This is a genomic window from Gordonia asplenii (genome assembly GCF_012933505.1).
Lineage (GTDB): Bacteria > Actinomycetota > Actinomycetes > Mycobacteriales > Mycobacteriaceae > Gordonia > Gordonia asplenii.
The window spans coordinates 110,833-167,014 of the sequence record NZ_JABBNB010000005.1 but is presented as its reverse complement, the minus strand read 5'-3'; the positions used below and the strand labels follow the sequence as shown (position 1 = coordinate 167,014).

Below are 56,182 nucleotides of genomic sequence, written 5' to 3'. Positions count from 1 at the left end.
CGATGAAGAAGTGAATCTTCTTCTGCGCCACCAATTCTTTGAACGCCGCCAACGTGGGAGACGGGTCGGTGCCGTTGAATCCGCCGATCGGCATCACCGAGTGGTTGGTCGCGAGTTGGTACCCCGACGCCGTCATCGAGCCGACCGCGGCGGCGACCCACGTGTAATGGTCGGCGTTCTGGTTGAGGGTCGCGATCATCGTGGCAGTCGGCGTCGACCCCCACAGGAGTCCACCCGCTCCGCCCGGTGTCGACGACATGTTGGTGCCGGGTCCGCCGTTGCCGTTGCCGTTGCCGCCGGGCGTCGACGGCATCGTTGACCCGTTCATACCGGGCACGCTCCGATGCGATCCGTTCATGCCGTTCATGCCGCCTGGGCCGTTCATACCGTTCATGCCACCCGTGCCGTTCATGCCACCGAAGCCGTGCATGCCGCCCGGGCCGCCCCGCCCGTGCCGTCCCATGCCGCCGAACGGCCCGCCCATGGCGCCCTGCACATTCGGGCCGGCACCGATGATCGCGCCCGACTTGGCGGTGCCGAGAGTATCGAGCGTGTAGGCGAGCGGTCCGGCCAGCCCGGCGATGATCGCGGCGGTGGCCGCGACGAGCGCGACGACTCGCTTGTTCGGCAGGAAGGCCAGGCCCGCGACGATGCCGACGACGAGCACGGCCCAGCGCAGCCACGGCACGAAGTCGGGCGAGCGGTCGAGCAATGCGAAAGCCCAACCGGCCGTTGCCCATACGGTGCCCGCGGCGACGATGCGGACCCACAGCTCGGCGCGGTTGCGCCAGATGAGCGCCGCTCCACCGCCGACCAGCGCCGCGACCGCGGGAGCGAGCGCCGCGGTGTAGTAGCTGTGGAAGATGCCCTGCATGAAGCTGAACACGCCCGCGGTCACGAGCAACCACAGCGCCCAGACGACCAGGAACGCGCGTTGACCGTCGCGGCGAGAAGCCTTGCGCAACAGAATGATTCCGGCGACCGTCAAGACGAGTGCGGCCGGGATCAGCCAGGCGATCTGACCGCCCTGACCCGCCTCGAACATCCGCCACGGACTCGGCTCGCCGAACGGGTTGAAGTGTCCGCCGCCGAATCCGCCCGGGCCGCCGTAACCGCCGAATCCACCCGAATGTGCACCCGGTCCCACCGAGCCGTGCTCGTCACCGTTGATACGCCCCAACCCGTTGTAGCCGAAGGTCAACTCGAGGATCGAGTTGGTCGGCGAGCCGCCGATATAGGGCCGCGACGACGCCGGCCACAGTTCGACGGCGAGAATCCACCACCCGGCGCTGACGATCAAACCGCCGAGCGCGGCGAACAGCTGCACGAGCCGTCTGCCCCAGCCGTGCGGACCGAATGCGAGGTAGGTGACGGCGAGCCCCGGAACGATCAGCAACACGGCCATTTGCTTTGTCAAGAAGCCGAATCCGACGAAGACGCCGCACAGGACCAGCCAGCGGGTGCGCCCGTCGTCGACCGCGCGCAGCAAGGCCCACACGGCACCGATCATCAGCAGGATCAGCAGCGCTTCGGGGTTGTTGAAGCGGAACATCAGTGCGGCGACCGGCGTCATCGCCAGGACGCCGCCGGCGAGGATGGCCGGCCAGTGCCCGAAATAGCGTCGGGTCAGGAAATAAAGCAGCGCAACCGATCCCACGCCCATCAGCGCTTCGGGCACCAGCATCGCCCAACTGTTCAGACCGAAGATCCGCACCGACAACGCCGGAATCCACAACGACGCGGGCGGTTTGTCGACGGTGATCGAGTTGGCCATGTCCGACGACCCGAAGAACCACGCCTTGGCCGACTGCGATCCGGCCTGGATCGCGGCGGCATAGAACGAGTTGCCCCAACCGTTGGCCGAGAGGTTCCACAGGTAGGCGATCGTGGTGGCCACCAGCAGCGCGGCCAGCGAACCGCGGTGTGCGAGTTGGGTTGTCCACCAACCGGTTCGGGTATTCGACGCCGATTCCCCGGCGGCCGCGGGAGCCGTCGGGGAATCGGGATGGTCGTCGGCGTCGAGAGCAGAGGTCGAGGCGACGGTCGTCATATCAGGCACTCGCAATCGCGGCGTCGGAGCCGGTCTTGCGCCGGAAGACCCAGCGCAGGCCGACGAATCGGGTGATGGTGGCCACCAGGTTAGCCACGACGAGCACGATCAGTTCGACATGCTTGGTGGCGTCGGGCGCCCAACTGTGGAGTGCGACGAGGGACAGGGCGGTGATGGCCCACCCGAACAGGAAGACGCCGAGGCCGAGCAGCTGATGCTGTACGGCGTTCTCGCGGCCGCGGACACCGAAGCTGAACCTGCGGTTGGCCGCGGTGTTGGCGACCGCGGTGATGCCCAGGGCCAGGAAGTTGGCGACCTGGGCGCCGCAGATGCTGTGCAGCATCAAGTACAGGATCGCGTACGCCACCGTCGAGGCCACACCGACGACGCAGAACCGGATGAGCTGGCCCATCAGTCCGTACGGGACACCGTCGAGGTCGGGGCCGGGCGCACGGTCGCGGCCGATCGCGTTGCGCAGTTCGACGACGGGGATCTGGCCGCGGGCGAATGCGGTGCCGACCCGAGCGCACCCCTTGAGGTCGGCGACGGCGGTGGCGACGATGTCGACGCTGCTGTTGACGTCGTCGACCCAGTCCACCGGCACCTCGGCGATGCGCAGGCCGAGGCGTTCGGACATGACCAGCAATTCGGTGTCGAAGAACCAGCCGGTGTCGACGATGTAGGGCAGCACGATGTGCGCGACGTCGGCGCGCATCGCCTTGAAACCGCACTGGGCGTCGGAGAACTTGGCGCCCATCGTCGTACGCAGGATGAGGTTGTAGCTGCGAGAGATGAATTCCCGCTTCGGGCCGCGGACGACGCGCGAGGCGCGGGCCAGGCGGGTGCCGATCGCAACGTCGGAGTGTCGGGAGATCAGCGGCGCGATGAGCGGCATCAGCGCGTTGAGGTCGGTGGACAGGTCGACGTCGCAGTAGGCGACGATCTCGGCGTCGCTGGCCTGCCACACCGCGTTGAGCGCCCGACCGCGGCCTTTCTGGTCGAGGTGGGCCACCCGCAGCCCTCGCAGTTCGCCGACCATGCTCGCCGCGATGGCCAGGGTGTCGTCGGTGCTGGCGTTGTCGGCGACGGTGATCCGCGACGCGTACGGCACGTGCTGGTCGAGGTGAGCGCGAAGTCGGCGCAGGGTCGAGGCGATGTCGTCGCGTTCGTTGTAGACGGGTACGACGATGTCGAGGACGGGGGCGGTCACCGAGTTGTCGGCGACGATGGTGATCGGTTCGGTCACAATCGGCATCCCGGTCGGTGAGCCCGCGGCGGCGGGGCGGTGCTCCTGTGTGCTGGTCATGGCTACCACAGTCGCTGGCGTGACTGCTGTGCAACTGCCCCGATGCTGTGAGGTTTCTGTGTTTGATTCTGCTCGCTTCACTCGCGTGGCCACGCGGCGCGGAAGTCTTGTTCTTCGCTTCGTCGTCACGGCGCCGCGATGCCTGCGGGGGGGGGTGATTCGGTAGGGGTTGATTCGGTGGGGGTTGCCGAGGCATCGCGACGCGGCTCCTCCTTTTTCCAGCACAAGACACCGGGGAAGAGAACGATTCGGCGACCTCAGCAAACGATTCGTTGTAACCAGTGGGATTCGTGGGGCGACGTGGTCCGATCCCTTCGATACCACTGGTGCGCAAGAGACGCGAGTCAACCGCAACCATGCCCTGGCAAGGTTGGCAACGGTTGCGTCCGAGAAGGCAACACGGCTCCGGTCGCACACCCGCCGGGGCATTTCCGACCGTTCAGCCGCGACAATCCACGAGAGCTGTCAGGGGCGGACGATACGGTGGCCCCATGACTACCGATGCTGCCCCGGCAACACTGTCCCCCGCCCAGCAGCAGGTCGCCGATCGGGTGATCGGCGCCCTCGCCGGCCCGGGCGCGGCCTTCCGCCCCGACCAGCTCCGCGCGGTGTCCGCGTTGATGGAGCCGGCGGCGCGTGTGTTGGTGGTGCAGGCGACCGGATGGGGAAAGTCGGCGGTGTACTGGGCGGCGACCGCGATTCGTCGCAGCGAAGGCGCGGGCCCGACGCTGATCGTCTCGCCGCTGTTGTCGTTGATGCGCGATCAGGTGGCGGCCGCCGAGCGGGCCGGACTGTATGCGGCGACGTTGAACTCGTCCAACGTCGACGACTGGTCGGCGATCGAGGAGCGGTTGCGCGGCGGGGATCTCGACGTCCTGCTGGTGTCGCCGGAGCGGCTGGCCAACCCCGGCTTCGGGCGGCGGGTACTGGATGCGCTGGCGGGCAACCTCGGTCTGCTGGTCATCGACGAGGCCCACGCCATCTCCGACTGGGGCCACGACTTCCGGCCCGACTATCGACGGGTGTCCGACGTGCTGACCACACTCAACCCGGACACGCCGGTACTCGCGACCACGGCGACCGCCAATGCCCGTGTCACCGACGACGTCGCCGATCAACTGGGCTCCAATACTCTCGTGTTACGTGGACCCCTGGCCCGAAAGTCGTTGCACCTCAATGTGATCAATGGTCTGTCGCCGATTGAGCGATACGGCTGGATCGCGCAGTCGCTGCCGGGGCTGCCGGGGTCGGGGATCGTGTACGCGCTGACCGTCGCCGACACCGATCGCCTGGTGGCGGCGATCAAATCGGTGCATGGTCCCGACTATCCGGTCGCCGCCTACTCCGGCCAGCTCGACCCGTCGACCCGGCACCGACTCGAAGACGCGTTACTGCGCAACGAGATCAAAGCACTCGTGGCGACGTCGGCGCTGGGCATGGGCTACGACAAACCCGACCTCGGTTTCGTGGTGCACGTCGGGTCGCCGCCGTCGCCGGTCTCGTACTACCAGCAGGTGGGCCGCGCCGGTCGCGCGATCGACGAGTCGGTGGTGGCCCTGTTGGCGTCGCCGATGGACGACGCGATCTGGGAATACTTCGCGACGTCGACGATCCCCAACCCGAACCACATCGAAACCTTGCTGAATGCGCTTGGGGAACAAGAGGATCCGATGTCCGTGCCGCAGCTGGAATCGGTGACCGGACTGCGGCGCACGCGTATCGAGCTGATGCTCAAACAGCTCGCCGTCGACGACGTAGTGGAACGCCGCACCGACGGCTGGCGTGCCACCGGGAAGGAGTGGGTCTACGACCAGGCCCACTACGACGGCGTGGTGGCCGCGCGACGCCGCGAAGCCGACATCATGCGCGACTACGTGCAGGGCCGAGCCTGCCTGATGCGGTTGCTCGTGCAATCGCTCGACGACCCCGAACCCGCCGATTGCGGGCAGTGCTCGGTGTGCCGTGGGCAGCTGACCGACGGATTGGTGGCGTCGACCGACGCCGGGCAACTGCGCACCATCACCACGGCCTTGCGGCGCGACGCGATGCTCCTCGAGCCCCGCAAGATGTGGCCGGGCGGATCGTTCGGGCGACGAGGGCGCATCGGCCCCGACGTCAAGGCCGAGGTGGGGCGGGTGCTCATTCACGCTGACGCACCGGAATGGCAGGAGGTGCTGCGCGCCGCGCAGGGCGGCGACGCGGCTGCGGTCGGCGAGATCGGCGACGCCGCGGTGGCGACGCTGTCCGGGTGGGTGCGTGCCGCCGAGATTCGGCCGGATTCGATTGTGTCCCTTCGCCTTACCGGTAGTGAGCTCGCCGAGGCGGTCGCCGCACACCTGCGCGCGGTGGGACGTCGACCGGGCTGGGTGCTACCGGTATCGACGGGTCGGACACCCGATTCGGACGCACCCGGCGTCGTCGAAGCGTCGTACTGGCGCGATCATCTGGGTGACCCGGCCGAGCCCGTCGTCGGGCAGGTGGTGCTGCTGGTCGCGGATGCGTCGTCGTCGGGATGGCCGCTGACGATCGCCGCGGCGAAACTGCGCGAGGCGGGTGCGGCCGCGGTGATGCCGCTGCTGATTCACCGGACGGTGTGAGCGCGGGGCGCTCACTGAGCGAACGGTGTCGGGTCGGCTACTCCGCCACGAACTCCGCGCTGCCCTGTGCGATGAGCGCGGCCCGGATCTTGGCTGCGGCGTCGTCGAGCGCGGCCGGGTCGGGGTCCTTGTCGGCCAGGGAGAGGTCGAAGGTTTCCAGCGTCCACGCCGGGAACACGTGGATGTGCAGGTGCGGCACTTCGAGTCCGGCGATGAGCAGCCCGACCCGCGGTGCGTCGAACGCGTCTTTGACGGCCCGTCCGACGGTGCGTGCCACGGTGCTCAAGTGTGCGTAGAGCGCGTCGTCGATCTGCTCCCAGTGATCGACTTCCTCGCGCGGAACCACCAGAACATGGCCTGGCGCAACAGGATTGATGGTCAGGAAGACGACGGCGGTGTCGTCGCGCCACACGAAGCGGCCGGGAAGGTCACCGTTGATGATCATGCTGAAAACTGAAGCCATGCCCGCAAGCCTAATCGTCCGTGTGCGGCGTCACTCGTCGAACTCGTCGTCGAGGTCGATGCCCGCCTGATCCAGCGGCAGCCGCACCCAGAACGTGGCGCCGTGTCCCGGCGTCGAACGCACTCCGACGGTCCCGCCGTGTGCGGCGATGAGCGCCGCGACGATGGACAGGCCCAGGCCGCTGCCGCCGCTGGCCTCGGTGCGGTGCCGGGAGGCGTCGCCGCGGTAGAACCGGTCGAAGACGTGCGCCTGCTCGTCTTCGCTGAGTCCGTCGCCGGTGTCGACGACCTCCACCAGCGCCGAGGTCGAATCGGTCGACACGACCAGTCGGATGGTGGCTTCGGCGGGCGTATGCACGATCGCGTTGCGGACCAGGTTGCTGAGTACCTGCGTGAGCCGCGGCGAATCGCCGACGACGATGGGCGCCGTGGTGACACCTTTCGCGTCGAAGGTGATGTCGCGCTGCGGCGCCGCCGCGCGGGCACTGTGCACGACGTCGGAGCCGAGCATCAACAAGTCGACGGGCTTCTTCTCGATGGGACGTTCCTGATCGAGCCGGGCGAGCATCAGCAGGTCGGAGACCAGCAGGTTCATCCGGCTGGCCTCGGCGTCGATGCGGCGCATGGCGTCACCGGTGTCGGGTGCGAGTCCTTTCGAATGCAGTTCGGCGAAGCCCTTGATCGAGGTCAACGGCGTGCGCAGTTCGTGGCTGGCGTCGGCGATGAACTGTCGCATCTTCTCTTCGGAACGTCGCGCCGCCTGCTCCGACGCCGCGGTCGCCGCGAAGGCGCGCTGGATCTGGCCGAGCATCGTGTTGAGTGAGGCCGCGAGGCTGCCGACTTCGGTGTTCGGCGACGCCGTCGGGACACGCATGTTGAGGTTGCCGCCGGCGATCGCGTGGGCGGTCTCTTCGACCCGCCGCAGTGGAGCGAGGCTGCCGCGCACCAGCAGATAACTGAGGAATCCGATGATCACCACGACCACCGCGCCGCCGCCGAGCTGCAGCAGCATCAGCCGGGACAGGGTCGCCTGGACGTCGGTCAGCGGCATCGCGACGATGGAGCTGCCGTTCTCGTTGGTCACCTTGATGACCCGCCACTGCGGTCCGTTGCCGTCGGCGGAGTCGACGGTGACCGGTGCGACGGTGGGGGCGGTGAGCGAGCTCAGATCCGGCGAGTCGGAGATGTCGTTGGTGCTGGTGCGCGTCCCGTCCGAGTCAGTGGTCTGCACGTAGTACTGCGACGGGGGACGTCGCGGCCCCAGCGGGATCACCATGTGAACCGGCGGCGGCCCCTTGGGGCGTGCCCAGGTCATCACCGCACCGTTCAACCCGTCGTCGGTGCGCCGCATCAAGTCGTCGTGCATCGACTTGGTCACCGCGAGCCCCGATACCGCGAGGCCGAGGACCAGCATGAACATCGTCAGGACGACGATCGACACCCGCAGCGGCACACGGCTGTTCCATGAGGTCACGAGGTTGGTCACCCGCGGGGTTCACGCATGACGTATCCGACGCCGCGAAGCGTGTGAATGAGTCGCTTGTCGCCGGTGTCGATCTTGCGGCGCAGGTAGGAGACATATGACTCGACGACGTTCACTTCGCCGCCGAAGTCGTAGTTCCAGACGTGATCGAGGATGCGGGGCTTGGACAGCACGGTGCCCGCGTTGACCATGAAGTAGCGCAGCAAGGTGAATTCGGTCGGCGACAGCGCGACCAGCTGGCCCGCCTTCCACACCTCGTGGGTCTCGTCGTCGAGCTCGAGATCGGCGAAGGTGATGCGCGCCGACTTCTCCGCCTGTGCTTCGAAACCGCTGCGGCGCAACAGAACCTGCAATCGGGTGACGACTTCTTCCAGACTGAACGGCTTGGTGACGTAGTCGTCGCCCCCGATGGTGAGCCCGTTGACCTTGTCTTCGACGCTGTCTTTGGCCGACAGGAACAGGGCGGGCGCGTCGATGCCGTCGGCGCGCAGGCGGCGCAGCAATCCGAAGCCGTCCATGCCGGGCATCATCACGTCGAGGACGAGCAGATCGGGCCGGTAGGTGCGGCAGATGTCGATCGCGCCGGGACCGTTGTCGGCCACGCGGACTTCGTAGCCCTGAAACTTCAAGGACACGGTGAGCAGCTCACGGATGTTGTCTTCGTCGTCGACGACAAGCACCTTGGGATTGGGGAGCGTCATGTTGTTTCCGGTCGTCACGGGCAAACCTTCAGTCATGTGACCCATGGTGTGGTGTCAGCTTCCTCTCAGCCTGCCAGCAAACTGCGAGATTCCTGTGAACGACGACGTTACCGCGCGCCCGTGGTGACCTGCCGGAAATACGGCGGTGGATATCCGGGCCGCAGCTGGGTCCCCGCGAGCCACTCGGTCAGCGCGTCGGCACGTTCGGTCAACGCCCGACGACCGGCGGCGGGAACGTCGTCGACGAAATGCAGCCGCACGTTCGCGGCGTCGTCCTGGTACCAGCCGCCGACGATCCTACCGCCCCACCACGCGGTGGCGCCGCCGTTGCCGGTGTTGTCGAAGATCTGCCCGGCATGCGGCCCGAGGTAGAAGTCGCGCTGCTTATAGCCCATCGTCGTGGGATCGAGTTCGGGAAGCAGCGCGGCCTGCGGTCGGGGCTGTTCGACGTCGTCGGCGTCGTCGGCCAGGACGTACCCGACGGTCCCGTCGTCGAGGTCGACTTCGACGATGTCGATGTCCGCCAACGCTTTTCGGACCGCGGTCTTGGTGGAGCCGAGCCACCACACGAGGTCGGTCTCGGTGCCCGGGCCGAAGGTCGCCAGCCAGCGTCGAATCATCGCGACGTGCCCGGTGTGCGCGTCTGCGACGGGCAGCGGCTCGCCGAGCCATCGGCTCATCGCAGCCCACCGAGGCCGCGACTGATACCACTGGCCCTCGTTGGGTCCGCGCACGATCTCCCCGGCCGCGCCCATCATGGACAGCACCCGCGGGGCCACCGCCATCCGGCCTCCGTACGACTTCTCCGGTTTGTAGTGGATGTAGCCGTCGAGGGCCGGGAGCCGCTGGCGCAGTTGCGCCGCCGTGTAGTCGGCGCCGGCCGCCAAGTCGTCGAGGACGGCTGCCCGCGCGGCGTCGATCCAACCGTCGGGATCGTCGAAGTCGGGGCTGCGACGCAGGTCACGCAACATATTGGTGCGCTCCGACGCCGAGACGCGCGCCGCGGTGGCCGACACGGCGTCGGCGAGGATCTCCCGCGACATGACGAACAGGGTGCGCCTCATGCACAGCTGTTTGACCAGTGACCGCGAGTCGTAGAGGGCGTGCGACATCTCGTCGCGCTGCAAATTGTGCATACGCGCCCACGCCGACAGATACACCGTCCACGGCGTGGTGGCATGCAGCACGACCATCGCGTCGGCTGCGTCGACGACAGTGTCGGCGCGATGCTCGGCGTCGAGCAGTTGCCGCGTGACGAGCCGAGCGCGGCGCTGATCGTCGGTGATCCGGGGGCGGGTCATGCACGCGATCTTGCCAGAACGGTCTGACAAGTCGGCGAGACTCGACGCCGTCTCGCGCGAGCTACAACCCCAGCTCCTTGGCGATGATCGACGACTGTGCATCCGCCGGCAGGTGCGGGCCGAGTTTCCAGGCCATCAAGAGGCAAGAATAGGAACCAGTAGCCGAGCCTAAATATCAGCGCCGAGCGGGCGAATCCACTCAATTGGCTCCACTCGCCATCGGCTGCCGCGCGCCGCGGTTACCGCCGCGTCGACATCGTCGATGCTCGCGTCAGGGTATGGACGTCCACGGGTGCCCGGTATAGGGGTTTTGCGATTCGAAAGTCCGCCCCACGGCGGGCGTCGGCTTCTTGGCCCCGATAAGCATACGGAACCGCTCCAGCTCAGACATTGTGACTACCGTGGGAGAATGCGGTCTGGACGTGATCCAGGCCGGCGCATACGGCATCGGTGAGTTGGTCGAGTTGGTCGTCGGTCGCAGTAAGAGGGGGTGAGAAACCGATCCCTTCTCCCATCAGGCGCGCCAAGACGCCTTCTTCACGGATCGCATCAACTACCAAACGAACCAGTTCTGGCTGGCCGGCGAGTCGTTCCGGGGCTAGTTGTAGGGCGCCGAGAAATCCGACGCCGGCGCGCACCTCGGCCAACAACGGATGATCGGCCAGCGAGCGCAATCGCTCAGCCAATTGGATCTCCAGTCTCAATGACTGCGCTAGTAGCTCCCGACTTTCGAGGACCTCAATGTTCGCCAATCCCGCCGCGCAGGCGACGGGATGTCCGGCGTATGTTTGTCCATGCCGAAAAATATGATTAGGTTCCTCCCAGAACGGGGCCGCGACGTCGTCGCCGACCACGACCCCGCCCAGAGGTTGATAACCGCTGGTAACGCCTTTTGCAAAGGTGATCATGTCTGGCCGGACACCGAATCTTTCAATTCCGAACCAGTTGCCGAGTCGCCCGAAACCACAGATTACTGAGTCTGCGACAAACAGAATGCCATGCCGATGGCAGACTTCAGCGGCAGCCCGAAGAAAGCCGTCTGGAGGGGCGACAACCCCACCAGCACCGAGGACGGGCTCAGCAAAGAACGCGGCTACGCGGTCGGGTCCGGCGGCGAGAATGGCTTCCTCGAGCGCGCCGACGTCGTCGTTGGGGACTTGTTCGACGTCGCCTACGAAGGGCGCACCGACTCGGTTTGCCGGTATTCCCGCCAGTGCGGTGCCGTGCCCGTGTGTTCCGTGGTAGCTGTGGGTGCGGTGAAGCAGTACGGTGCGTTCCGGTCGGCCCCGTGCGGTGAAGTACGCGCGGGCGAGCTTGGCTGCCGTGTCGATGGCGTCACTGCCACCACTGGTGAAGAATACTTTTGCGTTGTCCACCGGGGCGCGGGAACTGATTGCATGGGCCAATTCGAGTGCAGGTTCGTTAGCGATGTCATTGAAGATTTGATAGCAGTCGAGTTTGCGGAGTTGATTTGTCACCGCGTCGATGATTTCGTGGCGGCCGTGGCCGACGTTGCAATACCAGAGGCCAGCGGTGGCGTCGAGGTATTTACGTCCGGTCGAATCCCACACCCACACATCATCTGCACGGCTTATCGTGAGTTTACGGTGGCGCACTCTTTGCATCGGCGCAAATGGGTGCCACAGTGCGTCGGCGCCGACGGCGCGTGGTTGTCCGGTCATAGCTTGATCCAGCTGGTCTCGGTCTCGGTGCATTCGTCGGGCTCATAACGCGGTGAGGTTCGGTCGAATGTGACGCCCGAGGCGCGCAGATACCTCCCGTTGATGAAGTCATCGGACTGTTGAATGAGTGATCGGGCGCGTGCGACGTCGCGTTCGAGAGCGGTCGTCAAATCGGTGTCGGTCATGCCATCACCTCCGATCGGGAAGTTGGAGTCGGTAGGCAGAGAAGAGCGTCGAACAGCGCTTGCTGTTCGGGGTGCGTCTCGGCGTCGTCCTCGGGGTGCCATTGCACGGCGTGAATCGGAGCACCGTCGTGGGCAATCGCCTCGATTACCCCGTCGGGGGCGCGGCCTGTCACCGTCAATCCAGGCGCGAGTCGGTCGATGCTCTGGTGGTGAAAGCTTGACACAGTGAGATGGTCGGTGCCCATCACCTGCGCCACCCGGCTGGTCGGCGTGAGGAGCACGTCGTGGCGGCCGTTGCGGTGGTGCACGGATGAGTGGTCAAGGTCTTGCGCCAAGGTTCCGCCCAGCGCAACATTCAGTATCTGCAGGCCCCGGCAGATCGCGAGACATGGAATGCCTGCCGCGACAACAGATCTGGCTAGCGAGAGGTCGGCGTGATCGTGGTGCCGGTTGTATTGTGCCGTCGCATCCTCGGGCTCGGCCCCGTAACGATTCGGGTCGATATCGTCACCGCCGGGGAGGATCACCGCGGCGAAAGCAGCCCGCAGTCGATCGTGTGACCACGCTTTGCCACTGGGCGGCAATATCACGGGTTCACCCCCAGCGCGACGCACTGCTGCAAGTACTGCTTCGGCGGCGGCCACTCCTGAAAAACGCAAGCCTGGAATGGTGGTTTTGGGCATCCCGGCAACAGCCACCAGAGACCGCGTCACGCTAGCCCCGGAAATTCGAGGAAGGCGATTGACTCGTTCCAGACCTTTTCGAGTCGACCGTCGGCGATGACCCGCCCCAGCGCGTCGTCGATCCGCGTGAGGAGTTCAGGTCGGTCCTTCGAGACCGCTGCAGCCCATCGGTTTCGTGTGCGCACGGTGAAACCGATCTCGAGATGGGGATCGTCGGCAAAAGACGCGAATGCGACGTCGTCGTCGACAACTGCATCGACTTCATGGCGACGCAACGCATCGATCATGTCGCCGAACACGTCGGCGGCGCCCGCATCGAATGGAATCGGGTTAGCGTCGGCGAAGGTGCGAACCAGTGCGAGATTCGCACTGCCAGCGATGGCCGCCACGCGTCGGCCACGCAAGTCATCGATGCTGGTGATTCCACTGCCGCGCGCGACCAGCGCGGATTCGTCGAAGACGGCATACGGCCGGGTAAAGGCGATCAGTCGTGCACGTTCGGGCGTAATCGCCTGGCCGCACCACACGGCGTCTGCTCGGCCTGCACGCACCGCGGGAATCATCTCTCCAAAGGGCATGACCACCCATTCGACTGTGGCGCCTATTTCTGTTGCGACCAGTTCCGCGGCTGCTGGTTCGTAGCCCTGCCGTTTACCGTGGGAATCGGCGAGGCTGAAAAGAGGTGGCGCATACGCGTCGACGCACGCCAATCGGATAGTTTCCGACATCAGCTGAGCACCTCCGAGTAGAGGTCGCGCTCCCAATCGGTAACTGCACCGCAATACCGGGCCCATTCATCGCGCTTCAGCGCGATGTAGGTGGTGACCAGTTCGGACGGCAGTGCGTTACGCAGTACCTTGTTGTCGCAGAAGGCGGTGATGGACTCACCTAGAGTGAGTGGCAATGACGCGAAGTTCTCGGTTTCCTCCTCGTAACTGCTGCCGATCTGAGGCTCGCCGGGGTCCACTTCATTCGCCAACCCGTCTGCGACGCTTGCAAGAAGCAAGGTGTGCGAGAGATACGGGTTGACCGCTGCGTCGGGCAATTTGAATTCGAGACGGCCGATCGCCGACAGCCGGACCGTGCAGGTCTTGTTATCCATGCCCCAATTGATGATGGATGGCGCGAATTGTCCGCTGTCCCAGAATCGCTTGTAACTGTTTACGGTCGGTCCCATAACAGCCATTGCCGCCGACGCATGAGTGAGTAGACCGCCGAGTGCGTGACGGCCGATGTCTGTGAGATGCAAGTCACGACGGCCTGGTTCAGCAAGCATGTTGACGTTGCCCCGCCATAGGCTGAGATTGTGGTGGCAGCCATTGCCCATCGCCCCGGTCGTTGGCTTCGGCATGAAACTGGCGGTGACACCGAACTCACGCGCGACTTGCCGACAGATCATTCGATAGGTGGTCAACCGATCGGCGGTCCGCTCAGCCCGATCGAACATCCAGTTCAGTTCCAGCTGTCCGGGGTCTTCGTAGTCTCCTTCGATCATGTCGAAGTTGAGCTCGGTGGCGTATCGGATGAGCCTCTGGTAAATGGGCCGCATCCGTTCAAGGTTTTCCTGTGCGTACGCTGGACTTGCGTCTGGTCGATGGGAGACCTCGAGGCCAGGCCCTGACCACGACATCTCGGGCTCGCATCCGGTGCGCAACTCAAGCCCGGTGCTGGCTTGGAACGCTTCGTGTGCCCGGTGAAGGAGCCCGCGGCAATCCGAGGCCAGTGGTTGTCCACCGACTACCGGCATGTGTGCGGGCTCGTACAAAGTACACAGCATGCGAGCGACGCTCGGGTCCCACGGCAGAACGTCGAACGTATCCAGGTCGGGCATGGCAGTGAACTCTGGGGCACTGACACCGCCGCCGATGAGTGTTCCGTGGCGGTCGGTTTGAAGATCGGCGATCGCCCCTCGGTGAAGGTTGATTCCTTGTTCGATGTTGCGCGAGAGTTGTTTTGCCGGAACCACTTTCGCGACAATTCGTCCGGTCAGGGTCACGGCTTGGTAGTAGATGAACTCGACGCCCGACTGGCTGATGCGGTCCCTGATCGCGTTTTGCCACGTGCCGTCGGCATTGCGGTCTCGATGTTGATCAAGGCTGGTCAATTGGTGCTCCTGAGTGTTGGGAAGTTGCGAGGTCGGGTTCTGGGGCGGGGCACGCGCTGTCGACCAGCCCACGATGAACTCTTTGCTGGTTTGCCGGGATGTTGGTCATCACTACTCCAACGAGTCTTTCCGCGCGGGTGTAGTGCACGATTGCGCCGTCTTGCAGCCGGTCGAGAGTGCCGTCGACCAGATGCGCCGCGTCGCCGAGAAACGGTTGTCCGAAACTCTGTAATCGCAGCTCGAATTGATCACTCCAGAACGTCGGCAGTGGCGCGAACGATGCGGGAGCAAGGCTATTGCGCGTCAAGTGGCTCGCTAGAGACGCAGCGGCTTGTCGGGCGGTGGCAGCGGGCATACACCAGTGTTCAATGCGCCGGGGAATGTCATCAAAGCGCGGATTGGCTACTCGCGCGATATCGCCGGCGGCCACGATGTTCGGTCGCCCGCCAGCGCGAAGATTGCGATCACATAGGATACCGTCGGTGATGTCAATGCCTATGTTGTCCAACCACTCAACGTTGGGAACCGAACCTACTGCCTCGATAACGACATCAGCCGGAACCTCTGTGCCATCGTCTAGCGCGACTGCGGCAACCCGGCCTCCAGAACGGGCCGGCACCATCGCGACTGCTGTACGCCCGCAGCGTATCCGAACTCCTTTAGACTGCTGATAATTGCCCACCGCCGCTCCTATTTCACAACCAAGCACGCGCGCCAGAGGCGCGGGCCCCGGTTCGACGAGCGTGACCCGACAACCTATGGCGGCCGCGGTTGCGGCGACTTCACAACCTACGAATCCCGCCCCGAGTACCACCACTCGCTGACCGTCGAATAGTCGTGGCGCCAAGGCTCGTGCATCGTCGAGAGTGCGTAGCACGTGACGGCCTGTTGTCGGCCCAGGCAAAGAAATTCGCCTCGGACGAACCCCCGTCGCGACGACCAGCCCACAGAACTTGATCGGGTCACCATCGTCGAGGTGCACCAGTTGATGCTCGACGTCTACGCGAGTCGCGCTGACTCCCAGACGCCAACTCACGTCCGTGACGCCAGCGCGTGTTCGCAGGGCCACGATTTCCGCCCATCGCCCGGGGCTGTTACTGCTCCATCGAGTTAGGGCATCTTTGGATAGCGGAGGGCGGTTGTAAGGCGCGTACGGTTCCTCGCCGATTACTGTGATCGAGCCTGTCCAGCCGTGTAGACGTAGTTGTTCGACGCAGCGCAGACCGGCCAATGACCCGCCGACGACCACGACTGGGTCACGCACTGCGGGCGCCGATCACGATGGCCTGAACTGGGCAGACATCGGCAGCGTCGTCAGCGTCAGCGCGACGAATCTCGTCTGCGTGGGCCTCATATTCGAGTCCGTACTCCGTCATCCGAAACAGGTCAGGAGCTGCGATTGCGCACTGCCCATGATTGTCACAAAGATCACGATCAACTGAAATGTCCATGTATTCTTCCTTCGCGGACGTCCATAGAATGAGCGGAAGAGCGACTAGAGTGTCTCCCAATTCTTCGGCCAAGCATCGCCGGTCTAGCGCGGCCAGGCGGTCATCGGCCCGCCGGGGACCGCAAACGGAATTGGGAGACACGCCCTAGTTGTGGTCGAAGGCCACCGGGAGGGTTTCGAATCCGGTGTTTCCGGACTCCGGTAGCGCATCAACGGATCCTGCGATGCGTATCTCGGGCATACGACGGGCGAGGATCGGCAGAGCGATGCTCATGTCGTTTCGTGCGACGAAATGTCCCAGGCAGTGATGCATCCCACCGCCGAATGCAAAGTGGCTCGGCTTCTTGGTTGTGATGTCGAAGTCTGGTTCGGCCATCACACGCGGGTCGGTGCCGGCCGACTCGCAGAACATGTGAACGGTTGTCCCACTGCGGATAGTCAATCCCTGGAATTCGAAATCCGCTGCGGCCTCACGGGTGACCCAGGTAGTGACTGGGTTGACTCGCATCACTTCTTCGACTGCATTTGCCCCGAGTTCCGGCTGCATAGCGAGCGCCCGCCACTGGTCGAGGTGCTGAGCGAATGTGTAAAGGGCAAGTCCCAGCTGGTTGCGAGTTGTTTCCATTCCTCCGAAAATCAGCAGTACGACGAGGTTGCGAAGCTCATCTGTGCTGAGTCGGTCTTCGTCGAGCTGCGCTAGCACGAGACGCGTGACAAGATCATCTCGGGGATGCGCAGATCGATTGGTGATGAGGTCGTCGGCGAAGCCATACAGGGCATCGACCGCGGAGTCCACTCTCTCGATATGTTCCCCTATCCGAACACCCAACGCCAGACCGATGTCTCCCGACCAGTTGGCCATCTTCTTCCACTCACTCTGGGAAACGCCAAGAATTACGGCGAGTACTCGCGCGGCGTAGGGCATCGCGAATTCCGCCATGAACTCACATTCCCCCCTGCCGATGAAGCCATCGGCGAGTTCGTTCGTGAGCGATTCGAACTGCGGCTTCAATCCGGCAAGCAGGCGCGGCGCGAACGCCGGGTTGAGCAGGCGCCGGATTCGATGGTGATCTTCGCCTTCGAGGTTCAGAACGGTCTTCGCCCACCAATGGGCGAATGATCCGCCCTCGATTCCGTTTCGCACAGGCCACTGAGCGCTGCCCTGAACGAGCCGACGGTCCTTGAGTAGTCGATTGACTTCGTCATAACGCAGAATCGCCAAGCCGTAGTTCGTGTAGGCAAACCAACTTCGCTCGCGAGCCGCTCGAACCTCCTCGGAAGACAGTGAGAAGGTCGGGTCGGCGACGTTCAGATACGACGCTTTGAGAGTGCTGTTGCTCATTGATTCTCCCTTCTGTTTAAACTCTAGTTTTGAGTTTTAAAACTGTCAAGGCTTCGTCTGGGCCAATCGCACGCAGAGCACACCCCTCCGGGCCTGTCCTCCCGGCATCCACACAGTTCATACCACCTGCAGCCAATGACCCCCGAGACCCAGAATCACCGTCAGATGAAGCTGTCAACACGGTGACCGGCACCACTTAAACCATCTATTATTGTGGTTTTAATAGCACCACACACCTTGGAACCGCCGGACTTGATGCCCAACTGGGCGAGCTAACATGTAGAGTTGATGTTCATCATGTGACGCCCCATGCCAGAGAGGTAGAGTCGCTGTCCATCGACGCTTCTGACGCACTCATTGCGGCGTTCCCTCCGCTCGGCGGTGGGCGTGCCGAGGCCATCGTGCGCAGAATCGATGAGGCCGTCATGCTCGGACTGCTCCACGACGGAGATCAACTTCCAAGCGAGCTCGACCTGGCCGACCAGTTCGGAGTCGCCAACGGAACCATCCGCGAAGCCTTGCGGCTACTTCGCGAACAAGGCGTCGTGGACACCAGGCGGGGCCGCGGGGGCGGCAGTTTCGTGCGCACCAACGACGCCGCGATGCACTCGCTTCATTTCGATCGCCTGAGTGGGATGAACGCGACCGAACTGCGAGATCTCGGTGATGAGCAGACGGCGATCTTTGCCGCCGTGGCTCGGTTGGCCGCGGAGCGCGCAGCGCCTACCGCGACCGACCGACTCCGGCGGCTTGTCGCGGCGCTGCGAGTGGCTGCGACACCTGCGCAACGCCGCCGCGCAGAAGCACGATTTCACATAGAGCTCGCTGTCGAGTCTCAGTCAGTCCGGCTCACGCACAGCGAAGTCAGGCTGCAGGCCGAGCTCGGTCCCATGATCTGGCTACCTGGCCACTCGCCCGATCACAAGGAGGTAGCCGATCGACTGGAAGCGATCACAGTGTCCGTTGGAGCGGGCGACTCCACCCATGCCCGGGTGGAGGCCGAGAATCATGCTCTTTCGTGTATCCGAACTGTTCTGACCACCCACATGGCCATCGCCGACACCTGAACCTCCGATGGCCGCACCTCCGGGAGTACCGATAATGTGCCGGACCCTACGTTCGCTCGACCAATGCGCCACCGAAGTGGCCGGCATCGTCGATCACTTGTTCTGTCAACTCGACGCCGTCGATGTAGCTGCCCACGCCGCGTGGCGCAATGCGTCATGGTCGGGGGCTCGACCGCGGACCACTGACCTCGGGGACTTCGTCCAGGCACTTCATAGGCACCTTCGCGCCGACTCCAGCGACCTCGTCGGCGCGGGCGTTGTATTTGCCCCGCACGCCCTCGCCGACGCTGACCTGGCTATCGAATGGTGGCATCGGCCGACGCAGGATTCGCGTGAGTTGGTGAGGATGACCGTCGTACTCGATCCCGCCAGCGAGCAGTTCTACGATTACCCCGCATTGCCCTGGTTCACAGACACGCGGGACAGTCTCCGGCCCACCGTCGTCGGGCCGTTCGTCGACCTGCACGGTACCGGGGTGACGAGTCTGACTTTTAGTCGCCCGTTCATGATCGACGGTGAGTTCCGGGGTGTAACCACAGCCGATGTTGCCTTGACGAACTTCGAACGAAAAATGCGAAAACACCTCCGGCCGCTAGGCGAGGCGGCAGTAGTCAATGACGAGAAGCGCGTTATAGTCTCGACTGCGCCGACGTGGACGCCCGGTACTCTCATTAGGGGTATTCCCGATGTCGAAGGTCGGTACTTTGCCGCGCCGGTTCCCTCCTCCGCGGTGAGCTGGATTATTCTCGGCACAAACGCGCAAGTGCTGACATCCGAAGTGCCTCCCCCAGGCGCGAATAGTTCAGATGTTTCGTAGGGCATACAGGCCTCGACCGCCGAGGAATGTCCGCATCCCCCAGCTCGATGACGCTTGATCGCCAGGATGACGATCAGTGCTTAGAATTCCTCATCAGCTGACAGTCGTCCGCGCTTGCGGAAACGTGGTATCGAGGAGTTCTACTGCGCTGGCCCACGTCAAAGGCGGTAACTCAGCTATGCCGCATGCGCCTGCTTTCTCCAGCAACTCAGTCGCCGTCGGAGGCCGCGTTGGCGCCCCCGGTGGTACGGCGAGCTCAGTCTGAATAGTTACGCCCCGGTTTGTAACAATCGTGATCGACGTGCATCCATCGAGTAGTCCAGTTCCCCCTGGTATGACCTCGATGTCGATCTTGTCCATGAGCACTCGCGCACTTTCCCGGGAAACAGCTTCGTCGCCAAACGAGTCAAAGCCTGGATATGAATCGAGAATAGCGGTCGCAACAGCATACTGAAGACTGAACTTGCCTTCCAAACCCGTATCTGGCGCGTCATGTATCAGCGGTTTGATTCCTGATTGCGGTGTCGTGACAACAATGTGTCCGATCTCTGAGAGGTCATTCGGCAATCGGCCGGCGATCATGCGAACAGCCGCGATCGGTCGCTGCATGGCATAGCAGCAAGGGAAGAGTTTGATTGCAAGGCCTCCAGGAACGGCCGACGCTTCCCAACCGATCGTCGGCTTACGCCCGCCGACCAGTTCAATCCACGAGTCGAGAGCAGCGTCGTTCGCGGTTGCTCCCGCTCGGGCGAGTTGTGCCGCCTGGATTCCCGCCTGCGTCGCAAGTCCGACCTGGAGCGGTTTGGCGTAGGTTCCGAACGCCGTTTGCACGCCACCTGCGCACGGAATCGCCAAGGCGATAGCGGTGGCGAGTTGATCGACGTCCAGACCTAGCGAGAGACCGGCCGCGACGGCGGCGGCGGGCGCTCCCGCGGTGCAGGTGGCATGCCATCCGAGCGAATAGTGGCCCCAGCCCAAGGCAGTTCCCAGGCGCGCCATGACTCCGGCACCACCGAGATAGGCGGAAGCATCTCCTCCAGTCGCCAGAACGGCCGGCACAATCACGACGCTGATGTGCGTAGTCGATTCCAGGTGCACGTCGTCGAAGTCGAGAACGTGACCCAACGTCGACCAGCGTGCTCCCGCCGGCAGTGGCGAGGCAATCCTCGCTATCGGGTGGGTTTTCGCAGCCAGCGTGACCGCGATCGTGTCCGTGAGCGCATTCTGCGCAAGTCTCAGGTCGTCCTCCGTCGGGACGAGGCGCGAAGCCCATTGGGCCAGTTGACGTGCCGTTGTGGCTAGTGAAGTCGTCATAGGTGTTAGTCCTTCGGCGCTGGTCCGCATCGTCGCGTCCGGTTGTGGTCGACTCTTCATCCATGTCAAGACGGCATTGGTGTATTCGCCCAGTTCGGACACAAAGAGAGTGGATGAGAATGCAGCCTGCTCGCATATCAACTCGTCTACTTCGGCACTCAGCTCGCACCACCCGGCTCGTGCTCTTCACTTCGGGGCACCGATCCCATGACCGGTTTCCCGGCTGCCAGTTACCGGCGGCAGCAGCGTTCTGACGACGCCGGCAACCGTATGCACGGCGCACCAGCGGTGTCGAACGGCACGCTGGGTCGGGCACCAAGGGCACAACAACCTTTGAAATCAGCGGCGTCTAGAGCCGTTAAGCGATTGTGGGCCAGAGAGTGTCTCCCTAGGCGAGGCGAGTGCTCGAGAGGTCCGAGATTCCGACTCGGAAGCGCTCGAGTCCACGCTGCCAGTGATCGAGAGTGGCTCCGACCGCACGGTCGACGTCTCCTGCGTCCAGCGCAGCCTGGATACTGGCATGCTCATCAACGGATGACTGCCCGAATCCGGTATGGAAGTACGCGAGTTCCAATCGTCGGAGTTGGGTCCTCAACCCGCCGAGAATCTTCACCAGCTCGGGATTTCCTGAAGCGATGGCTAGCGTGTTGTGGAAGTCCGCGTCGGCCGTCAGTGCAGACTTCGCGTCGCCTTTACTCAGCGCCCGCGACAACTTGGCGTTGGCAATGGCCATCTGGTCTCGCTCAGTCCGTCCGTAGTGCGCGGCCGCGAGTCTCACTGCGAATGCATCAAGCGTCCAGACAATGGGATAAAGGTGGTCGGCGCCCGCGATATCGAGTGGCGCTACACATGTCGATCGACTGGCCATCGTCTCGATTAGCCCTTCGTGACCGAGTTGCTGTAGCGCCTCTCGCACTGGCGTCCGACTCACACCAAGATGTTCTGCAAGCTCCGCATCACGGATCCGTTCGCCTGGCTCCAACGTCCCGTCCACTATCCACTCCAGCAGAGTGTCGTAGATCGTGTCGCGGAGTTTGGCCTTCTCGATCGGGCGGGACGTGTTTGGAAGCGGCATGGTCATCAATATATCGCATACTGCGCACCACGTGCGAACTACGCGTAGTAGTCGGGGGCCTTTCGGACGGTCTTCCAGAACTCTCGATCATGTCCGGGAATCACCAGCGCATTCTCACGACGTCGGTAGTCGCGCAAGACCTTGAATGAACGGACCTGCAGGCGTGGATCCCAGACCCAGGTAGACACGAGCAATTCGTCTAACGACGCCGTCAGATATGCCGAGTCCGCTGCCAGGACGACCGTCCCGGTTTCGGGCAATTTCACGACCAACGACTGACTGCCCGCGGAATGACCGGGCGTTTGAATCAATGTGACAGTGCCGTCACCGAAAACGTCGTAGTCGCCGTCGAGCTCCTCGAAGTGTACGGGGAGGTCAAATGCTTCCCGGACGTAGTTTTCCCGCTCATAGACCTGCGGCCAGTAGGCTGCCTGCAGCTCGGCGAACTGTACGAGGAACGTAGCATGCGAAAAGCAGATGTTCCCGCCCGCATGATCATCGTGGAGGTGTGAGTTGGCAACGAGGTCGACGTCTTCCGGTCGTAGTCCGATCTCGGCCAACCTGTTGGGTGCCAGGTCTTCTTCCCGGACGCGATACGTCGCACCGGCCGCGGTCGAAGGATAGTTCTCCGGGTCGCGGACTACCTTCGGATTCGCGCCTGTGTCAAACATGAGGCGGCCTTGCGGATGTTCGATGAGGAAGTAACCGAGGGGGATCTCGACCTCCGTACCGATGTTTCGGCCCGCAGTCAAGAAACTCATGTCACAGAGATACCCCCCGCCATGCATGGCGTACAGCTTGATAGCCGGTGAAGACGACATTCTAGACTCCTTTACTTTTGTTTTTATATGCCCAATATATTACGGGCGACACTCTCGTAATGGCGTTCCGGGCCGCGCGGCGAATATTTAGGTCGCGTTTCAGGTCACTGGTCACCGGATCGACGCTGTCCGAATGTGACGTCAGCTCACGCCAGACAGCATTCCTATTAGCTTCTTGACGTACTCATGCGGATAGTTTCGAAGAGTGCAGCGAACTCCAACTGGCCTGCGCCCTCGCTTTGCGCCGCTTTCAGGTAGTCGACGAGGCCAGTCATGAGAACATTGCGGCAGCCCGCGGCGCTCAGCGCGCCACGGAGTTGCGTCATCGCTTCTGAGTGCACATCGACTGATGCCTCGCTGCCGGTGTAGTCATGCGATTTCATCTGCGGGATCGAGTACTCGACCGACTCAACCAGCACGGAGACCACATGCGGGAAGACCGACATGAACTCGTCGATGGTCGCGCCGTGTGCGTCGGCGAACGCCGCACCCTCCAAGAAGGCCGCGAAGGCGACCTCGTAGAAGACTCCGACCACACTGAGGTTCAAGACGTTCGCCGTGGATACCTTCGCTCCTACGTGTCGCACAGTTCCAACGCTATTCAGCATCGGTCGGATCCGATCGAATGTTGATCGGTCGCCCGAGCAAATAATCTTGCAGTCAACCGTGCCGACCGATCGCGGATAGGCGAGAATCGCACCGTCGATATAATAAGCACGCCGTTCAGCTAACCACTTGAATTCAGATTCGGCTTTGTGAGGAGTACCGGTGGCAAACTGCACTATGGTCTTTCCCGCCAACGCATTGATCACTTCGTCGGTTGCCAGAACTCGCGCCGTAATAGAGTAATCAAGTAGGCAGAGTAGGATTACCTCCGATCGTTGCACCGCGTCACGAAGTGAATTCGCCAAGCGGGCGCCTTCATCAACAAGTGGCGCGCAGCGCTCTTCACTTCGATTCCAAACTGTCACCGAGTGACCTGCCGCAAGTAGTGACCTCACCACCGCGGCGCCGATGTTGCCCACACCGATGACAGATATATCAGTGACATTACCCGAAGTGTCGCCATTCATTTCGCGAGCCCTCGTCACAGTTCGACTGTTGGAACAACGGCTGTCGCACCATTATTCGATGATCGCGTGTAGCGTTCGTAGCTTCCTTTTCTCAGCGGGATAGCAATGATTCGCATGGCTGTGTAGTAGACGAGAGCCGATAAGACCACCGTTGGAATTGAGACACCGACGTACCGAAACTGAGCTCTTGCATCAAGAGTGATTGGATCGAATAGCCACAAATACAGACCGACGCTAAGCGCTGTGACCGCGACGGCAACGAGGTTGAAGCCACCCCAGAACCAGTACTTTCCCCCTGGACCACGTACGAATAGACTTCGTGCGTCGACCTGCTGGCGACGCAAGACAAAGTAGTCAACGAGAGTAATTCCGGTGATACCTGCGAACATGAGACCGTTGTATGTCAGCCACTTGACAACGTTGGCCATGACCCAGTCGGAATAGAACGATGAGATCATCGGAGGCACCAACAGAATTGCTACAACAACGGCCCACGGCAACCGAGTGAACACTCGTATCTGCTGTATCGCGATACCTGCGAGATAGATCATGATCACCATAGTGGGGATATTGGCGGCGATCAGAAAGGCGACCATCAGGGTGCCGAAGACGTTGCCACCGAGGGTTACCATCCAAACCGTCGGGTCGTAGGTACCTGCCTTAACGGCGGCTACCGCCGCAATCGCGGACAGGAACGCCGCCCCGAAGATGCCGCAGCCGACGACCGACGGGCCGACCACATGGTTCTGTCGCTGTACCAATCGTGTAAGGCCTCCCATCGCCGGCCACCACGTGAACGCGCCGGAAAGTCCGAACTCGAACGCAAGCATCACCGCTTTCAACCGATCGCTCGTATACGCGTCAGCAGCAGGAATATTCGCATTGAATAGATCGCTGAACGGAAACTTGAGCAATAGGATGACGATCATCACGCCGGCGAGCACGAGATGTCCAGGTGCGATGTAGTTGGAGATTCGCTCGAACAACCAAGGACCACGTACGACGATGACCCAGGTAGCTAGAACTGCGGCGACGCCTACGATAATGAGCAGGAGCTTTGATGCAGACTCAGTGTGTTGAATGTTTGTCGCGACATTACCTACGCCTTGTGCGGTTAGCGCAACCAACACACAGGTCCAGCCGACGAGAGTCAGGATCAGTCCGACAAGTGGAATAACCATCCCCCGCGAACCGAACGATGTCTTCACAGCGTCGATGGTATCGACGCCGTACCGTACTGAGGGCATGCCAGACGACAGTGCGACGGCGACCATTCCTACTACTTGCCCGGCGAAGAATGCGAGCACACCGACTTTGGTGTTACCCACGTACGGCAATGCGCTGCCGATGATGTATGCCCAGGTCGCGGCGCCAAAGGCGGTGCAGGTCCACATGAATGTGGAGTAGCTGGTGTATATTCGCTCGTTGTGCAACACCGGCAGCCGTGCGGTAAGTGCGCGTTCCGTTACGATTTGCTGTGTTGCTGATTGCCTTGCCATTCTGGTTCTGCTTCCGTTGAAGTGATATGAATTCTAGTGCCAAGCGATAATGGTGATGACCCACGTGAGAATGCCGACGCCCAGCCAGAACGCCGAACTGTAAACGACCCGATCGCCGAGTTGATATGATTCGGACTCACGGTACTCTGGAGACTCCAATGCTGCGAGTCGCGCGTCGAGCTCACTGTTGATTGTGTCAGTTTCGGCGCCGTTGTCGAAGTCTTCTATTGCGGACATGATCTGATCCTCCATTGTGCAAGTCTGTGCGTTTGGTTTCAGTTATGGCGGCCAGGCCAGAATGACGGTCAGTCCAGGTTGATCCAGACGCACTTCGTTTCGGTGTAGTCATCGAGGGCATTGCTGCCGAGTTCTCTCCCGTAGCCGCTCATCTTGTATCCGCCGAAGGGTGCCGCAGGGTCGGCGGCCGCATAGCAATTGACCCATACGGTTCCCGCCTTCACTGCTGCAGCGATCCGGTGAGCTCGCGTGACATCGGAAGTCCATATCCCAGCACCGAGGCCAAACAGAGTATCGTTGGCTTTGCCGACGAGCTCCTCCTCCGATTTGAACGGCATGACGGCGACCACAGGTCCGAAGATTTCTTCCTGTACAACCTTCATGTCGTTCGTGGTGTCGGTCAGAATTGCCGGCGCGATAAAGTTGCCGTTGGCTCGTGCCTCGTCAACCAGGCGGTGCCCGCCTGTCTCCAGGGTGGCACCTTCCCGCTGGGCGAGCTCGACATACCCGAGTACGCGCTGAAGCTGGTCGGGCGAGACGAGGGGCCCAAGGTCTGTGCCGGGATCAAGGCCCGGCCCGACTTTCAGCTTCTCGGTCTCGCTGACAAGGCTTGCAACGAAGTCGTCATACTTGCTTGCTTCTACAAAGATTCTCGAGCCAGCGGTACACTCTTGTCCGGAGTTGTAGTTGATCGCCCAGCTCGCCCCTTCCACTGCTCCCTCAGGCGCGTCGCCAAACACAATGTTTGGCGATTTACCACCGAGTTCGAGCGAAACGCGCTTGAGATTCCCCGCTGAGGCTTCAACTATCTTCTGGCCAACCGCTGTCGAACCGGTGAACGACACCTTGTCCACGCCGGAATGTCTGGCGAGCACTGCCCCACAGGTTTCGCCGTGACCGTTGAGGACATTGACGACGCCAGGGGGGAAGCCAGTATCCCGAATCAGTTCGGCCAGTCGAAGGATAGACACAGGGGTCTCCTCTGCCGGCTTGACTATCATCACGTTGCCGCAGGCCAGCGCTGGCGCCAGTTTCATTGCCGCCTCAACCAGCGGGTAGTTCCACGGAATGATACCCGCGCAGACGCCGACCGGCTCGTTTCGGGTGTAACAATGAAAGTTTCCAGATGAGACCGGGATCGTGTGGCCTACATGTTTGGTCGTCCAGCCAGCGTAGTAGCGAAACAGGGATGCAGCGAGTGGCAAGTCATCACGCCGCGAGGCGCTCAGTGGCTTACCATTGTCGAGAGTTTCAAGCTCGGCGAGTTCTTCCGCATGTTCTTCGATGGCGGCCGCCAGGTCATAAAGAAGGCGCCCACGGCTGTCAGGGGTTATCCGCGACCAGTGACCGTCGAACGCTTCACGTGCTGACGCGACCGCGATGTCGACATCGTCGGCTCCGGCAGCGGAGACTTTCGCAATCTTCTCTCCGGTTGCGGGGTTGAACGATTCGATCGTCTCACCGCTGACGGCTTCGACGTACTTATTACTTATCCAAAGTCCCTTTTCGCTGTCGCGCAAGAACGTTTCTGCAGCGCGGGGAGTTTCAAACAATGTATTCGGCATGACATCTTTCTGTGTGGTCGATGAGATCGGTGCACGGCGGAATTTCTACTACCGCGCACTTGACGTGTGCGGTCAATGCACTTCAGTCGAATTCAGTCGCAACGCACTTTGCAAGCACGTCACCAAGTGGTTCCGGTCTATCTCGTCGACCGACTCTGGGCAGATGACGACCTCCCCTCGGGCCAGCGTGTGATGACGCACTATAATCGGTGGCTCACAACGAGACAGGAGCGTGGCGATCGTTCGGGCTCCTTCGTTACTAGTGGTCAAGACCAGACGCGGATAGTAGGAGGACGACCGATCCACTACACCGGCACCGATTGCGCCTCGCAATTTCAACAGCCACTCGACATAATCTGCGCAAATCCGGTCATGGTCGGTATTTGCAAACTGTTCGAGTGCAGCAACGAGTCCAAAGATCTGCTCCTTACCAACCTTCATCACTCGACCGATTCCGTGGTGCGGGGGCAATTCGCCATAGCGTTGGGTCCACGCTGCAGGGTCGACATACATGTCGAGAGCTTGCATTCGGACGGATTCGATCAGATGCTTGCGTCCGGCGAGAATCCCTGATGTCTGGGGGCCGCCAAGAGCCTTGCCACCGCTGAATGCGACGAGGTCCGCACCTTCAGCGATAAACCGCGTCAAATTGGCAACGGGAGGTAACGCATCAGCGGCGTCAACAATCACTGGTAGATCGTGCGCATGTGCCAGTTCACAAATTCGCTTGAGCGAGATTCCACTCTTCTCGGCATGTGCAGAGTACGCGACAGCGGCAGTTTCTGCCCCAATTGCAGCTTCCAGTTCCCACTCGTAGGTGCCGCCGATCCCATCAGAGTCCGGGTATCCGATCTCCCGGATGCTCGCGCCAGCCAGAAGGAAGACACGATCGTAGCTTTGCCGGTGGCTGCGCTGAATGATGATCTCGCGAGCGGCGCCACCTGCGTTGGGCAATGTTGAGGTCAGTACTGGATCCGTACCCGCGATACATGCGGCTGCGGCCAGACTCAATCCAGCCCCGGCACCACACGAGACCCATCCCGCTTCGGCTCCGGTGTGGCGCGCGATGATCTCGCCTGCCCATTCCTGCAGGTCAAGCACCGGCCATTGAGATTCCAGAGCCAGTGACATCGCAGCTCGAACATCAGGTGAGACCGGCCCACCACCCAAGACAGTCGCATACCCGACCGCCGACACCACACGCCCTGGGGGTGAACTCGCGGCGGCTGCCAAGCCTTCCGCAAGGGGTCCACCGTCGTAGCCGGCATCTAGACCGGTAGATCTCACAGTTTCCATATCCAATATATCGCACACTTGGCCGCTCCGCGCAAGATGCATCGCGGCTTTTTCGAGGATGCGAGCCGACCCTGGCGACAAGACCGCAACATCGCTGAGCAACGGCTCGCTGGACTCGGGTTCTGACGCCCCCAAAACTATCTCGCCCCAGTCGAGCCCCGGTCGCACCAAGACCTTTCGCATTCCGGCGACATGAGATATATTGCGTATCGCACCAGCCCAAGTGCTCAGTGAGCGCTGCTGGGGGATCCTCAACTCGGAAGGTGGAGACATGGGACGCTTCGACGGCAAAGTGTTGTTTGTGTCAGGTGCGGCGCGTGGCCAGGGGCGCGCGCACGCTGTTCGCTTCGCACAGGAAGGCGCCGACGTAATCGCGGTCGATGCTTGCACAAACCACGCGGGTCTCGAATACGCGATGGCCACGGACGACGACCTGGCAGAAACAGTCCGCCTCGTCGAAGCGGCGGGCGGACGGATCGTGGCACGCAAGGCGGACGTGCGATCACAGGAACAACTCGACGCTGCTGTCGCCGAGGGACTATCCGAGTTCGGCCGAATTGATGTCGTCCTGGCGAATGCCGGCGTCTTCACGATGGCAGAGTCCAGTTGGCAGCTGACTGAGGACCAATGGAAGACGACCCTCGACATCGATCTGAGCGGAGTATGGCGCACGTGTAAGGCCGCCATACCATCGATGATTGAAGGCAAACGAGGCGGAGCAATCGTTCTCACCGCGACGTCGAACGGCTACCGCGCCGAGCAAGGTCACGGCGCGTACAACGCGGCTAAGCTCGGCGTCGTCGCACTCATGCGCGCTTTCGCCGGCGAACTCGGACAGTACGACATCAGAGTCAACACAGTCCATCCCTCGATCGTCCGGACCAACATGATGTGGAATGACATGCTCGTCCCCCTCTTGTGCCCTGGAGAGACAACCGCAACGATCTCGCAGGACGAGTACTACGACTCGCTCCGGTCCCTCCATCTGTTGCCCCACGGCTCGGTAGAACCGACCGATATCAGCGAAGTAATGCTCTTCCTCGCCTCCGACGCCGGCCGATTCATCACTGCGAGCGAATTCTTCGTCGACGAAGGATATATCCGCAAAGTGGGATAGCCCGTGGCCTGAAGTCCGGCGATTCCCCACGACTGCCAAGCGCCCGGCGACCGCCACACAGCTATTGGGCGTGTCCATGGCACACCGCCTGATCGCTGCAATTCTCTCATCTCGACCTGTGGCTATTGGCCAGTCCTATTCTGCTGGGTCACCCTCATTGGGCCAACAATTCGCCCTCGGATAAACCCGGCGCCTGGAAACGCGGAGTGGATGAGGACATCGGTCATTTGAAGCGACAAGATCGGCGCGTTCAAACTGGTTGCCGCTGCTGCCAGGGCCGAGCGAGCAGTGCCTCGCCGTCTCACGCGACCTACAACCCCAGCTCCTTGGCGATGATCGTCTTCATCACCTCGGTGGTGCCGCCGAAGATGCGGCTCACGCGCGTGTTGGCGTAGAGGCGAGCGATCGGATACTCGAGCATGTAGCCGTAGCCGCCGTGCAACTGCAGGCATTTGTCGATGATCTGACCGGCCGTCTCGGTGGCGAACAGTTTGATGCGCGCGGCGTCGGCTGCGGTCAACTCGCCGGAGTCGTCGAGTTCGATGCCCTTGTCGACGAGCGCCTGAATCGCGTCGGCCTGTGCGGCGCACTCGGCGAGCACGAACTTCGTGTTCTGGAATGCCGCGACCGGCTTTTCGAAGACGAGTCGTTCCTGCACATAGTCTTTCGCGAATCCGATCGCCGCCCAGGCGCTGGCGGCGGCGGCATTGCCGATCGAGAGGCGTTCGCGCGGCAGGTTCTGGCCGAGGTAGAAGAATCCCTGATCCTGTTCTCCCAGCAGGTTTTCCGCCGGAACCAGCACGTCGGTGAACGACAGTTCGTTGGTATCGCTGGCCTTCAGGCCGATCTTCTCCAGCTTGCGCCCGTATCCGAAGCCGGGCGAATCCGTCGGCACCACAAGCAAACTCAGCCCCAGCCGGCGGTTGGTCTCCGACGGCGGCGACGTCCGCGCGACGACGACGCACAGCTCGGAGTTGAGCGCCCCGGTGATGAAGGTCTTCGATCCGTTGAGCACATAGTGGGTGCCGTCTTCGGTGAGCTTGGCCGTGGTCTTGATGCCGGCGAGATCGCTGCCGGTGCCCGGCTCGGTCATCGCGATGGCCAGGCAGATGTCGCCGGAGGCGATGCCCGGGAGCCAACGCCGACGCTGTTCGTCGTTGGCCAGCTTGAGCAGGTACGGCGTGACGATGCCGGTGGTGACGCTGTAGTGGCCGAACGACACCGCGGCCTTGGCGGCCTCCTCGTCCATGATCGCCTGGAATTTGTAGCTGGTCTCGCCCGCTCCGCCGTATTCCTCGGGAATGTCGAAGCCCATCACGCCGAGGTCGCCCATCTTCTTGAGCAGCTCGCGCGGTACGCGCCCCTCGTGCTCCCACTCCGCGTAGAACGGGCTGATCTCCTTGGCGATGAACGCGGCGATCGTCTGCCGGAACGCTTCGTGCTCGGCCGAGTAGATGGTGCGCTGCATGCGATGCCTCAATCCCTGGATCTAGGTTATTTGAAATTCACTTTGCGTCGAATATCCACAGTTGTCAAGCAGTTCTATGCGTATAGTTCTGGTGATGCGACCCTCTCCACGTCGCCGCCCCGCGGACCGCCGACAGCAGATCGTGGCGGCCGCGTCCACGCTGTTCGCCACCCGCGGTTTCGCCCAGGTCGCCATCGCCGACATCGCCTCCGACGTCGCCATCGCGCCCAGCGCGCTCTACCGGCACTTCCCCACCAAACAGGCACTGTTGCGCGAGGTCGTCGGTCAGGCGATCGCGGGAGTCGGCACCGTCACCGCCGCCCCCGACCTCGACACCGCGATCAGCCGCGGCGCGCACGGTGCCGCCACCGCACGGTATGCGGCGGTGCTCTGGCAGCGCGAAGCACGCAACCTCGGCGCGGCCGACCGCGCACTCCTGCGCGCCGACCTGCTCGGCGCGACCGCCGACCTCGCCACGCTCGTCAGCACCACCCGCCCCGCGATCGCCCACGACGACGCCACACTCCTCGCCTGGGCCACGCTCGCCGTGTTCGGCAGTACCGGCATGCACCGAGCGTCGTTGCCGCGCAACGACTTCGTCGCCCAGCTCGAATCCAGCGCACACCTCGTCTGCGGCGTCGAACTCGCGCCGACCGCGTCGTCGCGCACCACCGTCGCCCCGCCGCTCGCCGACGCCGCGCTGCACTCCACCCGCGAAGCGCTTCTCGCACAAGCGATTCGACTCTTCTCGGCGCATGGCTACGCCGCGGTGAGCACCAAGGACATCGGGGCGGCGGCGGGAACGTCGGGGCCGAACATCTACAAGCATTTCCCCAGCAAGGCCGACATCCTCGGCGCCATCGCGATCCGCGCCGGCGAGGCCCGGCGCCGCGGCGTCGTCGAAGCGCTCGGCGGCGTCGACGATCCGGCGGCTCGCCTGACCCGACTTCTCCACGCGCACATCGCATTCGCCGTCGAGCAGCGTGACCTGATGAGTGTGCTCACCGGTGAGCTGCACCAATTGCCCGAACCGCAACGTCGGGCCGCGCGGCAGGGCCAGCGCGACTACCTCAAACTCTGGGTCGCCACCCTGCTCGACGTCCGCACCGACCTCGACGCCGCGCACGCCCGGATCATCGCACCGGCAGCGCTGGCCGTCGCCGACGACGCCTCGCGCACCGGCCAGGTCGCCGCACGACCCGACCTGGCCGATCGGCTGGCCGAGATCAGCGGCGCGGTGTTGGGCATCACCCCGCGTGACTGAGACACGCGGAACCGGCAAACTGGCGCACCGGAGCGCGCCGGGCGGACTACTCTGTGATGCCGTGCCCGATGCCAACGCACCGTTTCTACTGTTGTCGATCCGCGCCGAACACGATGCGGCCGCCGAGGAGTACGACGCGGTCATGCGCTTCGGCGGTCTCGACGAATCACGTTTGCGCCGAATCGTTCTCACGCGTCAACCACTCGGCCGGATCGACCTCGACGACTGGTCGGGCATCGTGCTCGGCGGCGGTCCGTTCAACGTCAGCGATCCCAGCGACTCGAAGTCGCAGACGCAGAAACGTACCGAAGCCGAGCTCTTCGACCTCCTGACGCGCGTCGTCGCTGAGGACTTCCCGTTCCTCGGCTGCTGTTACGGCGTCGGGACACTCGGCGCCGTGATCGGTGCGACGGTCGACCGCACCCACAGCGAACCGGTCGGCGGTCTGACGGTCACACTGACCGCGGACGGGACCGCGGACCCGATCTTCGCGCCGCTGCCCGCGACATTCGACGCCTACGGCGGTCACAAGGAGGCGGCCAGCGTGTTGCCCGCGCAGGCTGTCACGCTGGCGTCGTCGGCGGCATGCCCGATCCAGGCATTTCGAGTGGGCGCCAACGTATATGCGACGCAGTTCCACGCCGAACTCGACCTCGACGGTCTGTGCACCCGGATCGACGCGTATCGCAATCACGGATACTTCGCCCCCGAGACCGCCGATCAACTGAAGGCCGACGCCCGCCACTACGACGTCACCCACACCGGCGCAATCCTGCGCCGGTTCGTCGAGCGGTACTCGCGGTGACACCCGTTCCGAAGTCGGCACGATAGCAGGTCAGTAAGGGCAGATTGCCCTCGGCGGGACAACTACGTACTGATTTCGTAGGCGCCCGACCACGCAAGTCCAGGTCGGAGCAAGCCAGTAGCGAAACCAGTTTCCCCCACGACATGATGGGCGGCAGAATCTCACCAGGGCGGTGACATCGAGAACGAACAAAGCTCGGGGACTCCGTCGATCGGATCCCCGAGCTTGTGTCAGAGCCCCCTGTCAGGATTGAACTGACGACCGCTCGCTTACAAAGGACTCAGTCTGCCTGGCGTTTCCCTGGCCGGTGAGTAGGTACATCGGCTCATAGCCCAGCCAGTCGCAGATGGCGAACAACTCATTGATCGTGAACTCTGTGACCCCACGTGTCCGTCGCGACATCGCGGGCTGCCTCATTCCGATCGCGGTCGCGACGGAGGATGCGCTGATCCGATCCTGGGCGAGGAGCCCTCTCAAGCGTCTCGCGGCAGCGTCATTCGGCGTTTCAGTACTTAGTTCGTGCGAAGTTGAAGTAGTCATGTCGCCACACTTTACACGTTTTTCGTGTTGCCGCTAATCGATTGGCGAGTAGAGCAACTGTTGCGCGAACTGGGAAGACACGCCCGAAATGAACGAACTACTTGATTGTTATTCGTTTGTCGACTACCCATGTTCACCATGAATACAGCAGTGGATGACCGACCAACGATCAAGCGGGTGCGCCGCAACGCCCCGCCGCCTGAAATCTTCGCACTGAATGACAACATCCGGGCAGAGCTTGCGCGCCGGAAGATGACACAGGGGGACCTGGCGTCAGGACTCCGTACCACCCAGCAAGCCGTGGCCAGACGACTTAACGGTCAGACGCCTTGGACTGTGGCAGAGCTGGTCCGGGTCGCCCGGATCGTCCACTCCACCCCGGCGCGGCTCCTGGAGGCGACGGCATGACGCTCGCGATTGTCCAGTCTCAGTCGGAGTCGCTGAGCCAGGCCGTGGGGCGTAACGTCCGCGGACTCCTGGGTGAGCAGCGAATCTCTCAAACGGTGTTCGCCCGCATGGTGGACACCAACATTGCTAGCTTGTCCCGCCGCCTCAATGGCCTGTACCCGATCAACTGCGATGAGCTGGAGCAGTACGCCCGGGCTCTGGGCGTGACGGTTGAGCGTCTGATGCAGGGGTCGGCATGGTGACCACAGTCCCAGATGATGGTGATGGGGACGCCACGGGACAGAGCGAAGGTGTGAAGAGTCTCCGCGCTGACCGCGTGTACTTCTCCGCCCCGCGTTTTGATGCACCGCAGTCCAGTCGCGAGCGGCTGGACAGGGAGATTGAGACGTCACTCGCCGTGCTGCGCGAGTTCGATGCGCTCAAGGGCGCGAGCGACGAGGACCAGCAGGTCTCCGATTCCAAGGCCATCCTTCCGGTCGGCAGCCTCCATCGCTTCGGCAACGAACGTCCGGGTTATCTGCGCGCGGGGGTCCAGCGCATTGTTCAGCGACTCAAAAGCCTTCGACATGTGCGTCCTCTCGGTGGTGATTCCAGTGAGTAGCACAGTACCGATGAGCAAGGCACAGAAGCTGCGTGTGTCCGCGCTGGTGGAGCGGATCGAGCGGCAGCAACGCTACGACCGGGTGCACCGCGTCAAGCATGGTGTGCCCACCCCGGAGCAGGCGCGGGCGTTGGCGCGGGTGATGGGGCCCGGACTCAGGAAGATCAGCCGATGACCCAGGAGATGAAGGACCGGCCCCCACTGGAAGAAGGCCGGTCCGAGCAACCGAGAGGACAATCCCAGATGCAAGTGCCAACGATAGCAGCCGACGACGCGGTGGAGCAGATCCCGCGGTCACAGTTGAATGGGTACGTGGTTTCCCGCAGTCCGCGCCTGGTCCTGCCCCAGTGGCTGGGAGAGTGGCCGGGTCTGACGGTCGTGGTGGACTGGGCGCAGTCGCGGCCCGCGATGGAGCAGTGGATCTCCCGGCGGGAGATGGATTGCACCGCGCCGGGTGAGACCACCGCGTGGGAGTTGTGCGTCTGTCACCGGCCGGATCATCCGGAGGAGTGGCCGCATGAGGTGTGGCTCGATGGTGGGCTCAGTGAGCTGCGGCAGGCGCTGACGGCGACGCTGACCGGTCAGATCGAGTGGGACGCGGTGTACGGGCCGAAGCTGCTGTTGAACGGGTGGGCGTGCGTGTACGGGCGGTGGGAGCAGTGACCCTGTCGATCGATGATCTGGAGGCCCTGCTCGACGCGGGGTGGGAGGTGCCGGAGGAGGACCGGTGGCGCAAGCGTCGCCTGACCGATGAGGAGTTCGCGGAGGACTACCAGTGGCTGCGGTCGTCCGGCGTCGACTGCCATCGGATGATCGCCAAGCGGATGGGGGTCGGCTACACGACGCTGATGACGCGGATCGTCCGGCAGCGATTGGACCGGGATGTGCGTGATCAGCTGGAGCAGCTGATCGAGTCCGGCCGGGAGTTCACGTCCTTCGACTTAACGCTGGCTCCGTCGACGGATGCCGCGGGCGGCTACATCCGCGGGGCCATCATGGCCGGTCGGGTGGAGGCATCCGGGCCGGTGGGCATTCAGCGCGTGTTTCGAGGTGTGGCATGACCGCTCGTCAGATGCCCAGCTTCGTCCCGGACCGTGGATCGTTCGTCCGGTGTAAGCGGTGCCACGAGCAGTTCTTCTTCGTGGAGACCGTCAAGAACAAGCGGATGCCCGTGGACGTGGCACCCGCCAGCGATGGGAACTTGATCATCCACAAGCGTGGCCCTGACGAGGAAGGCAACCCGAGGCTGCCATTCGGGTCCGTCGTCAGCGGGCTCCAAGCGGAGGGCATGCGCGAGGCCGGGATCAGGTTGTACGTCAGCCACTTTCGGGACTGCCCCTATGCGGAGGAGTTCCGCAAGAAGGCGCGCTCACGCGGCACGTGGAGGCGCAACCGATGACCGTGTGGGAGCCGCTGCCAGACAGCGCATTCAAGCCGGGCGTGTACGCCGGGGTGACCGACGCCGACTACCACGGGGACCTGGGGTCACTGTCGAGTAGCGGGGCACGCAACCTGCTGCACCCGTCGACGCCAGATGACTACCGGCGGGCCCTGGTGACGCGTGAGGAGAAGAAGGCGCTCGACGTCGGCCACATCATCCACTCCATGATCCTGGGTGTGGGCATGGACGTGCTGGTCGTCGACGCCAAGGACTGGCGCACCGACAAGGCCAAGGCGCTCAAGCAGGAGGCATACGACAGCGGGCGGGTGCCGATGCTCAAGAAGGAGATGGCACCGCGGCAGGCCGCGGCCGACGCGATGCTCACCGACCCCGTCGCCGGGCCCCTCCTCGAGGAAGGTCAGCCGGAGTTGTCGATCTGGTTGGAGGACCCGGAGACCGGTGTGATGTTGCGGGCGCGCCCGGACTGGTCACGCCTGGACACCGATCGCCCGTACATCCTGGATGTCAAGACCACCGACAAGACTGCCCGGCCGTCCGCGTTTGGGGCGCACGCGGCCAAGTACGGCTACCACTGCCAGCAGCCGTTCTACGTGGACGCCATCACCGGCAGCGGGTACCAGGAGCCCACGTTCCTGTTCGCGGTCGTGGAGATCAGCGAGCCGTACCGGGTCAGCGTCAACCAGCTGGACTCCTCAGCGGTGCAGCTGGGGCGCACCCTCAACCGGCACGCCATCGACCGGTACGCGCAGTGCCGGGCCACCAACGAGTGGCCGTCCTGGCAGCCACGCATCCACATGACCGACATCCCCAAGTACAGCTACTACGACGCCGAGAGGGCACTACAGGCATGAACCAAGCAGCCAACAACTACGAGCCGATGCTTCCGGCAGCGCCGCGCGTGGAATCGCAGGCCACCAGCATCGAGCAGTCCCGCGCCGTCGCGGAGGTCCAGGCGATGGTGGTGGTGGCCAAGCAGACACCGCGCATCACAGCGCACGCCGTCGCGATGCTGGATGAGGAGACCGCGATCATGGACGTCGCGGAGCGCGCGTTCTACCGGTACTCCCGTGGCGGGTCCGCGGTGACCGGCCCGTCGATCACGCTGGCCAAGACGCTGGCCCGATGCTGGGGCAACATCACCTACGGGTTGGTGGAGCTGAGGCGCGACGACGTCAAGGGCGAGTCGGAGGTGATGGCCACCGCGTGGGACCTGGAGTCCAACGTGCGTGACAGCACCACGTTCATCGTCAAGCACATCCGGGAACGCAAGGAAGGGTCGGTCAAGCTGACCGACACCCGCGACATCTATGAGCTGATCGCCAACCAGGGTGCCAGGAGGATGCGGGAGATGATCTTGTCCGTCCTGCCGTCCTGGTACGTCGACCGGGCTAAGGCCAACTCCCGCAAGACGCTGGCCGACGGCGGCGGTAAGCCGCTGGCCGAGCGGATCGCCGCGGCCGTCGGGCTGTTCGCCGAACTGGGCGTCAACGTCGAGCAGCTGGAGGCCAGGCAGGGCCGCGGTACTAACGGGTGGACCGGACAAGACCTCGCGATCCTGCGCGTCATCGGGCGGGCCATCGAGAACGGGGAGACCACCGTCGCGGAGGAGTTCCCGTCGCGCGCGGCCAGCGTGGAAGACCTGACCGGCCCGACCCAGCAGGCCGCCAATAACCAGGTCACAGTGCAACAGTCTCCCCGTGAATCAACGGACCCGCCCGAGGATCTGATGGAGAAGCTCAAGGAGTCGCTGAGCGAACCGGCCGAGCCGAAGCCAGCCACTCGCACGCAGCTGGCCAGGGTGCGCGCCGTGATGTCCGACGAGAAGGTACCCGCCGACGAGCAGGCCAATTGGCTTGGCGCGCAGGTCAACCGGGGCATCGAGAAGATCACAGACCTCACGCACGACGAGGCCGACACGATCGTGTCGGAGTTCACGAGGGAAGGCAAGTAGATGGCAGAAGTCAAGAACCACAACGGAACTGGAGGCACCAGTGAGGGCATGTACCTGCACCAGTTCAGCGGCAAACCCACCACGCAATACGAGTTTCTCGGCGACCCGCGCGATCACCGCGGCGACGTGTACACCCTCGTGGTGCGGGTAGAGCTGACCAAGGTGACCAGCGACCACATCAAGGACGGCGACCGGGAAATCATCGGGTTCAAGGTGATCGACTCCAAGCCTCCCCAGCTGGTCCAGGCCGCGTCGGAGCGCGACGTCGATCCGAATCAGATCCCGATGGATGAGGCGATGGGCGACTACGACCCGGACGCTGATGCCTGACCGGCTGGCTGGGCGCGCGTCCTGCGCGCCCAGCCGGGCCGGTGGCCGGTCATGAGCTTCGACTGGGGCGAGTACGACGAGTGGAAAGACGACGCCCCACGCACCCACGCACAGGCCCTGGACGCGCTGGGGTTTGAGCCCCGCTCCTCCCCGATCCGGCCACCCTCCACACCCCTGCCATACGACCCCGCGGACGACCCGTGGATTGAACTGCCAGAAGGGAGACCCCGTGTCAGGTAACGGCGCAGGTTACAAGGCCGTTGCCTGGGCCTGGTCCGTCGACACCGAGACCCCTGCCCAGAAGTTGGTTCTGGTCAATCTCGCTGGGCGCGTTGACCAGTCGTACTCATGCTTCCCGAGCGTGCGGCTGATCATGGCGGAGACCGGGCTGAGCAGGTCGCGGGTGTGGGGAGTCATCGCAGAGCTGGAGTCGATGGACCTCGTGATGGTCGCCAGCAGGACACGACCGAATGGATCTCATCGCTCCAATCGCTACTACCTCAACCACCCAGACGCACTCCACGTTCAGGGGATCGTCGACGACGACATGGACCCGAGCCAACAGGAGGAGCTGGAGCGGGCCAGCCTGCGGGCGGTCAAACGCCAGAGTGGTGTCCAACCACTGGACCCCAGTGGGGTCCTGTCACTGGACACCTAAGGGGTCCTGTCACTGGACACCTTGAACCTTCACTAATAACCACCCAGCTACGAACCGAGTTGTTACGTGAGCAGGGGACGTTACGTCGCGCGCGAGCAACCGACCGCAGCAGATTTTCAATCGAGAGGAGAAGCGGATGGGTAAGTCCGCGGAGTGGCACGCGATCCGCGCGGAGGCCAACACCGTGGTGTGCCCGGACTGCCACATGCCGCCGGGCACGGTGTGCCGCAACCAGTGGACGGGGCAGCCGACCACGCATCTGCCGGCGCATGCGTCGCGGATCGTGTTCGCGCGGAAACCGATGCCACAGTCAGATGGTGACCCGATAGTTGACTTGGACGCTCAAGCGTCGGAACCCGGATAGCGATTGCTGGCCTCAGGAGGTGCCGTGCGCGGACTTTCGCGGCCCCGACGAACAAATACCCCAACCCGAGAACAACGAGCCGCAAATCGCGGACACGAGAGGACGACCATGACCAGCCCCACCCCGACCGTGAAACACATCCCGGATCACGCGATCCGATGCCCACGTTGCCCCGCGTGGTGGACCGGACGCGCGGCATGCCACTGCTCCGGCTGCCACGAGACATTCACGTCCGTCAGCGGGTTCGATGCCCACCGTCGAGGCTCCGCGTGCAAGACCCCGCAGGAAACCGGACTGGTCCGCGCCGACCGCGATTGGCCCGGCTGGCAGCACCCCGGCAACAACCCGATCTACTCGGCAGGAGAAGACCAGTGACCAACCCCTACCCCATCCATGATGCGGCCCACGCCACCGTGGGCTCCTGGTGGAAGCACCCCACCGACAGGTGCGTGTGGGTGCTCACCAACGACACCGCCGATGACCGCCCGTGGCGGTCGATCAACGCCATCAGCGGCGGGCCCTCCGACTGGCATACGCAAGCCGCGGCCGAAGCCGCCGGGCTGATCCCCATGAGCGTCCACGAGCGTGAGGCCGACACCGGCGACGTCGTGTTGCTCCAGCTGACCGCGGACATGCTGGAGGCGCTGGGCATCGCAGACGACGTCGACTACGACGCGATCATCGCCCGCATCCGCGCCCGCGTCGAGCAGGTCACGCGCGACAACGACCCTGTCCGGCAGCTGGCCAAGAAGGTCGCCGCGGACATACGCGCCAACCAGTCCGGGGCCAGCTGGGAGGACGTCGCGTACGCCGCGATCCTGGCAGCCGAGGCAGGTGCCTGATGAGCGACGCACTCCGCCGTTGGGCCGAGAAGCTGGAGGCCTGGTACGTCGCCTTCATGGATCTGCTGGTCACCGCACCTGCGGCACCCGACTACCCCGTCCTGGATGACCAGCAGTTGCGGCTCCGGGCAATGGAACTGGCCGTCCAATGGACCACGAGAACCCCGGCGATGACCACCTCGTCGTTGGCCGTCATCGCGGACGACATCGCGCGGTACATCCGTACCGGATCGGGGGCTACCTGGTGAATGGTCACGAGCACTACCGGCAAGCTGAACGCCTCCTGGCCAAGGCCCGCTACTGGGACGACGACGTCACCGAATGCGAGAACCGTGAACTGCGCGCACTCGCCGCGATCCACGCCACCCTGGCGCTGGCTGCGGCGACCGCGCTGGGCGCGCTGACCCGCCAGGCAATCGAACGGCCGATCGGCGTGTCCGACACCGAGACGCAGGACGCCCTCAACGACTGGCACGCCACCATCACCATCGCGGCCGAGAGTGAGGCCACCGAATGATCGTCGCGGCAATCGATCCCAGCCTGACGTCCACGGGCGTCGCCATCATCCGCAGCCAGGGCACCGGCAAACCCACCGTCGAGCTCCACTCCGTGCGCACTGCCGGCCACAAGGGTGACGGCTACGACGCCTCCTGCCTGCGGATCACCACGATCCGCGACAAGGTGATGCGGCTGATCCCGCGTGACGCGGACCTGGTGTTGATGGAGGGCCCGGCGTTCATGTCCAACACCGGCAAGGTGCTGGAGCGGAACTGGTTGTGGGGCAAGCTGTATGACGCGCTCGTCGCCTGCCAGCTCCCCAAGGTGATCATCGTGCCGGTCAAGGTCAAGCAGTTCGCGGCGGGGAAGGGCAACGCGGACAAGATCGCGGTGGCGATGGCGGTGGCCAAGATGTGGCCTGGCGTCGACGTGGCCTCCGATGATGAGGCGGACGCGTTGGCGATGGCCACGATGGGGTGGGTCCATCTGGGTGGCACGGTGTGGTTCAACGTGCTGGAGCGTCACCGTGAGGTGCTGGCCAAGGTGGTGTGGCCATGAGTGATCCAGCCGTCGAAGCGGCACAACGGGCGTGGGCAGGAATTGTTGGCTCGGACACGCAGGCCGCAGAGCTTCTTGCATCATCACCGGACAGCCAGATCGCGTTCCTGGTGAAGGCAGCCGCCCGCGAGGCTCTCGCGCCGATCCGGGCACTGCATCACCGTCTGGCCCAGTACCCAGGTGACGACGTGTGTTCCTCGTGTTACACCCGGATCGGGTTTCTTGCCACGTGGCCTTGCGACACAGCGAAACTCGTCTACCCGAGCGAGGAGCTGTGAACGAGACGGCCTCGCGCGAGATCGTGCGCGCGCGATCGGGTGGCCGATGCGAAATCTGTAGGGCAGCAGGACCGCTCGAATACTCACACCGCATCGGCCGCGGGCAGGGCGGGGCATGGCGACCCAGCAATTCGTTGTCGCTGTGCCGCCTCTGCCACATGGGCCTCCACGCCAACCCGCTCGACGCTATCCGCTTGGGGCGCATGGCTCCTGGCGCTGGCATCCACGCCGACACCGAACAGGTGCCGGTCTACATCACGCCTTGGTGCGGTGAGGGCTGGTACCTGCTCACCGACGAAGGCCTGTACGTATTCACCGAGAGGACAACACCATGACCATGCCTGACAACGGATTCGAAGACTGGCCGGACTGGACAGAACCGGCTACCGACGCGCCGACACCACCCCAGCCGACGACGGTCACCGAACTACGTAGGGCCCACCAGTACGTCACCTTCAGCGGTGGCGACGGGTACAGCGAGCCGCGTGAGGAGTCCATCGGTTGTTCCTGTGGCGTCACGTACGCATTGCACATCCAGCACGCTGGCTGCACCTGCTACGAGGATGGCGGGTACGACCAGTTTGACAACGCGCCCCAGACCCACGCGGAGCATGTTCTGGCGATGGGGATTTGGGCGCGACTGATCCGCTCCCATGGGAGCCTGCGATGAGCGTGATCGACGCGAAGGACGCACGCAACGATGCCGTGTACCTGGTGCATTGCCCGGTTGGGAAGGTCGCGGCACGACGGTACGACGACGGCAACTACCCGTCGTGGAGGGTGCTGGATCTGGCCGGGCAGTGGTTCGACGACGAGGAGGTCACCGTCATCGCCCGGCTGGTGCGCGAGGACGGAGACGGCAAAGCGATGAGCGTCAGCGACACTGCCGCCGGATACGTGGCCATCGCCAGGTCCTCGCTGTTGGGCTGGAAGGTAGAGGCCGACGCGGACGGCAACCCGGTCGTCACCATCGAGCTACCCGGCTGGCCGGACGACACCGAGCTACGCGCCTGGGCGGAATGGTTCACCGCCGCAACGGACTACTGGCAGCAGAACGCAGCGATGTGGCAGGAAACAGCCGCCTGGTGGGAGGACGCCTCCGACCAGTACCTGACCAGCATCTACAAGGCTGCCGGGCTGACGCGCGGCCCCCTCGACTTGGACGCGTACACCACTGTGCGGCACGCGATTGGGCGCCGGACAGCGGCGGTGACCGCACTCCTCGAGGAGGCTCACCGGCTGCACCTGTCCTACGACGTGACGATGACCGGCCCGGAGGTGGCCGCCCTGATCCGCACCCACCTGGAAGGCGACAACGAATGAAACGCGGCGACATCAAGCCCGGCGACGTGGTTCGCTACACGCCCAGCCGAGACCATTGCCGGGAAGGGATGGCGTGGGCGATACGCCCACGCGGCCGACAGGTCCTGGTCGACACCTACTGGAACGTGGGCGTGGACAGCCACGTGCTGACCGACGAGGAGATCGCCACCGCCGAGGTGGTGTTCAACACCAACGACTTCCACGAGCTACCCCGGTACGACCGCGGGACACCGGATCAGTGGAAGCGGTACGCCCCGAAGGATCGGGAAACGATCAGCGCCCAGCGTGGCCTCCAGCACCGCTACTTCGTGCGCAAGGGTGCCAGTGAGGACTGGGACACCATCGTGGCCAACGCGCGCGACTACGCGGATGAATGCGCCGCTGACGCGGAGGCCGCGGTCCGACGCGGCAAGCTCGCGTTAGACGAGTTGGAGCGTGTTCTGGCGCAACGTCAGGAGGCCACCGGTGAGTGAGTACCAGGACGATTGCCCGTTCTGCGAGTACGCGAAGCTGAGGCCTCCACGAGCAGCACACGAGCGTCCCTACACTGTCGCGCACTGCGACGTGGGGCCGACGTCGCGCCGCGTGTTCTACCACCGCATGAGCCCGGTGATGTGGTTCGAGCCTCTCAACCCGGTGATACCGGGGCACATGCTGTTCGTGCCGACCTATCACGCCGAGCACCGTAGCCCAGAGGCGGCGGCAGCCGCGTTCCGCTGCGCTTACGGGTACGCGACGGACGGCCGGGATACGCCGTTCAACCTGATCCTGTCGTCGGGATCGGCTGCCACGCAGACGATCCCGCATGTCCACGTCCACTACCTGCCGCGCCACGAGGGCGATCGCCTGTTGTTGCCGTGGTCTGCCCGGGACGCCAACGCGTCGATGACCGTTGAGGAACGCGCGGAGTCCTATCGACGGCGGGCGATCGCTGCTAGAGCGGTGGGCGACCTCAAGATGGAGCGCCGCTGGCTGGACATGCTCGCCAGACTGGAGAGCGAGGCGTGATGCTGACCGAGAAGCAGCGCTGGCTGCTCGCTGGTGTCGGCGGCTGGATGGTCGCGGACTGCCTGACCGATCCCGACGCTGGCATCCCACGATTGATGGCGTCAAGCTTCGGGTCCAGCAACGGACGCCTCACTGACGACTACCCGGAATGGCTGGAATCCGGGGTCAGCTGCGGTCGAGGCCGCATCGTCTCCCCGTGGTTCTGGCGTGACGAGTCGAGCAGCGACCACCCACACGCCATGATCAGGAAGGCAGAGCTGCGCCGGTACGCGCTGTCCCTGACCACCGAGACGCGGGACCAGCTGCGTGAGGCTCACCGAGCCAACACGCGGGAAGCCGTCTACTGGTCCACCAGCTGCCAGTGCCCACGCGGCATCGAGTGGCACGCCGCCCAGACCAGCCCCCTGTATCGCGACATGTGGCATCCCACCGAGCAGCAGGTGACCGATCACTACGCGCGGGCACGCCAGGTGCAGGACAACCTCCAGCAGCTGGTGCTGGAGGCGTGCGGATTCCAGCCGGTCAGCGTCGGCCAGCTGTCCCTGTTCTAGCCAGACGACGAGCGGCCCCCACACTGTGGGGGCCGTTCGTGTTGCGTCACAGGTACTTGTGGAGGTCGACGGGCGCTGACGGGATGTCGGCGTGCGGGGCGTGCCGCCTGTGTGAGTCGATGAGCACGCGCACGTAGGCGAGCAGTGACCACTTCTCCCGCTTCTCCGCGGTCAACTCGCCGTTGAGTTTGCGGACCTCACGGCGCAGCTCATCGAAGTCAGCCTTGAGCTCGTCGTACATCGAGTTCAGGCGGGCGATCTCCTCCTGTGATACCCGATACGAGCGGGCGGCCGGTTCCCTTGCCTGCCACCACCGTCCCAGTGCGCCAAGGAAACCCGGGAGCCGCGACGCTGCCTTGGTACACAGCAGCGCGATGGTGGTGGGCCCGCCGATCAGCCAGATCAGCAGCCACACCAGCGGCGGAATCCCCGCGGGAGCGTTACTTGGATCCACGGGTACCTCCACCCTTGCGGACGACGTACCCGAACGCGGTCATCCACGAAGCCAGCCCGAACGCCAGATACAACCAGGGGCCCCGGAATCCGCCCTGCCAGTCGATGGTCTCCGCGCCGATCCCCACAGCCAGGGTGATGAGCACAGCCCCAGCAACATGGAGTGCGCCGATGGTGACCAGCCGCCACCGCATCCCGAACCCCACGAAGATGGCAGATCCGGACACGATGAGCAGCCACCCCCACACATCCAGCGGCATCGCCTTCTCCACCTGAGTCAGGGTGCTGCCTGACTCGCCCATCAGGTAGTCCACGCCCAGCAGGACGGGGGTGGTGGGGATCAGCGCCATCACAGCCATGCGCCACGGCAGCGGCAGCAGCGGCACCCAGCCGCCGCGGCGGATCGGCCACCGCATCACAGCCTCCGATGCCGGCCGGTGTACTCCTCGATTTCCTTGATCTGCCGCTCCGTCACACCGTTCGGGGTCAGGCGCACACCGACGACACCCAGGACCTGGATCGCTGCGGCGACCCCGGCGATGATCGTCGGGTCGACGTCGACACCCAGGGACACGAGCACCCAGACGACGTTGACGCCGAGGGTCAGGATCGAGGTGACGGTGTTCGCCGACTTGCGGTACCAGGGCTGGGTGGCCAGCTTCTCCCGAAGGATCGCCGCCAGATCGAACTGCGGGCCGCTCATCTACTTGCCTCCCGTCAGGAGCTCGACGACCTGGCTGGGATGCCAGATGGCGGTGCCGTGCTCGAAGGCCTGCTGTCGGCCGCCGTCATAGAACTGCTCATCGCCCAGCGGCCACCCCAGCGGGCCGTGCTCGTACTTCTCGGAGGCATAGCGTTGGAGGATGCGGCCGGTCAGGATGCCGCCCGCGGTGCCGTTCTTGCGGTAGATCGCGCCGCCCTGGAATGCCTGGATCGCCCCCGCCGCGTCGGTGTAATGCCGCACGGTGGGGTAGCCCAGCGGGCCCTTCTCGTACCCGACGCGCTTCCACACCTCCATCACCGCGGTGGGGACGGCGATCGCCCGCATCCCCTGCGGTGCACCGGTATTGACGTGGGGGTGCCAGTAGACGACACCACCCTCACAGCGCACCATCCGGCCCTGCCCGTCGGGCAGCGTCACCTCCGCGGCATCCAGGCGTCGACCGATCCACGCCGCGGCGCGCTTGAGTTCCTGGTCGATTTCGTTGACCACCACCGCGGGCTGGAGCACCGCGTCCAGGTACCAGAAGTCGTGGAACAGCGGATCAGACCAACTCCGGGCGAGGTCATAGAGGCGCACACCGTCACCCATCGACTCCCAGTCCACGCCGCGCGCGGACTGGACGACGGGCCCACCCGGCCGGTCCATCGTCATCAGCGTGCACGCGGTATGGCTGTACTCCCCGCCGCCGCCGTGCATCAGGCCGACGAGCATGACCGGCTTGATGGGGATGGCGCTGAGCCCGCCACGCGGGAAGCGTTTGAAGCCAAGGCGATACACGATGTCGTAGTCCAGCCGGAACGACTCGGTGCTGCCGTAGCGGTTGCCGTCCCAGTCGGTTCGGCCGCCGTACCACGCGCCCGACTGGAGGACCAGCGCCGAGCAGTCACACGACACCTTGGGGTCACGCCGGAACGCGCCGCCGTAGGCGTAGGGCAGGCCGTTGCGTGCTCGCGCCCGATCGTGGACCTCTTGTGCGCGCTCGATGCTGACGGTCATTGTCATGGCTGGGGCCTCCCGGGGTCGTCGAGACGAGCCCGGCCCACAGCCAGCAGCACAGCCAGCGTATCGCGGTCAGCTGCCGGGGAGGGCTTCCAACGCGGGGATCGCCACCTGGCATGCCTGCTCGAAGGTGGTGCCGTGCTCCAACTCCAGCAGCGCGGTCAGCCCGTTGCTGGGGTCACCGTCGGCGTCGATCGCCACACCCTGCTCATCGCACAGGAAGACGTTGGTACCGCGGGCATCCCAGAAGTCCAGGACGGTGACCGCGACGTGATGGTCGCCGTGGCGGTACAGCCGGGTGACGGGCACCCAGTGCGGTAGGTCGGTGATGAATTCCATTGTTTCCCTTGTCATTTCCAAAACAACCACATGACACCGTTCCCCCCTTGTGCACCGGCCCCGGGGCTGCCGGTGCCGATGCCTTGGCCTTTGTTGCCGCCCGCGCCGCCACCGCCGCCCGGGAAGCCACCCACCCCGCCGTCACCACCTGCCCAGGACACGCCGACGTTGTATGAGCCGCATCCGCCGCCGCCCCCACCTGCACCGCCGCAGCGGGTCGTGGTGGTGGTGTCTACCGCACCGCCAGCTCCACCAGCGCCGCCGTTGGTGGAGTCGTTGAAGTGGTCGACGCCGCGCGCCCCGCCCGCGGCCAGGGGCGTGGACTTGCCGGCGGTCGACGGCCGCTGGTCACCGGCCGCGGTGCCAACCATCGCCCCACCGTCACCGCCTTTGCCCGGCAGGCTGGTGGTGTCGCTGTAGCCGAATGTTGTTGCGATGCCGCCACTTCCGGGCGTGGTGACCAGCAGGCTGCCGAATGATGTTGCCGCGCCGTTGGTTCCGATGGTGATGGCCACGGTGGATGGGACGGCTGACGGCTTGAAGGTATCGGCCAGGTAGCCGCCGCCCAGCCCTCCCGGCTGGGACACCTCCGGGTTGGTCTTGCCGTTGGCCCCGGGCAGACCACTGCCGATCCCGATGACGACGATCTCATTGACCGCGCCGACCGGTTTCGTCCACGTCGTCGACGTGGTGATCGTGGCGGTCGAATAGCCTGCTGCCAGAGCGGTTTTGATGTCGGCGAACACTGAGTACACGCCCATGTCGGTGCCGCTGGTGGACCCGGCACCCCAGCCTTGGAGGATGCCGGAGCGGGTCTGTGTGGCCGTGGTGTGGGTGGTGGACATCCACCCGGCCAGCGCCTCCTCAAACGCGCCGCCCACCACTGGGATGTCGCCCACCAGATCCACCAGGATCTTGATGGGGGCGCGGATGATCGCGGGCACCAGGTTCTGTTGAATCTCATCGAGAGTGTCAAAGTCGTCGGGGTTCTCCCCGGTAATCATCCCAATCAGCAATGCCAGCGGGCGCAGGACGATTGACAGCAGCTGGTTGAGGAAGTTGAGGCGCACCTGCTCCATCGCGGTGCGCATCCACGCGTTCTGGGCGGCACCGGCCGCCGCCTTGTCATAGTTCTGGAGCTGACCGATAGTGGTCGGCGTGAAGCTGCCGTCCGGCTGGGCATGATCCGGTGATGTCACTGCTGGCCGTCCCGGCGCAGTCGGTCCTCCAACAGATTCATCTTGGCGCCCAGCACCCGCCGGTACTCCGACTCGTCGATCGGCTGCTGGTCCAGATCCTTGACGCGTGCCTGCTGGACCGCGCGTTCATCCAGGCGGCGTTGCAGGGCGTCGGCTTCCTCATCGCTCATGGCGTGGACATCCTCAGCACTGATCGGCAGTTCTGGTTCCGGGGCTGGGGTGAAGGCATCCTCCGGGGTGTCCTTGGGCACCCACATCGCGCCGGTCAGGTCCATGGGTTGCGCGCCGTGGCTGGTGTTCTTGACCAGCTTGTACGCCGGATCTTGGGGGCCGTGGGCGGCAACCAGTTCCGCGCGCTGCTCCTCTGCTACTCCGGCGGCGGTCAGCGCGGCGTCGATACGGTCGCGGCACTCCGCCACCGTGGACAGGTTGAGGTTGTCGAAGACGTGGACGGCCAGGCACTGCTTGGCCTCCTCCGGCATCGACATCGGCGGCACGGTGGCCTCCGGATAGTCCCCGGCCAGCAGCGGCACCGCATCGAACAGGTGCTTGTGGGGGTGGGCTCCCCTGCGCCCCTTCACAATTCCGGTCTGCTTGTCGATGATCAGCTGACGATTCCTGCGGCGCACAGACATTCAATCCACTCCAGTACATTCTGCGGGGTAACAATGTCACTGTAACCACGCTCAAGACGACAGGCCGATGCCCACGATCAGCGACTTGAGCATCGCGACCTGCCGGGACAGAATCCCGCCGGGCGTGTCCTCCACCTGGTCATCGCCGATGGAGATGGCGAAGTCGGGATCTTCTGTGCGCGACCAGGATTGGCCGATGCTGTACACGTGCTCGATGTACAGCTTCCTTGAGCGGCCAACCTCTCCGGACACCCGATCCCCGACGTCGAAGTGCGCGCCCGGCCAGTAGGGTGCACCGGAGCGCACCTCCAGCTTGAAGGTGGTGTAGGCGCGAGTCCTGTAGAAGCCGGTCCGCAACGCTTGCAGCGCGCCGATGCTGAATCCGGTTGTGCCGCTTGCCTCCCAGTACTCCCCGTACGGTGGGCCGTCCATGCCCATCTTGTCCATGCGGATGGGGTTGGGGACACGGTGGAACGCCAGGATGACGTCTTCCACTTGGTCCTCGAAGATGCCCAGCGCCAGACCCGGATTGCCGACCAGTAGGCCCAGGTACCCCAGGGCAGCGTTCATGAGCAGTTTGATGCCGGCGTTGATGTACTCAGGGGACTTGCCGCCGGTGACGATTGCTCCGGCTGTTGCCTTGTGCCGCACCATCTCCCACGTCTTGACGCCGGAGATGCCGCGGGTGCGGAAAGCATTGCGCCATGACACCCACGGATCGTCGACGTGGGTGCCCATGAATCCGGCGATGCTGTATTCCGGGGTGGGCCCGGCCGTCGTCTCGGAGACGACCTCATTGATCAGGTCATCGGCGACTTCGGTGATCAGGTGGGCCAGGCCGTCCAGGACGGTACCGGACGCGCCGACGTAGCCGGACTTGTCGATGACGTCGATGACCAGCGTCGGCCGCGTCAGCGTGTAGTGGTCGGGGGCGGGTTGGGGCATCCCCGGGAACCACCGGTACACACGCACTTGGCAGCCCGCATCCTTGAGGGTGGGCGCGATCACGTCATGGCAGTTGCCGAAGCGGGTGGCCAGCAGGCACCACATCGACGTGTCGAACATCCACTGCTTGGGCACCACGACGATCGGCCAATTAGCGGGATCGAAATTGGTAATCCATGATGCCGGGTCGAAAATGTTATCGCTGAATGTCCATGGAAGCGCGAACCGGCGAAGGAGGTTAAAGAAGATTAGGCAGGTAATGCCGAAAACCGCGCCCCCGCCGTAGAACCACATTTTGGGCCACTGGAATTCCGCGGGGAATAGTGGGTTGGCGAAGCACACGATCTTCTTAATGTGCTCGTACTCGTGGAGGAATTTAATCGAGATGTATTCAAAGCCTTCCTCATCTCCTTTGTCGGAGATTGTGGCAGCTTTCCCGGTCCATTCCTTGAAGCCGTTGATGACGCGGATGTGCAGGTCTTCCCACTCACCCAGCTGATCCACGATGAAGTCCTGCTGATCCGGCGTCGCGAACAGGACTAGGTTGCCCTCACCCGTGTCATTCAATTTCTCAATGAAGCTGGCCTGGGTTTCCCCGACGATCGGCAGCTTCTTATCCCACTGCTTGTCATACAGAATGACTTCCGGGCGCGACCGCGCCTTGAACAGAAAGTCCGCGTACTCCATCTGAAGCGTGGAGCGCACCTGATCACAACTCATCAGCGGCGGCATTACGCTTCCCCTCCCATGTAGCGGTCCCACCGCTGCGGCATATAGCAGGTCACTTCCGAGTCATCAGTGCCCCCGGTGACGCGCACCGGCACCGACTGGGGCGTCACCGTTCCCGCCGGCAGCGGGAAGTCGAAGGCCTCCCCACGCATCCGCGCCCAGTCCTGCCCGCCGTCACGCACCAGCAGCGTCGGGCGATCCGGGTACGTTTGGACCAGGAACTCTTTGCCCGGGCCCAGCCCGGACGCGTCGGGGATCTTGTGCATCACGGGCTGCCCAATCTTGTCAGGCGTGGGTGCCGTTGCCGCGGTGTAGATTCCGAAGCCGTCCGGCAACTGCCACACGGTCGTGACCGTCAGCTCGTTGCTGGCCCAGTCCGGGTAGCAGTCCTGATCCGCGGGGTTGACCAGCTCGATGTACCCCAGGTAGGAGCCGTCCCCCTGTGGTGTCATCTGGGCACGCTTGATCGACCTCTTGATCTCCCGGGAGTACCAGAACGGGTCGACGGCCAGCAGCGGGCACTCCCACACGTGGGTGTAGTCACCCAACCCCAGCCACGTGTTGGTCTTGTCCGACGGGACATCCTCGAGGCGCACCTTCAGTTCCCGCCACTGCGACAGCTCGGAGTAGACGCGCAGGTAGCAATCCCAGCGCAGCGACAGGACTTTCCACAGCAGGTTCTCGAGGCGCTCAAACTCTCGCAGCGATCGGCCGCGGGTCATCAGGGTGATCTTGGGTAGCCGTTCCTCCACGCGCGGGAACATCGTCAGCGTCGAACCCTCTTGGTACGAGCCGGATTTGCGGACCAGTGTCCGACGCGTGTGGTACAGGCCCTCCATGCCTTCGGCCATGATGATGCCGGTGCAGTCCCCGCACTCCTCCTTCTGGAGGATGTCCAGCACGATCTTGTCGGTGCCGTCTGGGTTACGCAGGATCAGCTGGACCTTGCGGCCCTGGTATCCGGTGGCGCGCAGGTGAATTGCCACTAGCCGCTCCTGTTGGTCTCGGTGATGGCACTCATGCCGGCGGTGGTCTGCTTTTTGGTCTCAGTCGGCGTGGTCCCGTTGAAGATGACGGTGTTGGCGAACTGGACGACCTTCTGCTCCGGCGTGGTCTTGGGGTCGATCAGGAAGCCGTCCTTGGACACGCCCGTCTTGGTGGCGGCCCACACCTTGTCGAAAATCCCCTTGAGCCCGAACATGTCCGCGAACTCATCGCCAAAGGACTGGAGCGCATCCTCCCCGTACTTCTGGAGGTTGCCCTGGATGTCCAGACCGGAGTGCTGCTGCTCCAGCCACCACTGGTTGGCCCTGCCCGCCCCGTACGGCATCGACTCCGACTTGACCTTGGATCCCGTCGTGGTCGTCGTGGTGGTGGGCGTGCCGTCGTAGGTGGCGTTGACGGCCTTCTGGGCCAGCTGCTTTTCGGCCAGCGCCTTGGCCTTCTCCGAGCGCAGCTTGGCCAGGGTGGACTTGTCAGCCCCAGACGCGACGGCCTGCTTGAGCTTGGTGTCCGCGTCGTCATACGCCGCCGACGCCGTCGACAGCCTCTGCTGGGCGGCAGCCAGATCCGGATTGGTGGTCGTCGACGGAGTGGTCGGCGTGGTCGACGGAGTGGGAGTCGACGGGGTCGGCGTCGTGGTGGGCGCGATCGTCGCCGGGGTCGCCGTGGTGCCTTTGCGCTGGATACCGGCGCGCAGCTTGGCCTCATCCTCACGGCCACTCTGCCCGGCACCTGACCCCCACGGGCTGCCACCGGACTGGTTGAAGATCTTCGCCGCGATCTCCGCCTGCTGCTGCGGAGTCGCCGCACCCGCGGTCGGCGCGTACTTAGTGCCGCCGTGGCTTGCCCAGGTTCCCTTGGCAATCTGGAACAGTCCGGACGCCTCATTGCCTCCCGAGTTGGCGTCCTGGATGCCCTGGACGATGTCCGGCTTGCCACCGGACTCCCGCTTCATCAGCTTGGCCCACTCCGGGTCAGTCGACGTCCAGGTGCCGTCCGGATTCTGCTTGAGCGGAATGGTGTCGACGTCACTGGTTGTGGTGGGGGCGATCGTCGCCGGAGTGGTGGTGTCCCCCGGGGTGGTGGTCGTCGGGGCCACCGACGCCGACCCGCCGATCGATGCCGGCCAGTTCTCCACCCACACCGGGGTGATGCCGCCGCGCTTGGCGTCCTCCGCGCTGTTGTACTTGGATCCGCCGCCGGAGTTGCCCCACGAGCCGGTCGACCCGCCGATACCGGAACCGATTGGGGTACCAGACCCGGCGGTCGTGGGTCCGCCACTACCTCCGGGCGTGGAGCTGATCCCCAGCGCCCCGGCCATCGATCCGGGGTCTGTCGCTGACCCGCTGTTCGCGGACTCGTCCAGGAAAACGTGGACGTGATCCATATGATTCTGTGTTGGGCTGCCGCGGTCTTCCATCGGGGATGATGACCCGTCCGGGTACCACATGGTCTGTTGCCAGATCGCCCACTTGAGGCCGATGTTCTTGGCGTTCTGGAGGACGAAGTCCTTGACCTCATTACCTTTTGCGGTGTCGTCGCCGACCATGACGTCCAGGGCGCGGCCCGTGGAGTGCTCGTTATAGCCGTCCGGTGCCCGGTAGCCGCCTATGTCGTTGATCGAGAATTTCTGCGAGATGATGCGACCCAGCCGCCGCGCTCCGGGCTGGAGACGGTCATCCTCGTTGGGCCACGCCTTATTCAGGTCGACGGTGCCGCCACCGGCCAGGCCGGGCAGCACCTTCCGGAAGTCCCAGCCTTTGTTCATCGCCGCCAGCAGCTTGTAGTTGCGGCGGGTGGCCATCCCCGTCATCACCATCTCGTCATTGCTGACCTGGATACGCGGGACGTTGCCGACGAACCCGGTGATCAGATCATCGACCATCGTGCCGGGGCCGGTGATCTTGCCGTCAGATCCCCTGCGCGCCTTGCCGATCCGGCCGCCGGTCTTGAGTCCTTGCAGTGTGGTGCCCCAGTCGTGAAGCTTGGACGCGCCGGGGATGTCGATTGACCACGAGCCGATCTTGATCTGGGACGGGATCGACGACAGCAGCTTGCCCAGCATGTGGATCGGCGATTTGAGGATGTTGACCAGCCCATCGAACGCAGTCTTGAGCGTCGAGCCGATCTTGCCCGCGATGTCGCCGAGCCCTTTGATGCCGTCGCCGATGTAACCGAAGATCGGTTTGATGAAGTCCCAGGTACTGGAGACCGCGGTCTTGATGCCCTCCCATGCAGGCTTGAATACGTTCTCCCACAGCCACTGTGCCGCCTTGCCGAGGACGTCGATCCCGGTCTTCATGCCGTCCCAGGCAGGCTTGATGATGTTGTCCCACACCCACCCGATTAGTGAGCCGATGCCCTCGAACGCGGGCTTGAGGACGCTGTTCCACAGCCACATCACCGCCGGGGCAAGGACGTTCTGCCACAGGGAAACCCAGCCGTCGAAGATGGGTTTGATCAGCGTGTTCCATACCCAGCCGATGAGCGCGCCGATGCCCTGGAACGCGGGCTCAACGACGTTGTGCCACAACCACACAACGACCGCGGCCAGCACCTCAAACGCGAACTTCCACACCGCGAAGTAGCCCTTGATGATGTTCCAGGCGACGCCGATCACCGTCTGGATGCCCTGCCACGCTGGCTGGATAGCGTTCTGCCACAGCCACATCGCCGCGTCGCCGATGATCTTGAACCCGGCTTGCAGCCATGGCCACACCGTGTCCTTCATCCAGGACCACACCGCGTTGACGGCTGCCTTGATGCCGCCCCAGATCTTGTCCCACAGCTGCCGGCCGGTCTCCGTCTTGGTGAAGAAGGCCCACAGCGCGGCACCCAACGCGATGACGGCCACGACGATCACACCGATCGGCGACAGCGCGAACGCAAGATTGAGCAGACCCCAGGCAATCTGAAGTGCGGAGATGATCGCCTTGACTGCCATAAAGGCCTTGACTGCCAGGTAGATAGTGAGCCCGACTTTCACGATCAGCGGCACGAGCGGGGTCAGCATCTCCATCAGCCCGAAGAACAGCGGGCTGACCGTGGTGAGCCCATTAGCCAGCACCGTGATGATCGGGACGAGGATGTTGATCGCGGCCACCAGCCCCTGGGACAGGGCCACCACCACTTGAGTGATGATCGGCGAAAGCGCCAGGAGCAGTTGGCTTATCGGCTCCACAGCGGGCAGCAATGCCTGCCACGCCTGGGTGAACCCCTGTCCGATCGCCACAATGATCGGGCCTAGTGCCTCAGCGAGCGCACCCAGGATCGGCCCCAGCACCGAGGCGAGCGCATTGAGCCACTGCCCCAGCACCGGCAGGACCGGCACGAGGGCGTTGGCGATGGAGGTGATCGCCGCGCCCAGCGGTGCCATCGCGGGGGCCAGTGCCTTGAGTCCCTCCCCCAGCGCGCCGACCAGTCCTTGGACGGCTGGGGCGATGGCGGTGATCAGTCCGGCGATCGCGGGAGCGACTGTGCCGCCGATGATTCCCAGCATCTGGGTGACGATGGGCAGGATCGCCGACAGCGCCTGACTCATCGCCTGGAAGAAGCTGGTCAGGGCCTGCTGCCCCTGGAAGCTGTTGACCCACTGGTTGAGCTTGTCCAGCGTGGCACCCAGCGTCCCCATGACGCCGGATCCCGCGGCCGACGCCGCGTTGAAGACGCCTTTGATGATTCCGCCGACGTCCGCCAGCACCGCGCCCAGCTGTTTGGCCACATCGATCGCGGTCTCGATGACCTTGTCCATGCGGCCGTCCTGCTGCATCTTGACCATGCGGTCAGACCAGTCAGCGGCCAGATCACTCAGGCCCCCACTCATTTTCGAGAACACCGACGTGGCGCTGGACCCGATCGCGGCGAACCCGGGCAGCAGGTCCATGAAGCTGTGGCCCAGATCCGCGGCCAGCGTGGAGCTGGACTGGAGCCACTGGGTCATGATGGAGCTGCCCTGCGCGGACTGCATGAAGTCCGCCATCTCCGTGGCACCGGAGTTGAGGGCCCCCGCCACGTCGACCATCGCGGTCTTGAGTGTCGGCAAATACTGTGTGGCAAGGGAAGATACGCGCCCGGCCAACCCGTCGAACAGGCTGTCCTGAACGGCGTTCTTGACCTGATCCCAGGCCGGTTTGATCCCCTGCACTGCTTGGATGAACGCGCGCGCGTTGGGCGACAGTTTGGCCAGCGCCTCAGCCATGGGGTCCTTGCCCCCGGCGCTCTTGGGGTTCATCGCATCGTTGAGCGCATCTCGGGCGTCCTTGACGGCTTTGGTGGAGTCCGCCAGCCGCTGCTGCGCGGCGACCACCTCATCAGACCCGTTGACGCCCTTGCGGTTTGCCTGGTCGGCGTCCTCCTGGGTGCGCTTGCCATCCTTGCGCACCTTGTTGAGGCGCTGCTGGGCCTCCTCCACACGCAGCTGGGCGCGTTCCTTCTCCAGCGGGTTGTCGAAGTTGCCGGTCGCCAGGTCCCGCTGGGCCTCCTTGAGGCTCAGTACCGCGTCCTTCTCCGACAGTTTGGACTCACCCAGCGCGTCGTTGAGATCCTCGATCGTGCGCAGCGCCGATTTGCGGGCATCTGACACGCCCTTCTGGGCGTCCTTCTCCTCCCGCACAGCCTTGGTCAAGGCGTACTGTGCGGACTCGACGGCCTTCAGTTTGGATGCCGCGTCACCGCCGGAGCTGGTGGCCTCCTTGCCCATCGCCTTGAACGCGTCGCCGATACCGGACAGGCCGACCTTGAGGGTGCCCACGCCGATCGCCCCGGCCGACGCCAACGCGATCCCGGCGGCACCGGCCGCGGTACCCACCGACGCCAGCGCGGTGGCCAGCGCGGCGACGGCCGGGGCCGACCCAGCCAGCCCCACCACCGCGGTGCCGGCCAGCCCGACGTACTTGCCCAGCATGGTTGCCGCTGTACCCACCCGACCGAACACGCCGGACAGCATCGACAGGGACGATGACGCGCGGCCGACGCTGTTGGATTGGACGTCGATGGTGACGCGGCGGTGCCGCTGCAACTGGAGCAGCAGTGCTTGTAGTTCCGCGCCGCCGCGCACATCGAAATCGACCTGGACGCGGACG

At 64.0% G+C, this 56,182-nt stretch carries 64 protein-coding genes (2 of these 64 running past the window's edge); 30 read left to right on the top strand and 34 right to left on the bottom strand.

The window, feature by feature from the left end; genetic code table 11:
• Together HH308_RS06665 and HH308_RS06660 are read right to left on the bottom strand one after the other, a co-directional pair.
• Positions 1-2,050, bottom strand: the 5' portion of a protein-coding gene (locus tag HH308_RS06665) for an ArnT family glycosyltransferase (RefSeq protein ID WP_170193397.1). Its footprint begins 143 nt before the window's first position; the window shows 2,050 of its 2,193 coding nt (coding positions 1-2,050); its start codon is at positions 2,048-2,050; the stop codon falls past the left edge of the window.
• Position 2,051: 1 nt separating this feature from the next.
• Positions 2,052-3,305 carry a bifunctional glycosyltransferase family 2/GtrA family protein gene (locus HH308_RS06660; protein WP_211188248.1) on the bottom strand — a complete coding sequence of 418 codons (1,254 nt, stop codon included), beginning with the start codon at positions 3,303-3,305 and terminating at the stop codon, positions 2,052-2,054.
• Positions 3,306-3,847: 542 nt separating this feature from the next.
• On the opposite strand from HH308_RS06660, the gene HH308_RS06655 reads away from it, so the two are divergent.
• Complete coding sequence (locus HH308_RS06655) at positions 3,848-5,953, top strand: RecQ family ATP-dependent DNA helicase (RefSeq protein ID WP_170193395.1); 2,106 nt, start codon at positions 3,848-3,850, stop codon at positions 5,951-5,953.
• Between the two features lie 37 nt (positions 5,954-5,990).
• Here HH308_RS06655 and HH308_RS06650 read toward each other — a convergent pair whose 3' ends face one another.
• The 12 genes from HH308_RS06650 to HH308_RS06595 all read right to left on the bottom strand — a co-directional run bounded on the left by HH308_RS06650 (position 5,991) and on the right by HH308_RS06595 (position 17,346).
• Positions 5,991-6,416 carry an HIT family protein gene (locus tag HH308_RS06650; protein ID WP_170193394.1) on the bottom strand — a complete coding sequence of 142 codons (426 nt, stop codon included), beginning with the start codon at positions 6,414-6,416 and terminating at the stop codon, positions 5,991-5,993.
• A gap of 30 nt (positions 6,417-6,446) precedes the next feature.
• Positions 6,447-7,889 carry a HAMP domain-containing sensor histidine kinase gene (locus HH308_RS06645; RefSeq protein ID WP_312870422.1) on the bottom strand — a complete coding sequence of 481 codons (1,443 nt, stop codon included), beginning with the start codon at positions 7,887-7,889 and terminating at the stop codon, positions 6,447-6,449.
• A gap of 8 nt (positions 7,890-7,897) precedes the next feature.
• Complete coding sequence (locus tag HH308_RS06640) at positions 7,898-8,635, bottom strand: response regulator transcription factor (RefSeq protein ID WP_170193393.1); 738 nt, start codon at positions 8,633-8,635, stop codon at positions 7,898-7,900.
• 71 nt (positions 8,636-8,706) lie between these two features.
• Complete coding sequence (locus HH308_RS06635) at positions 8,707-9,900, bottom strand: winged helix DNA-binding domain-containing protein (RefSeq protein WP_170193392.1); 1,194 nt, start codon at positions 9,898-9,900, stop codon at positions 8,707-8,709.
• A gap of 383 nt (positions 9,901-10,283) precedes the next feature.
• A complete protein-coding gene (locus HH308_RS06630) occupies positions 10,284-11,582 on the bottom strand; it encodes an aminotransferase family protein (protein ID WP_170193391.1) in 1,299 nt (432 codons plus the stop codon).
• On the bottom strand, positions 11,579-11,767 hold the full coding sequence (locus HH308_RS06625; RefSeq protein ID WP_170193390.1) for a hypothetical protein: 189 nt from the start codon (positions 11,765-11,767) through the stop codon (positions 11,579-11,581). The genes HH308_RS06630 and HH308_RS06625 overlap by 4 nt, the downstream gene beginning before the upstream one ends.
• Positions 11,764-12,450, bottom strand: a complete 687-nt coding sequence (locus HH308_RS06620) for a gamma-glutamyl-gamma-aminobutyrate hydrolase family protein (protein ID WP_170193389.1) — start codon at positions 12,448-12,450, stop codon at positions 11,764-11,766. Before HH308_RS06620 ends, HH308_RS06625 begins: the two co-directional genes overlap by 4 nt.
• A 26-nt stretch (positions 12,451-12,476) precedes the next feature.
• Positions 12,477-13,178: a substrate-binding periplasmic protein gene (locus HH308_RS06615; RefSeq protein WP_170193388.1), complete on the bottom strand. Its 702-nt coding sequence runs from the start codon at positions 13,176-13,178 to the stop codon at positions 12,477-12,479.
• Positions 13,178-14,554 carry a glutamine synthetase family protein gene (locus tag HH308_RS06610; RefSeq protein ID WP_170193387.1) on the bottom strand — a complete coding sequence of 459 codons (1,377 nt, stop codon included), beginning with the start codon at positions 14,552-14,554 and terminating at the stop codon, positions 13,178-13,180. Before HH308_RS06610 ends, HH308_RS06615 begins: the two co-directional genes overlap by 1 nt.
• Positions 14,541-15,803, bottom strand: coding sequence for an NAD(P)/FAD-dependent oxidoreductase (locus HH308_RS30370; protein ID WP_312870438.1), 1,263 nt, complete (start codon positions 15,801-15,803; stop codon positions 14,541-14,543). Before HH308_RS30370 ends, HH308_RS06610 begins: the two co-directional genes overlap by 14 nt.
• Before the next feature lie 7 nt (positions 15,804-15,810).
• Positions 15,811-16,005 (bottom strand): ferredoxin, encoded by a 195-nt coding sequence (locus tag HH308_RS06600; protein WP_170193385.1) that lies wholly within the window; start codon positions 16,003-16,005, stop codon positions 15,811-15,813.
• A 144-nt stretch (positions 16,006-16,149) separates the two neighbouring features.
• Positions 16,150-17,346 (bottom strand): cytochrome P450, encoded by a 1,197-nt coding sequence (locus HH308_RS06595; protein WP_170193384.1) that lies wholly within the window; start codon positions 17,344-17,346, stop codon positions 16,150-16,152.
• Positions 17,347-17,645: 299 nt separating this feature from the next.
• Between HH308_RS06595 and HH308_RS06590 the strand changes: the two genes are divergently transcribed.
• On the top strand, positions 17,646-18,413 hold the full coding sequence (locus HH308_RS06590) for a FadR/GntR family transcriptional regulator (RefSeq protein WP_211188228.1): 768 nt from the start codon (positions 17,646-17,648) through the stop codon (positions 18,411-18,413).
• Positions 18,414-18,489: 76 nt separating this feature from the next.
• A complete protein-coding gene (locus HH308_RS06585) occupies positions 18,490-19,230 on the top strand; it encodes a cache domain-containing protein (protein WP_170193383.1) in 741 nt (246 codons plus the stop codon).
• Between the two features lie 93 nt (positions 19,231-19,323).
• Here the strand turns inward: HH308_RS06585 and HH308_RS06580 are convergent, their stop codons facing one another.
• The 8 genes from HH308_RS06580 to HH308_RS06545 all read right to left on the bottom strand — a co-directional run bounded on the left by HH308_RS06580 (position 19,324) and on the right by HH308_RS06545 (position 27,945).
• The gene (locus HH308_RS06580) at positions 19,324-20,646 is read right to left on the bottom strand and encodes an MmgE/PrpD family protein (protein ID WP_312870420.1); all 1,323 of its coding nucleotides are present in this window, start codon (positions 20,644-20,646) and stop codon (positions 19,324-19,326) included.
• A gap of 286 nt (positions 20,647-20,932) precedes the next feature.
• Positions 20,933-21,625: a GntR family transcriptional regulator gene (locus HH308_RS06575; protein WP_211188227.1), complete on the bottom strand. Its 693-nt coding sequence runs from the start codon at positions 21,623-21,625 to the stop codon at positions 20,933-20,935.
• A gap of 32 nt (positions 21,626-21,657) precedes the next feature.
• The gene (locus HH308_RS06570; protein ID WP_281362940.1) at positions 21,658-22,380 is read right to left on the bottom strand and encodes an N-acyl homoserine lactonase family protein; all 723 of its coding nucleotides are present in this window, start codon (positions 22,378-22,380) and stop codon (positions 21,658-21,660) included.
• A 227-nt stretch (positions 22,381-22,607) separates the two neighbouring features.
• Positions 22,608-23,513, bottom strand: a complete 906-nt coding sequence (locus tag HH308_RS06565; protein WP_170193380.1) for an NAD(P)-dependent oxidoreductase — start codon at positions 23,511-23,513, stop codon at positions 22,608-22,610.
• 14 nt (positions 23,514-23,527) lie between these two features.
• A complete protein-coding gene (locus HH308_RS06560) occupies positions 23,528-25,012 on the bottom strand; it encodes a cytosine permease (protein WP_170193379.1) in 1,485 nt (494 codons plus the stop codon).
• A 33-nt stretch (positions 25,013-25,045) separates the two neighbouring features.
• Positions 25,046-25,249: a hypothetical protein gene (locus HH308_RS06555; RefSeq protein WP_170193378.1), complete on the bottom strand. Its 204-nt coding sequence runs from the start codon at positions 25,247-25,249 to the stop codon at positions 25,046-25,048.
• Between the two features lie 68 nt (positions 25,250-25,317).
• Positions 25,318-26,814, bottom strand: coding sequence for an aldehyde dehydrogenase family protein (locus tag HH308_RS06550; RefSeq protein ID WP_170193377.1), 1,497 nt, complete (start codon positions 26,812-26,814; stop codon positions 25,318-25,320).
• 72 nt (positions 26,815-26,886) lie between these two features.
• Positions 26,887-27,945: an aminotransferase class V-fold PLP-dependent enzyme gene (locus HH308_RS06545; protein ID WP_170193376.1), complete on the bottom strand. Its 1,059-nt coding sequence runs from the start codon at positions 27,943-27,945 to the stop codon at positions 26,887-26,889.
• A 436-nt stretch (positions 27,946-28,381) separates the two neighbouring features.
• Between HH308_RS06545 and HH308_RS06540 the strand changes: the two genes are divergently transcribed.
• Positions 28,382-29,227: a mycofactocin-coupled SDR family oxidoreductase gene (locus HH308_RS06540; RefSeq protein ID WP_170193375.1), complete on the top strand. Its 846-nt coding sequence runs from the start codon at positions 28,382-28,384 to the stop codon at positions 29,225-29,227.
• Positions 29,228-29,537: 310 nt separating this feature from the next.
• Here HH308_RS06540 and HH308_RS06535 read toward each other — a convergent pair whose 3' ends face one another.
• Positions 29,538-30,695, bottom strand: a complete 1,158-nt coding sequence (locus tag HH308_RS06535; protein WP_170193374.1) for an acyl-CoA dehydrogenase family protein — start codon at positions 30,693-30,695, stop codon at positions 29,538-29,540.
• Between the two features lie 94 nt (positions 30,696-30,789).
• Here HH308_RS06535 and HH308_RS06530 point away from each other — a divergent pair, with 94 nt between their 5' ends.
• Positions 30,790-31,959, top strand: a complete 1,170-nt coding sequence (locus tag HH308_RS06530) for a TetR/AcrR family transcriptional regulator (RefSeq protein WP_170193373.1) — start codon at positions 30,790-30,792, stop codon at positions 31,957-31,959.
• A 61-nt stretch (positions 31,960-32,020) separates the two neighbouring features.
• On the top strand, positions 32,021-32,764 hold the full coding sequence (locus tag HH308_RS06525) for a glutamine amidotransferase (RefSeq protein ID WP_170193372.1): 744 nt from the start codon (positions 32,021-32,023) through the stop codon (positions 32,762-32,764).
• Positions 32,765-33,007: 243 nt separating this feature from the next.
• On the opposite strand, the gene HH308_RS06520 is transcribed toward HH308_RS06525, so the two are convergent.
• Positions 33,008-33,304 carry a helix-turn-helix domain-containing protein gene (locus HH308_RS06520; RefSeq protein WP_170193371.1) on the bottom strand — a complete coding sequence of 99 codons (297 nt, stop codon included), beginning with the start codon at positions 33,302-33,304 and terminating at the stop codon, positions 33,008-33,010.
• Positions 33,305-33,433: 129 nt separating this feature from the next.
• On the opposite strand from HH308_RS06520, the gene HH308_RS30665 reads away from it, so the two are divergent.
• From HH308_RS30665 to HH308_RS06405, 24 genes are all read left to right on the top strand, one after another.
• Complete coding sequence (locus tag HH308_RS30665; RefSeq protein ID WP_376767181.1) at positions 33,434-33,712, top strand: helix-turn-helix domain-containing protein; 279 nt, start codon at positions 33,434-33,436, stop codon at positions 33,710-33,712.
• The gene (locus HH308_RS06510; RefSeq protein ID WP_170193369.1) at positions 33,709-33,954 is read left to right on the top strand and encodes a helix-turn-helix domain-containing protein; all 246 of its coding nucleotides are present in this window, start codon (positions 33,709-33,711) and stop codon (positions 33,952-33,954) included. The genes HH308_RS30665 and HH308_RS06510 overlap by 4 nt, the downstream gene beginning before the upstream one ends.
• Complete coding sequence (locus tag HH308_RS06505; protein ID WP_170193368.1) at positions 33,948-34,313, top strand: hypothetical protein; 366 nt, start codon at positions 33,948-33,950, stop codon at positions 34,311-34,313. Before HH308_RS06510 ends, HH308_RS06505 begins: the two co-directional genes overlap by 7 nt.
• Complete coding sequence (locus tag HH308_RS06500; protein ID WP_170193367.1) at positions 34,306-34,488, top strand: hypothetical protein; 183 nt, start codon at positions 34,306-34,308, stop codon at positions 34,486-34,488. The genes HH308_RS06505 and HH308_RS06500 overlap by 8 nt, the downstream gene beginning before the upstream one ends.
• 68 nt (positions 34,489-34,556) lie before the next feature.
• Positions 34,557-34,976: a hypothetical protein gene (locus tag HH308_RS06495; protein WP_170193366.1), complete on the top strand. Its 420-nt coding sequence runs from the start codon at positions 34,557-34,559 to the stop codon at positions 34,974-34,976.
• The gene (locus HH308_RS06490) at positions 34,973-35,374 is read left to right on the top strand and encodes a hypothetical protein (protein ID WP_170193365.1); all 402 of its coding nucleotides are present in this window, start codon (positions 34,973-34,975) and stop codon (positions 35,372-35,374) included. The genes HH308_RS06495 and HH308_RS06490 overlap by 4 nt, the downstream gene beginning before the upstream one ends.
• On the top strand, positions 35,371-35,712 hold the full coding sequence (locus HH308_RS06485) for a hypothetical protein (RefSeq protein WP_170193364.1): 342 nt from the start codon (positions 35,371-35,373) through the stop codon (positions 35,710-35,712). The genes HH308_RS06490 and HH308_RS06485 overlap by 4 nt, the downstream gene beginning before the upstream one ends.
• Positions 35,709-36,566 carry a PD-(D/E)XK nuclease-like domain-containing protein gene (locus HH308_RS06480; protein ID WP_170193363.1) on the top strand — a complete coding sequence of 286 codons (858 nt, stop codon included), beginning with the start codon at positions 35,709-35,711 and terminating at the stop codon, positions 36,564-36,566. Before HH308_RS06485 ends, HH308_RS06480 begins: the two co-directional genes overlap by 4 nt.
• A complete protein-coding gene (locus HH308_RS06475; protein ID WP_211188225.1) occupies positions 36,563-37,666 on the top strand; it encodes a hypothetical protein in 1,104 nt (367 codons plus the stop codon). The genes HH308_RS06480 and HH308_RS06475 overlap by 4 nt, the downstream gene beginning before the upstream one ends.
• Positions 37,667-37,996, top strand: coding sequence for a DUF7171 family protein (locus HH308_RS06470; protein ID WP_170193362.1), 330 nt, complete (start codon positions 37,667-37,669; stop codon positions 37,994-37,996). It begins immediately after the preceding gene.
• Positions 37,997-38,225: 229 nt separating this feature from the next.
• On the top strand, positions 38,226-38,654 hold the full coding sequence (locus tag HH308_RS06465; protein ID WP_170193361.1) for a helix-turn-helix domain-containing protein: 429 nt from the start codon (positions 38,226-38,228) through the stop codon (positions 38,652-38,654).
• Positions 38,655-38,790: 136 nt separating this feature from the next.
• Positions 38,791-39,018 carry a zinc finger domain-containing protein gene (locus tag HH308_RS06460; RefSeq protein WP_170193360.1) on the top strand — a complete coding sequence of 76 codons (228 nt, stop codon included), beginning with the start codon at positions 38,791-38,793 and terminating at the stop codon, positions 39,016-39,018.
• A gap of 108 nt (positions 39,019-39,126) precedes the next feature.
• The gene (locus HH308_RS06455) at positions 39,127-39,393 is read left to right on the top strand and encodes an FDXHR family putative zinc-binding protein (RefSeq protein WP_170193359.1); all 267 of its coding nucleotides are present in this window, start codon (positions 39,127-39,129) and stop codon (positions 39,391-39,393) included.
• Positions 39,390-39,860, top strand: a complete 471-nt coding sequence (locus tag HH308_RS06450) for a hypothetical protein (RefSeq protein WP_170193358.1) — start codon at positions 39,390-39,392, stop codon at positions 39,858-39,860. The genes HH308_RS06455 and HH308_RS06450 overlap by 4 nt, the downstream gene beginning before the upstream one ends.
• Positions 39,860-40,108, top strand: a complete 249-nt coding sequence (locus HH308_RS06445) for a hypothetical protein (RefSeq protein ID WP_170193357.1) — start codon at positions 39,860-39,862, stop codon at positions 40,106-40,108. Before HH308_RS06450 ends, HH308_RS06445 begins: the two co-directional genes overlap by 1 nt.
• A complete protein-coding gene (locus tag HH308_RS06440) occupies positions 40,105-40,377 on the top strand; it encodes a hypothetical protein (protein WP_170193356.1) in 273 nt (90 codons plus the stop codon). Before HH308_RS06445 ends, HH308_RS06440 begins: the two co-directional genes overlap by 4 nt.
• Entirely contained in the window at positions 40,374-40,916 is a 543-nt protein-coding gene (locus tag HH308_RS06435) for a crossover junction endodeoxyribonuclease RuvC (protein ID WP_170193355.1), read from the top strand. Before HH308_RS06440 ends, HH308_RS06435 begins: the two co-directional genes overlap by 4 nt.
• Complete coding sequence (locus HH308_RS06430; protein ID WP_170193354.1) at positions 40,913-41,194, top strand: hypothetical protein; 282 nt, start codon at positions 40,913-40,915, stop codon at positions 41,192-41,194. The genes HH308_RS06435 and HH308_RS06430 overlap by 4 nt, the downstream gene beginning before the upstream one ends.
• A 203-nt stretch (positions 41,195-41,397) precedes the next feature.
• A complete protein-coding gene (locus HH308_RS30125) occupies positions 41,398-41,529 on the top strand; it encodes a hypothetical protein (protein WP_281362937.1) in 132 nt (43 codons plus the stop codon).
• Entirely contained in the window at positions 41,526-41,864 is a 339-nt protein-coding gene (locus tag HH308_RS06425; protein ID WP_170193353.1) for a hypothetical protein, read from the top strand. Before HH308_RS30125 ends, HH308_RS06425 begins: the two co-directional genes overlap by 4 nt.
• Positions 41,861-42,517 carry a hypothetical protein gene (locus HH308_RS06420; protein WP_170193352.1) on the top strand — a complete coding sequence of 219 codons (657 nt, stop codon included), beginning with the start codon at positions 41,861-41,863 and terminating at the stop codon, positions 42,515-42,517. The genes HH308_RS06425 and HH308_RS06420 overlap by 4 nt, the downstream gene beginning before the upstream one ends.
• Complete coding sequence (locus HH308_RS06415) at positions 42,514-42,990, top strand: hypothetical protein (protein WP_170193351.1); 477 nt, start codon at positions 42,514-42,516, stop codon at positions 42,988-42,990. Before HH308_RS06420 ends, HH308_RS06415 begins: the two co-directional genes overlap by 4 nt.
• On the top strand, positions 42,983-43,525 hold the full coding sequence (locus HH308_RS06410) for an HIT family protein (RefSeq protein WP_170193350.1): 543 nt from the start codon (positions 42,983-42,985) through the stop codon (positions 43,523-43,525). The genes HH308_RS06415 and HH308_RS06410 overlap by 8 nt, the downstream gene beginning before the upstream one ends.
• Entirely contained in the window at positions 43,525-44,076 is a 552-nt protein-coding gene (locus HH308_RS06405; protein ID WP_170193349.1) for a hypothetical protein, read from the top strand. Before HH308_RS06410 ends, HH308_RS06405 begins: the two co-directional genes overlap by 1 nt.
• 46 nt (positions 44,077-44,122) lie before the next feature.
• On the opposite strand, the gene HH308_RS06400 is transcribed toward HH308_RS06405, so the two are convergent.
• The 10 genes from HH308_RS06400 to HH308_RS29690 all read right to left on the bottom strand — a co-directional run.
• Entirely contained in the window at positions 44,123-44,530 is a 408-nt protein-coding gene (locus tag HH308_RS06400) for a PspA/IM30 family protein (RefSeq protein WP_170193348.1), read from the bottom strand.
• Entirely contained in the window at positions 44,517-44,945 is a 429-nt protein-coding gene (locus HH308_RS06395; protein WP_170193347.1) for a hypothetical protein, read from the bottom strand. Before HH308_RS06395 ends, HH308_RS06400 begins: the two co-directional genes overlap by 14 nt.
• Complete coding sequence (locus tag HH308_RS06390) at positions 44,945-45,232, bottom strand: hypothetical protein (protein WP_170193346.1); 288 nt, start codon at positions 45,230-45,232, stop codon at positions 44,945-44,947. Before HH308_RS06390 ends, HH308_RS06395 begins: the two co-directional genes overlap by 1 nt.
• Positions 45,233-46,255: an LGFP repeat-containing protein gene (locus tag HH308_RS06385; RefSeq protein WP_170193345.1), complete on the bottom strand. Its 1,023-nt coding sequence runs from the start codon at positions 46,253-46,255 to the stop codon at positions 45,233-45,235.
• 69 nt (positions 46,256-46,324) lie between these two features.
• Entirely contained in the window at positions 46,325-46,591 is a 267-nt protein-coding gene (locus tag HH308_RS06380; protein ID WP_170193344.1) for a DUF7572 family protein, read from the bottom strand.
• 11 nt (positions 46,592-46,602) lie between these two features.
• Complete coding sequence (locus tag HH308_RS06375; protein ID WP_170193343.1) at positions 46,603-47,790, bottom strand: glycine-rich domain-containing protein; 1,188 nt, start codon at positions 47,788-47,790, stop codon at positions 46,603-46,605.
• Complete coding sequence (locus HH308_RS06370; RefSeq protein WP_170193342.1) at positions 47,787-48,425, bottom strand: hypothetical protein; 639 nt, start codon at positions 48,423-48,425, stop codon at positions 47,787-47,789. The genes HH308_RS06375 and HH308_RS06370 overlap by 4 nt, the downstream gene beginning before the upstream one ends.
• Positions 48,426-48,476: 51 nt before the next feature.
• Complete coding sequence (locus tag HH308_RS06365; protein ID WP_170193341.1) at positions 48,477-50,102, bottom strand: Gp37-like protein; 1,626 nt, start codon at positions 50,100-50,102, stop codon at positions 48,477-48,479.
• Entirely contained in the window at positions 50,102-51,085 is a 984-nt protein-coding gene (locus HH308_RS06360) for a hypothetical protein (RefSeq protein ID WP_170193340.1), read from the bottom strand. The genes HH308_RS06365 and HH308_RS06360 overlap by 1 nt, the downstream gene beginning before the upstream one ends.
• Positions 51,085-56,182: the 3' portion of a VldE C-terminal domain-containing protein gene (locus HH308_RS29690; protein WP_170193226.1), read on the bottom strand. It continues 905 nt past the right edge of the window; 5,098 of the gene's 6,003 nt are visible here — the last part of the coding sequence; its start codon lies beyond the right edge, outside the window; the stop codon is at positions 51,085-51,087. Before HH308_RS29690 ends, HH308_RS06360 begins: the two co-directional genes overlap by 1 nt.

Coding starts and splice junctions, on each gene's coding strand:
- HH308_RS06520 (WP_170193371.1), bottom strand. CDS start 33,304: ATGACTACTTCAACTTCGCACGAACTAAGTACTGAAACGCCGAATGAC.
- HH308_RS06430 (WP_170193354.1), top strand. CDS start 40,913: ATGAGTGATCCAGCCGTCGAAGCGGCACAACGGGCGTGGGCAGGAATT.
- HH308_RS06545 (WP_170193376.1), bottom strand. CDS start 27,945: ATGTCACTGGCTCTGGAATCTCAATGGCCGGTGCTTGACCTGCAGGAA.
- HH308_RS06570 (WP_281362940.1), bottom strand. CDS start 22,380: ATGAGTTTCTTGACTGCGGGCCGAAACATCGGTACGGAGGTCGAGATC.
- HH308_RS06535 (WP_170193374.1), bottom strand. CDS start 30,695: ATGCAGCGCACCATCTACTCGGCCGAGCACGAAGCGTTCCGGCAGACG.
- HH308_RS06390 (WP_170193346.1), bottom strand. CDS start 45,232: ATGAGCGGCCCGCAGTTCGATCTGGCGGCGATCCTTCGGGAGAAGCTG.
- HH308_RS06640 (WP_170193393.1), bottom strand. CDS start 8,635: ATGACTGAAGGTTTGCCCGTGACGACCGGAAACAACATGACGCTCCCC.
- HH308_RS06475 (WP_211188225.1), top strand. CDS start 36,563: ATGAACCAAGCAGCCAACAACTACGAGCCGATGCTTCCGGCAGCGCCG.
- HH308_RS06595 (WP_170193384.1), bottom strand. CDS start 17,346: ATGAGCAACAGCACTCTCAAAGCGTCGTATCTGAACGTCGCCGACCCG.
- HH308_RS06425 (WP_170193353.1), top strand. CDS start 41,526: ATGACCATGCCTGACAACGGATTCGAAGACTGGCCGGACTGGACAGAA.
- HH308_RS06600 (WP_170193385.1), bottom strand. CDS start 16,005: ATGGACATTTCAGTTGATCGTGATCTTTGTGACAATCATGGGCAGTGC.
- HH308_RS06660 (WP_211188248.1), bottom strand. CDS start 3,305: ATGCCGATTGTGACCGAACCGATCACCATCGTCGCCGACAACTCGGTG.
- HH308_RS06575 (WP_211188227.1), bottom strand. CDS start 21,625: ATGACCATGCCGCTTCCAAACACGTCCCGCCCGATCGAGAAGGCCAAA.
- HH308_RS06480 (WP_170193363.1), top strand. CDS start 35,709: ATGACCGTGTGGGAGCCGCTGCCAGACAGCGCATTCAAGCCGGGCGTG.
- HH308_RS06380 (WP_170193344.1), bottom strand. CDS start 46,591: ATGGAATTCATCACCGACCTACCGCACTGGGTGCCCGTCACCCGGCTG.
- HH308_RS06365 (WP_170193341.1), bottom strand. CDS start 50,102: ATGCCGCCGCTGATGAGTTGTGATCAGGTGCGCTCCACGCTTCAGATG.
- HH308_RS06635 (WP_170193392.1), bottom strand. CDS start 9,900: ATGACCCGCCCCCGGATCACCGACGATCAGCGCCGCGCTCGGCTCGTC.
- HH308_RS06510 (WP_170193369.1), top strand. CDS start 33,709: ATGACGCTCGCGATTGTCCAGTCTCAGTCGGAGTCGCTGAGCCAGGCC.
- HH308_RS06540 (WP_170193375.1), top strand. CDS start 28,382: ATGGGACGCTTCGACGGCAAAGTGTTGTTTGTGTCAGGTGCGGCGCGT.
- HH308_RS06470 (WP_170193362.1), top strand. CDS start 37,667: ATGGCAGAAGTCAAGAACCACAACGGAACTGGAGGCACCAGTGAGGGC.
- HH308_RS06455 (WP_170193359.1), top strand. CDS start 39,127: ATGACCAGCCCCACCCCGACCGTGAAACACATCCCGGATCACGCGATC.
- HH308_RS06420 (WP_170193352.1), top strand. CDS start 41,861: ATGAGCGTGATCGACGCGAAGGACGCACGCAACGATGCCGTGTACCTG.
- HH308_RS06385 (WP_170193345.1), bottom strand. CDS start 46,255: ATGACAATGACCGTCAGCATCGAGCGCGCACAAGAGGTCCACGATCGG.
- HH308_RS06630 (WP_170193391.1), bottom strand. CDS start 11,582: ATGACCGGACAACCACGCGCCGTCGGCGCCGACGCACTGTGGCACCCA.
- HH308_RS06395 (WP_170193347.1), bottom strand. CDS start 44,945: ATGCGGTGGCCGATCCGCCGCGGCGGCTGGGTGCCGCTGCTGCCGCTG.
- HH308_RS06565 (WP_170193380.1), bottom strand. CDS start 23,513: ATGAATGGCGACACTTCGGGTAATGTCACTGATATATCTGTCATCGGT.
- HH308_RS06560 (WP_170193379.1), bottom strand. CDS start 25,012: ATGGCAAGGCAATCAGCAACACAGCAAATCGTAACGGAACGCGCACTT.
- HH308_RS06485 (WP_170193364.1), top strand. CDS start 35,371: ATGACCGCTCGTCAGATGCCCAGCTTCGTCCCGGACCGTGGATCGTTC.
- HH308_RS30665 (WP_376767181.1), top strand. CDS start 33,434: ATGTTCACCATGAATACAGCAGTGGATGACCGACCAACGATCAAGCGG.
- HH308_RS06460 (WP_170193360.1), top strand. CDS start 38,791: ATGGGTAAGTCCGCGGAGTGGCACGCGATCCGCGCGGAGGCCAACACC.
- HH308_RS06655 (WP_170193395.1), top strand. CDS start 3,848: ATGACTACCGATGCTGCCCCGGCAACACTGTCCCCCGCCCAGCAGCAG.
- HH308_RS06370 (WP_170193342.1), bottom strand. CDS start 48,425: ATGTCTGTGCGCCGCAGGAATCGTCAGCTGATCATCGACAAGCAGACC.
- HH308_RS06435 (WP_170193355.1), top strand. CDS start 40,374: ATGATCGTCGCGGCAATCGATCCCAGCCTGACGTCCACGGGCGTCGCC.
- HH308_RS06625 (WP_170193390.1), bottom strand. CDS start 11,767: ATGACCGACACCGATTTGACGACCGCTCTCGAACGCGACGTCGCACGC.
- HH308_RS06550 (WP_170193377.1), bottom strand. CDS start 26,814: ATGCCGAATACATTGTTTGAAACTCCCCGCGCTGCAGAAACGTTCTTG.
- HH308_RS06620 (WP_170193389.1), bottom strand. CDS start 12,450: ATGCCCAAAACCACCATTCCAGGCTTGCGTTTTTCAGGAGTGGCCGCC.
- HH308_RS06650 (WP_170193394.1), bottom strand. CDS start 6,416: ATGGCTTCAGTTTTCAGCATGATCATCAACGGTGACCTTCCCGGCCGC.
- HH308_RS06505 (WP_170193368.1), top strand. CDS start 33,948: ATGGTGACCACAGTCCCAGATGATGGTGATGGGGACGCCACGGGACAG.
- HH308_RS06405 (WP_170193349.1), top strand. CDS start 43,525: ATGCTGACCGAGAAGCAGCGCTGGCTGCTCGCTGGTGTCGGCGGCTGG.
- HH308_RS06495 (WP_170193366.1), top strand. CDS start 34,557: ATGCAAGTGCCAACGATAGCAGCCGACGACGCGGTGGAGCAGATCCCG.
- HH308_RS06555 (WP_170193378.1), bottom strand. CDS start 25,249: ATGTCCGCAATAGAAGACTTCGACAACGGCGCCGAAACTGACACAATC.
- HH308_RS06530 (WP_170193373.1), top strand. CDS start 30,790: ATGCGACCCTCTCCACGTCGCCGCCCCGCGGACCGCCGACAGCAGATC.
- HH308_RS06415 (WP_170193351.1), top strand. CDS start 42,514: ATGAAACGCGGCGACATCAAGCCCGGCGACGTGGTTCGCTACACGCCC.
- HH308_RS06615 (WP_170193388.1), bottom strand. CDS start 13,178: ATGTCGGAAACTATCCGATTGGCGTGCGTCGACGCGTATGCGCCACCT.
- HH308_RS06445 (WP_170193357.1), top strand. CDS start 39,860: ATGAGCGACGCACTCCGCCGTTGGGCCGAGAAGCTGGAGGCCTGGTAC.
- HH308_RS30125 (WP_281362937.1), top strand. CDS start 41,398: ATGGCTCCTGGCGCTGGCATCCACGCCGACACCGAACAGGTGCCGGTC.